Genomic DNA, 55460 nt, shown 5'->3' on the forward strand with positions numbered 1-55460 from the left:
TGTTCCACGGAGAGCTCCATACCAAGAGACCCTGCCACACAAGATCAAGTAACGCTGACGGAATCACGAGACACTAGTTCCAGCTGCCGCTCGGCGAGGGTGCAGCGATGCCGGACCCTGGTGCGGCGGTAGACACTCTGCCGGAGCCGGTCCGACTGCTCCATAGCTGCAATCGATCCCGCAATATCGCCTAGTTCGTAGCGGACTTGGCTCGTGTGGTAGAGGAGCGACGACGGGTCGTAGGAACCGAACGCCTTGGATTGCGACTCCGCCTTTTCCATGGCTACTTCGGCTTCCCGCAGGTACCCCTGCGCCTGCACACGTGCCCCTGTCTGCGCTGCCGCGTGGGCTTGCTGCCCAACGAGAAAGGCGCGCATTCGCGAGCCGGCCTTGGGCGAGGCGGCGGACGCGGCATCCGCTAGCCGCATTGCCTCCGGACCATGCCCCAAGTCGACCGCTTGGACGCTCATCCCCCGCAGTGTTGTGCAGAACGTCAGGTGATCCTCGGATGCCCCGGCCAACTCCAGCGCCTTGAGGTAGTACCGCTGTGCCAATCCGTGCAGCCCCTCGTCCACCGCCATGTAACCCGCCAGGTAGCAGAGATCCGAGACCGCGCCCATCATCGCCTTTCGGACGGATTCTGGGGCTTCCATGCCCAGATACGGGGCAGCCGTGTTCACCAGAAACGCCGCAGCCATGGGGCGCGCTGTACGCCCGCCGAACTGGTCGTCGAGATCAGAGATTCGTTCGGTCATCGCGGAGACGGCTTGAACGTCTGCCATCCCCATGCGCTGAATGTCGCCCTTCTGGGCGGCTTCCATCCTGCCGACAACGTCAGGCCAATTGGGGATGGTCAGCGCAACGGAGAAGAGGCCGACCCCGAGAATGCTTCGGCGGGACGGGTCCATATCTTGCCTCCCCAGGTTTAACAGCCCCTCCACCGTACTGGGATGGTCGGGCTGCCGGTCCCCGGGAGTCGAGGGGAACCCGGCCTCGCTGTGTGTCACAGGGCGCCCCACCTTGCGTGCCAGCGCTTCCAGGATCAGCGGGCGCACGGCCTCTTTCGGCATATGGCCCTTGAGCCACTGGTGCACCGAAGGTTCTCGGTACCGGAGGGGCGTCCCGCGTCCCGTCCCCAGGCGGTTGATCTCCTGGGCGAACTGCCGCAGCGTCCAACCACTCTCCCGGTACAGCCGCTCAAGCCCCGCGTTCGCTTTCGGATTGGGCACCGGTTCTCAACTCCCCGCGCATTGGAGGCGCTTAAAGCTCTTAAGTCCTGCCGCCGTTACAACGGTACCGCTGGACGTAGCCGGGCGGTTGCCTAGAGCGAGCAGAGACCACCGCAAGGGACGACGCCACAGCGAAGGACCCGGATATGGATCACGAACCCGCCCGCGAGACCAACGACGCGGACGCGTTGGTCGCCCTGATACGGACGGGCGGACTCTGGCACTTCGTGCCGCAGTGGGTACCCCGGACCGGCTACGCGTCGCCCACGCAGCAGCTGCTGCTCCTGGTCCGTGACGGCCTGGAGGCGAGGGCGCGCCGTGGACCGTCCTGAGAGCCCGCACGACCACCCACGAGTGTGGGAGTCGGGGGAAGTCGTCCAGGACACGAGAACGGGCCGCGTGGGGCGCGTGATGGGTCATATCGGCCCGCGCTACCAGCTTCGTCCGCTGAATGGGGGTAGGGAATGGGAAGCCGACCCGGAAGAAATGTCCCCGGCGCAGCAATCGGACGCGTTCCGGGACCGCGTGGCCGAGGCGAATCAGCGCAGTCGGGCGCATCGCCCCCGCTCGTGGTGACCGGTAGACCCATGTCCTACGGGAACACCGGTCTCACGGTGGGACTCAAGGTCTATGAGTCTTCGCACGAAATGGTTGGCGTTGTTGCCGGGTTCCGCCCCGGTGGAATCGTTCGCCTGGTTCGGCCGACCGGCTACGCGTGGTCGGCTCCCTGGACACGCGTGCGCCCTGCGAACGAGCGGGAGCGACGCCAACTCGCCGCACTCGCCAGGCTCCACCGCACGCGCTGCGCCGGGCTCGGCGCGTAGGCAGCCGGCTCACCGCTCGACTCCACATCTTCCGCTCTCAGCCCGTGAGCCCACAGGCACGGCTCCCGCGCAATTCCGGCCGGGCGGAGAGCGGGCACCACTCCCGTCCGTGGAGTGACGGCTAGGCACGGACGGGTGAGCAATGCGGCACTCCACACCCAACAGGAGGAACACAGCCATGACGGCTACTGCCAATGACCTTCGTACCGGCCGTGCGCTGGTCGAATCGGCGCTGTTCGACAGCATCGCCGAGTTCACTGTGACGCACTTCGGCTCCGACCGGGCGAAGGCGGAGCGCGCCACGGATCAGGCGCTCGCATTCCTCGCCACGGTCGGCACGGCCACGGTCAAAATGGTCCCGAGTGACGACGTGGACGGGGCGCTTCACGCGTTCATCCTGCACACCGCCGACTACCGCGCGTTCTGTGAGACGCACGCGGGGTGCTTCCTTGAGCACAACCCGCGCCCCGGTGGCGGGGGCAGGGTCCTGGAGGAGGTACAGGCCACCGCCCACGCCATGAAGGCGCAGGGGTTCCTGGTCATGGATGACCTGTGGACCGTGAACGGCGAGAACGCGGCGCAGTGTGACTCCGACTGCGGGCGCGACTACCGGGCCGTCTGACCGCCGGTACTCTCCCGCCGTGAAGTGAGTGGGGCCGACTTCCGATTCCGGGGATCGGCTCCGCCATTGGAAGGTGAACGCATGAGTTCCGAAGGACCATACGAACCGCCCGGGGGTGCGCTACTGCTCCTGAACCCCAGGGACATGAGGCTCGTTCTCAACAGGCGCGGGTCTACCGTCTGGGAGTTCACGACCGATCTCGGTCCCTACGCGGTGAAGGTGGGCCATCCCACCAAGACGCACGCTTGGACTGCGCTAGCGCCCGCACGTGAAGCCGCCATCCTTCGGCAGCTCACCCATGAGCGGATCCTCAGCGGGGAGTGGGAGCGCGGCACGTGGAGTGCTCAGCCGTGGCGGAGGGGCCTCAGCCTGTACGACCTCTGGGAGCCTCACCGCGTCCATGCGGACTCGCCCGCGCCGAATCTCGGTGAAGCGCGCTCGTGTGCCGTCGCCCTCGCTGCCCTGCACGAGAAAGGCTGGGTCCATGGGGACGTCCAGCCAGCCCACTTCATCCTTGGGCGTTCGGCCGCCGGAACGTTCCTGATCGATCTCGCGCTCGCTCGCGGCGGCACGGTTCCCCGTGGCTATGACTTCCCGTACCGGGGATGTCTCGTCCACTACGAAGCACCGGAAATCTCGGCGAGCGTCCTGGAATCCGGCACGGCCACGCCGACGCGGGAAGCCGACGTGTACGCGCTGGGAGCGGCGCTGTTCATCAGCGCCACCGGGTGGCGCCATGTCGCTTACCCGGACGACGCTCCCCGCGAGATCCAGCGGCAAGCCATCGTGGCGGGCCCTCATAGACCTGTGAACATCGCGGGCGTACTGGGGTCGCTCATCCCGCACATGCTCAGCCGCTCGCCCGCCGACCGGCCGACGAGCGCGGAAGTGTGCGAGGTCCTGAGCACCGCCCTGTAGGGCCTACGACGCCCGCCCCCGCCGCGTTCATTCCGCCGCGGGCGCCAGTGTGAGGCGGAGCACGAGGTGGGTGCTGGCGTGGGGGGTGTCGGGGGACCGGGTCCAGGCGTGGGTGGTGTAGAAGGCGCGGGCGCGTTCGTTCTTCTCGAAGACCAGCAGGCGGGCCTCCGTGAGGCCCTCCGCGCGCCAGATGGCGACGCAGGCCGTGTGCAGCTCGGTGCCGATGCCCCGGCGCCAGTGGGCGGGGTGGACGTGGAGCTGGGTGAGCGTGACCGTACCGGCGTCGCCGTCGACCCTGCTGTACGCGGCCACGCCGGCCGGCTCGCCGTCCCGTTCGGCCAGGAGCACGTCGCCCCGCGCCACGGCCCTGCTCCATCCCTCGCGGGTGCGGGCGAGTTCCTCGGGGCCGGCGTACTCGGTGTCGGGGAGGTGGCCCCGGTAGTACGTGGCGCGGGCCTCCAGGTGCAGGGCGGCGATGGCGTCGAGGTCGTCGGGCGTCGCGGTTCTGATCATGACAATGGGGACGCTCGCGGCACGGCGGGCGGTTGCGCCCCCTGCTCGCGTCGGGCCGTCCGTCTCACGCCCGCGCGGACGCCTTGCGGTACTGCCCCGGCGCCGTCCCGTACTCCCGTTTGAAGGCCTTGGCGAAGGCGAACTCCGAGGCGTATCCGGCCCGTTGGGCCACCGTACGGAGCGGCGTGTCGTCGGTCCGGAGCATCCGCCCCGCCGTCGTCATGCGCCACCACGTCAGGTACGCCAGCGGCGGGCGGCCCACCAGTGTGGTGAAGCGGCGGGCGAAGGCGGCGCGGGAGAGGCCGCCCTCGACACCGAGTTCCTCCACGGTCCACGGCCGGGCCGGGTCCGCGTGGATCGCCCGGAGGGCCGCGGTGACGGCCGGATCGCTCAGGGCGGCGGACCAGCCGGTGGTGCGGTCCGGGCGCTCGGCCAGCCACCAGGTCCGCAGCAACAGCACCAGCAGCGTGTCGAGCAGGGCGGGCACGAGCGCGTCGGAGCCCGGCTGCGGGTCGGCGAGTTCGGCGCCGAGCAGGTCGACGGCGGCGCGCAGCCGGGGATGGGCGCCGACCCGGGCGGGGATGTGCACGTACGGCGGCAGCTCGGTGAAGAGCGGATGCGCCCGGGCCCTCCTCACCTGGTACGCGCCGCACAGCAGCAGGGTCTCCGCCGCGCCGGCCGGTGCCCGGTCGGGCGGGGTGGGCCAGGAGCCGTCGGGGGCCCGTACGGCGTCCACGAGCGGGGCGTCGGGGCGGCCGGCGAGTCCGTGACCGGTGCCGTGCGGGAGGAGGACCACGTCACCGGAGCGAAGCTCGACGGGCTCCGTCCGCCCTTCGCCGCCGTCCGGCGGGACCAGCCAGGCCGTTCCCTGCACCACCACATGGAAGCCCGCACCCTCGCTCGGCGGGAAACGGACGCCCCACGAACCGGAGTTGACGGTACGTGAGGAGTGCGGGTGCCCGGTGCGCATGGCGGCTACGGCATCGCTGAGTACGTCCATGGCCCGCACCGTACCCCGCGAGACCCTGGGAAACATCGTGAGACGTACTGACATGGAGGGGAGGCTCTGGGACATGGTTCGTCTCGTCGCCCCCGCCTACTTTCGATGCCATGACGAATCAGCAGATGACACGCGCCGTGCTCTTCCACGAACTCGGCGGGCCCGAGGTCCTGACCGTGGAGGAGGTCCCGCTCCCCGCGCCCGGTCCGGGCGAGGTGCTCTTCCGCGTCGAGGCGATCGGCCTCAACCGAGCCGAGGCCCTGTTCCGCGCGGGCACGTACTACTACCAGCCGACGCTCCCCGGCTCCCGGCTCGGCTACGAGGCGGCCGGGGTGGTCGAGGCGGTCGGCGCCGGCGTCACCGCGTACGCCGTCGGCGACCCGGTCATGGCGGCCGCCAACTTCGACTTCGGGGTGCACGGGGTGTACGCGGAGCGGGTGGTGCTGCCCGAGGAGTACGTGGTGCCCCGGCCCGACGGCGTGGACGCGGTGACCGCGGCGGCAGTGTGGCTGACGTACTCGACGGCGTACGGCGGCATGGTGGAGGCGGGCGGGCTGCGCCCCGGCGAACCGGTGGTGATCACGGGGGCGTCCAGTGGCGTGGGGACGGCGGCGATCCAGGTGGCGCGGCGGATCGGGGCGGTGCCGATCGCCACCACCCGCGGCGATCGGAAGCGGCAGGGCCTGCTCGACCTGGGCGCGGCGCGGGTGATCACGACGGAGAGCGAGGACGTCGTGAAGGAGGTGCGGCGGTTCACCGACGGGCGGGGCGCGCGGGTCGTCTTCGACGCGATCGGCGGGCCGGGCTTCACCGAGCTGGGCAACGCCCTGGAGCCGGAGGGCACGGCGGTGCTGTACGGCTGGCTCGACCACCGGCCGGCCACGGTGCCGATGAACTGGCCGCTCACCGTACGGGGTTACGCCAACGGCGCGGTGGTGCGTTCGGAGGAGGGGCGGCGCCGGATGGCCGGGTTCATCGGCTCGGGCCTGCGGGACGGCTCCCTTGCGCCGGTGATCGCCGAGACCTTCGAGGGTCTGGAGCGGATCACCGACGCCCACCGGCTCATGGAGTCCGACACGCACACGGGCAAGATCGTGGTGCGGCTGTGAGCCGCACCCCGGTCCTCAACGGCGCGGCAGAACCGGCGAGTTGTCGTCGCGCAGCTCCGGCGGGAGCAGGTGCTGCGGGGTCGACTGGTACGTGACCGGGCGCAGCCAGCGCTCGATCGCGGTCGCGCCGACCGACGTGGAGGTGGAGGTGGTCGCCGGGTACGGGCCGCCGTGGTGCTGGGCGCCCGCGACGGCCACGCCCGTCGGCCAGTCGTTGACGAGCACGCGGCCCGCCAGCGGGGTGAGTTCGGCGAGCAGGGTCGCCGCCTCCGGGTCCTCGTCCGCCATCTGGAGGGTGGCGGTGAGGTTGCCGGGGAGCAGGGCGAGGACCTGCGGGATCTCCGCCGGGGAGCCGTAGCGGGCGACCACGGTCAGGGGGCCGAAGCACTCCTCCAGGAGCTCCCCGTGCCCGCCCTCCAGCAGGGTCGCGGCGTCGACGGTCAGGAAGCCCGCGGTGACGGTGTGCTCGTCGGCCGGGCCGGGCGGAACGGGCGCGGTGACGCCCGGGAGGCCGGCGCGCTCGGCGGCGCCCGCGACGAACGCGCCGCGCATGCGCGCGTCGAGCATCACGCCGGGCTCGGTCCCGCCCACGCCGTCCGCCAGGGCGGCGACGAAGCGGTCGCCGGCCTCGCCCGCGGGCGCCAGGACGAAGCCGGGCTTGGTGCAGAACTGGCCCTGCCCGAGGGTCATGGAGGCCGCGAGCCCGGCCCCGATCTCGGCGGCGCGCGCCTCTGCCGCCGCGCTGGTGATCACGACCGGGTTGAGGGAACCGAGCTCGCCGTGGAAGGGGATCGGTACCGGCCGGGCGGCCGCCGCGTCGAAGAGCGCCCGCCCGCCCCGTACCGAGCCGGTGAAGCCGGCCGCCGCGATCAGCGGGTGGCGGACCAGCTCCACGCCCGCGTCGAAGCCGTGGACCAGGCCGACGACGTCCTCGGGCAGCCCGACCTTGACGGCGGCCCGGCGGAGCAGCGACGCGCACAGTTCGGAGGTGGCCGGGTGGTCGGGGTGGGCCTTGATCACGACGGGGCAGCCGGCCGCGAGGGCGCTGGCGGTGTCGCCGCCCGGGACGGAGAAGGCGAGCGGGAAGTTGCTGGCCGAGTAGACGGCGACCACGCCGAGCGGGATCTTCCAGCGGCGCAGGTCGGGCGTGGGCGGGGTGGTCGTGGGGTTGGGCAGGTCGATCCGTACGTCGAGGAAGGCGCCCTCCTCGACCACGTCCGCGAAGGCCCGCAACTGGCCGGTGGTGCGCGCGAGTTCACCGGCCAGCCGGACCGGGCCGAGCGCCGTCTCGGCGTCGGCGGTCTCGACGACGTCCGGCCGGGCCTCGTCCAGGAGGTCGGCGGCGGTACGGAGCAGGGCGGCCCGGACCGTACGGTCGGCGAGCGCGTCGCGGGTGGCGGCCGCGGCGGTGACGGCCCGGTCCACGTCCTCGACTGTGGCCTCCACCGCAACCTGCTCCCGCGGCTTCCCCGTCCGGGGGTCCACACTCCACACTGGTTCAGCAGCCACCGCCATGCCTCTCTTCGCGCCCTGTTCGGTATTCTGAACAGAGTTCCAGTAGATGAATATGGACTCTATTGACGCGCGTGCCGACTCCACAAGAGGCACCAGGAAGAGGGGCGAGGGCAATGTCGACTGCCGACACGGGTGGGGCCCAGGTCAAGTCCGCGGTGCGCACCGTGGAGTTGCTGGAGTATTTCGCGGGGCGCCCCGGCATGCACTCACTGGCCGCCGTCCAGGAGGCGGTCGGCTACCCCAAGTCCAGCCTGTACATGCTGCTGCGGACCCTGGTCGAGCTGGGCTGGGTGGAGACGGACGCGACGGGTACGCGGTACGGCATCGGCGTCCGGGCCCTGCTGGTCGGCACCTCGTACATCGACGGCGACGAGGTGGTGGCCGCCGCCCGGCCCACGCTCGACCGGCTCTCGGACGACACCACCGAGACCATCCACATGGCGCGGCTCGACGGCATCAACGTGGTCTATCTGGCGACCCGTCAGTCCCAGCACTACCTGCGGCCGTTCACCCGTGTCGGCCGCCGGCTGCCCGCCCACTCGACCTCCCTCGGCAAGGCGCTGCTCGCCACCCACAGCGACGAGCAGGTCCGCAAGATGCTCCCGGAGACGCTGCCGCCGCTGACCGAGCACACGATCACGGACCGCGAGAAGCTCATCGAGGAGCTGCACGTGATCCGCGAGCAGGGGTACGCGGTGGACCGCGAGGAGAACACCCTCGGGCTGCGCTGCTTCGGCATCGCGATCCCCTACCGGACCCCGGCCCGCGACGCGATCAGCTGCTCGGTCCCGGTGGCCCGGCTCACCCCCGGCCACGAACAGATGATCAAGGACGCCCTCTTCGACGCCCGCGACCGCCTGACCCTGGCGACCCGCCGACTCTGATACCGCCGCCTCTGAACCGCCGACTCGGAGCCACCGACTCGGAGCCGCCGCCTCTGAACCACCGATTCCGCCGCGGCGGGAGGACCGGCTTCTCCCCCGCACGGCGGAGGCGGTTCACCGCTGGGCAGGAGGTGACGGGAGGGGTCCGCGCGGGAGCGTGGTGGCATGACACCGACCGCTTCCCTTTCCGCCGTTCACCAGACCACCGGCGGCCCGAGCGCCGCCCGTAGGATCCTGCGCGTCCTGGCGGTCCTTGCCTGCCTCCCGTACGTCTCGATCAAGGTCGCCTGGATCGCGGGGAGCGAGATCGGCATCCCGGCCGGGAGTCCGCTGCTCGACGACCGGGCGTTGATGGCCGTCGCCAACGGCGTGACGGCGCTGATGGACGCCGCCGTCGTGGTCCTCGCCCTGCTGCTCACCCAGCCGTGGGGGCTGCGGGTGCGGGCCTGGCTCCTCGCGTTCCCCCTGTGGGCCGCGACCGGCCTGCTCTCCCCGATCATGATCGGCTTCCCCGCGCAGCTCATGGTCTCCCTCGTCACCGGCCCGCCGAAGCCCGCCGGCGGCGGCGAACCGTTCCTCGACGACTGGGTCTTCGGGGTCGTCTACGGCGGCTTCATCGCCCAGGGGCTCGCGCTCGGCACCCTCTTCGTCCTCTACGTACGCGACCGTTGGGCGCACGTGTGGCGGGGCACCCTGGGCGACCTGCCCGCCCGGCTCTGCGGCACCGGTACGCGCGTCACGGCCGCCCTCGCCTCGCTGCTCGCCCTGGTGCCCGCCGCCGTCCATCTGATGTGGGCGTCCGGCTCGACACGTGGGCTCTCGCCTGCGCAGATCGCCCGGCGCACCGACGACTTCTACGTCCTGGAGTGGATGCGCGCGCTCTTCGTCGCCGTCGCCGTGGTCGGCGTGGTGTTCCTGGTCTTCCGGCGGGCCCGGTCGTTGTCGGTCCGTACGGCCCTGGGCCTGGGCTGGGTCGGCTCGGGCGGAGTCGGGTGCTGGGGCGCGTACATGACGCTCGTGACGTTCATGCCGGACACCGATCCCGACAAGGCGTTCACCGGCCTGGCGCGGCTGACCTACTCTGGCGAAATGATCACGGGGATTCTGCTGGCCGGCTGTCTGGCCGTCTTCCTGCGCCGTCGGAGCGCGGGCGCGTGAGACCTCCGCTCTCCTCGCTCCTGGGCCGGCGGGCCCGGCTCCGCTGGGTGCATCTGATCCTGGGCGGCGCCCTGTTCATGCCGTACTGGCTGGTCGGCAGCGTGGTCGTGGCCTGGCTCTTCGGCGGGCAGGCGATGTTCGGGGGCGGGCTCTCCACGCAGTTCGGGGCGTACGCGGTCGGCCTGCCGCTGGCCGCGATCACCTCGCTCTTCCCGCTGACCCGGCCCATGTCGGTGGCGGCGGCCCGGGCGCTGTGCGGGATCGCGGACGACGGCCGGCTCGCGGACGGACCAGCCCGGGGGCGGAGCGCCAAGGCCCGTACGGCGGGCTGGTTCACGCTCCACCTGGGCGTCGGCGCGCTGGTCAGCGGCGCGACGCTGGCCCTTCCGCCCTTCGCGGTCACGGTCATGGCCCTGCCGCTCTCCCCGTCGCTCCAGAAGTCCGAGCTGACCGCGTACTGGGGCCTGCACCGGCCGTGGGTCCAGTGGGCCGGGCTGCCCGCCGGGCTGCTGATGCTGCTCGCCCTTGCCGCCGTCGCGGCCGGCGCGGGGGCCTTCCTCGCCCGGCAGGCACCCCGGTTGCTCGGGCCGAGCCCGGCGGACCGCCTCGCGGCGGCCGAGCGGCGCGCCGCCGAGCTGGCGGTACGCAACCGGCTCGCCCGCGAGCTGCACGACTCGGTCGGCCACGCGCTCAGCGCGGTGACCCTCCAGGCGAGCGCGGCCCGCCGGGTCCTGGACACCGATGTGGAGTTCGTACGGGAGGCCCTGGCCGCCATCGAGGAGACGACCCGACGCACGGTCGGCGAACTGGACACGGTCCTGGGCCTGTTGCGCGACGGCGAGGACGACGGCGAGCTGCCCGCACCCCGGCTCGACGCGCTCGACGCGCTGGTGCGCGGCGCGGGGCGGCACGTGGAGCTGACGGTGGCCGGGGCGCTCGACCGGGTGCCGGACGCGGTGTCGAGGGAGGCGTACCGGATCGTGCAGGAGGGGCTGACGAACGCGGCCCGGCACGCGGGCGGGGAGCGCGTGAGCGCGCGGATCGCCCTGGACGACGACGAGGACGAGTTGGAGATCGTGATGGAGAACCCCCTGCCCGGCCGCGCCCCGGTGACCCGCCCCGGCGGCGGCCGGGGACTGCGCGGCGTCGGCGAACGCGCGCGTCTGCTCGGTGGCACGTCCTCGGCGGGCCCGGCGGGTCCCTCGGGCGAGGTCTGGCGCCTCGCGGTACGGCTGCCGCTGGGCCGCACGACGGGAGGCGCCCGATGATCCGGGTGGTGCTCGCGGACGACGAGCGGATGGTACGGACGGCGCTGCGGGTCATCCTGGACGCGGAGCCGGACCTGGAGGTCGTGGGCGAGGCGTCGACCGGGGCCGAGGCGGTGTCGGTGGTCCGCGAGGCGCGGCCCGACGTGGTCCTGATGGACGTGCGGATGCCGGAGATCGACGGGATCCGGGCCACCGAGCAGATCCTCGCGGGGATGGCGGAGCCGCCGCGGATCGTGGTGGTGACGACCTTCGAGAACGACGCGTACGTCTACGACGCCCTCCGGGTCGGGGCCGCCGGCTTCCTGCTCAAGCGGGCCGGCGCGGAGGAGCTGGTCGACGCGGTCCGGCTGGTCGCCCGCAGCGACTCGCTGCTCTACCCGGCGGCGGTACGGGGCCTGGCGGCCGAGCACGCCCGCCGCCGGCCCCCGACGGCACCGCCCTGGGTGGCCCGGCTGACCGAGCGGGAGGCGGAGGTGCTGCGCCTGGTCGCGACGGGTCTGACCAACGCGGAGATCGCCGGGCGGATGGGCGTCGGCCCGGCGACGGTGAAGACCCACGTGGCGGCGGTGCTTGCGAAGACGGGCGCCCGGGACCGTACGCAGGCGGTGATCCTGGCGTACGAGTCGGGCTTCGTCGGGACGCGCTGAGCCGCGCGGGCCGGCGGGAGTGGCGCGCGTCACCCCCGCCTCCCCCCCCCCGCATGAACGTTTCCTGAGAAACCGGACACAGCAGGAACGGAATGACGCCTTCCACTCGTCCGGCCTAGTGCGATGAACAAGACGATCAGGCGCGCCTCGGTCTTCGCGCTGCTCCTGGTGCTCGCCCTGCTGGGCCGGGCGACCTGGGTGCAGGCGTACGAAGGCAAGGCCCTCGCGGACGAGAAGAAGAACCGGCGGAACGTGATCGCGCAGTACGCGCAGCCGCTCGGGAACATCGTCGTGGCCGGTTCGCCGGTCACCGGCTCGAAGAAGACGGAGGGCGGCGACCTCGCGTACAAACGCGACTACACCGACGGCGAGCTCTACTCGGCCGTCACCGGCTACAGCTCACAGGCGTACGGCGCCACCCAGCTGGAGGGCATCTACTCCGACGTCCTGGACGGCACCGACACCCGGCTGAAGAACCCGATCGACGCCCTCACCGGCAAGCAGCAGGAGCCCGGTGACGTGGTCACGACGATCGACCCGGCCGTGCAGAAGGCCGCGTACGAGGCGCTCGGCTCGAAGAAGGGCGCGGCCGTCGCCATCGACCCGAAGACCGGCCGGATCCTCGGGATGGTGTCCACGCCCTCGTACGACCCGTCCAAGATCGCCGGTCTGACGGACGGCACGACGTGGCAGGAGCTGACCGAGGACAAGGACAAGCCGCTGGTCAACCGCGCGCTGCGGCAGCCGCTGCCGCCCGGCTCGACGTTCAAGCTGGTGGTCGCGGCGGCGGCGCTCGAGAAGGGGCTCTACGGCTCCGTGGACACCGCGACGGACAGCCCGAACCCGTACAAGCTGCCCGGCTCGACCCGCTACCTGGAGAACGAGAACCCCTCCGCGCCCTGCGAGAACGCCACGATCCGCACCGCGCTGCAGTACTCCTGCAACAACGTCTTCGCCAAGATCGCGGTCGATCTCGGCCAGGACGAGGTGAAGGCGATGGCGGAGAAGTTCGGCTTCAACGACAAGGAGCTGGACGTACCCGTACGCGCGTACCCCAGTGTGTATCCGTCCGACATGGACAAGGCGCAGACGGCGCTGACCGGTATCGGCCAGTTCGATGTGACGGCGACGCCGCTCCAGATCGCCATGGTGTCCGCGGCGATTGCCAACGACGGACTCATGGCGGCGCCGCATATGGTCTCGCAGGTCGTGGACTCCGACGGCGACACCCTCGAATCCTTCGACGACGGGGACGCGAAGCGGATCGTCTCGTCCTCGACGGCGGAGCAGCTGCGCAGCGCGATGGTGACCGTGGTCGACAAGGGCACGGGCACGAACGCGGCGATCTCCGGCGCCGAGGTGGGCGGCAAGACCGGCACCGCCCAGCACGGCGAGAACAACAGCAAGACGCCGTACGCCTGGTTCACGTCGTACGCGAAGGACGCGGACACCGGCAAGGAGGTCGCGGTGGCCGTGCTGATCGAGGACTCGGGCGCGGCGCGCTCGGAGGTCAGCGGCAACGGTCTCGCGGCCCCGGTGGCCCAGAAAATGATGAAGGCGGCGCTGAAGTAGCCTCGCGGGGCACGCCCCGGAGCCCGAAGTGGCCTCCCGGGGCGGGCCCCGGAGTGGCCTCGCGGAACCTCAAGTAGCCTCGCGGGGCACATACTTGTGAGATTCCGGAGGACCGCCGTGCGTCTGCCCCGCTCCCTGTCCGGCTGGACCATGGCGGTCTTCGGGCTGCTCGCCGCGTCGATGGGGGTGGTGGGTCTGGTGTCCTCGGACACCTTGCTCACCGCCATGGGCTTCGAGCCCATATCCGTCGCCGATCGCGCGGAGGGGGACCACACCCTCGTCTTCCTCATCGCCTCCTCGATGGCCGCGCTCAATATGGGCGTGTACTACATCCTGGCCGCGCTCGCCGACTGGAAGGCGTTCTTTCGCTGGACGGTCCCCTTCCGGCTGCTGACCTGCGCCGTCTTCACCCTCGCGGTGGTCTCGGACCGCGCCCCGGCCGGCTTCCTCGGCGTCGGCCTCTGGGAGGGCCTGGGCGCGCTGGCGACGCTCGCCGCCCTCCGCTACGAGAACCGCGTGGTCCCGGCTACGCCGGACGGCGCGCGGTGACCAGCCAGGCGGTGCTGCGCAGCGACACCGCGCCGTTCGCCGTGTGCGCGCGCAGGGTGTCCGTCAACCGCTGACGCGCGCGTTCCTGGACGTCCGGGCCGACCTGGCCGAGGAGGTGGCGGCCCGGGCCGGTGTCGAGCAGGAAGCCGGCCGCGTCCTCGGCGTCCCGGCCCCACGTCCCGTACGCCTCGACGTGCGTGACGCCGATGTCCTCGTACCCGGCCGCGCCCAGCACCTCGCGCACGGTGGCCGGGTCCGCGAGGGAGAACATGCCCGGGCCCCCGGGGGCCCCGAAGCCGCCGAGGGTCAGGAGGTCGCGCAGCTCCGCGAAGGCCCGCAGCCACTCGTTCCCCTCGGCCTCCGCCGCACAGACGAACGCCAGCCGGCCGACGGGGCGCAGGGCCCGCCCGATGTTGGCGAAGGCGGCGACCGGGTCGGCGAAGAACATCACCCCGAAGCGGCTGATCGCGACGTCGAACACACCCGGCTCGAAGGCGTGGACCTGGGCGTCCCCCCGCTCGAAGGTCACGTTGCCGACGTTCTCGCGCCGCGCGCTCTCGCGGGCGCGCCCGAGCATGGGGCCCGACAGGTCCAGGCCCAGGACCCGGCCGTGGGCGGCCCGGCGGGCGGCCGTCCGGGTCGTGGCCCCCGCCCCGCATCCGACGTCCAGGACATGGGTGTGGCCGTCGAGCGCGGCGGCGGCGAGCAGGTGCTCGTCGAAGCCGCCGTTCACGGCGTCCCAACGGTCCTGGTTCCGCGCCCAGTGGGCACCCTCGTACCCGTCCCACGCTTGTGCCTGCTCGATGTTGACGATGGATGACATGCCGCTCCTCCGAATCGACGCACCACTGGCCACCCCGAGTATGGGCGCTCGCCCAAACAGTATGGGCAGGCGCCCATACTCGCAATCCCGCTCTTGTACGGTGGGATCCTCAGCCCGTCCCGAGAGAGGCCCGCATGTCACCGCGTGGAGTAGCGATCCCCGACCTTCGCGAACGGCTCTTCGGCGCGGCGGAGCGGGTCCTCGCCCGCGAGGGCCCGGCCGCCCTGACGAGCCGGGCGATCACCACCGAGGCCGACTGCGCCAAGGGCGTCCTGCACGTCCACTTCGACGGGCTTGACGGCTTCGTCGCCGAACTCGTCCTCGACCGGTTCGCGCGCACCGCGCGGCAGGTCGCGGGGATCCACGAGCAAGCGGGTCACGCCACGGTGGCCGAGAACCTGCTGCGGGCCGCGCTCGCGCTGCCGGACTCCCTCCACCCCGCCCTCATCGGCCTGGCCATGACCCGCGCCGAGGCCTCCCTCCGGATCCGGCAGGCGCTGGAGGCGGGTGCGCCGGGCTTCACGGCCGTCCAGGACTCCATCGCCGCGTACCTGGCGGCCGAACAGCGGCTCGGGCGCCTCCCGGACACCATGGACATCGACACGGTGGCGCTCACCCTCGTCGGCACCGTCCACCACCTCCTGATGACCGACTGGGCGGGCACCTCCGACCTCCGGGGACGGACGGAACGCCTGATCGCCCTGCTCGTGCCCCAGAACGCCGGGCATCTCTAGGGCATCTGCCCGATCCGGCCGGGGCACCTCAGACGCCAGGCTGCCGCCATGAACATGAAGGGGACAGCGGGGCTGTATCTCACGGGCGTACTGGTGTCGGGCTTCGGTTCGACGGCGATGTGGCTGGCGTCCGGGATCTGGGTCAAGTCCCTGACCGGTTCGGACAGTCTGGCGGCGCTGACCGCGTTCGCCCTCTGGGCGCCCGCGCTCGTCGGGCCGCTGCTCGGCACGGTCGCCGACCGCGTGCGGCGGCGGCCGCTGATGGTCTGGTCGAACCTGGCGATGGCGGCGCTGCTGCCGGCGCTGCTCTGGGTCGACTCGGCGGACCGGGTGTGGCTGCTTTTCGCCGTCCTCGTGCTGTACGGGATCCAGGGCGCCGTCCACGACGCGGCGGAGGTCGCGCTGGCCGCGAGCGCGCTCGACAAGCGGCTGCTCGGGGACTTCAACGGGCTGCGGACGACGGTCAACGAGAGCGTGAAGCTGATCGCCCCGCTGCTCGCGGCCGGGCTCTTCGCGCGGTACGGCGGAGGCCCGGTGGCGCTGCTCGACGCGGCGACGTTCGCGCTGGCCGCGGGGGTGTTCGCGCTGATGCGGGTACGGGAGGAGAAGCCGGCCCGCCCGGCCTCGGCGCACTGGCTGCGCGATACCGGGGCGGGCGTACGGACGATCCGGTCGTCCCCCGCACTACGCCGACTCGTGCTGACCGGCTCGTTCACGATGCTGCTCGCCGGGGTCAACGGGGCGGCGGTCTACGCCGTCGTGGACCGGGGCCTCGGCCACTCCCCCGCGTACGCCGGGGTGTTGTACGCGGCCCAGGGCGCGGGCTCGGTCGTCGCGGGCCTGGCGGCGGGGCCCTTGCTGCGCCGGGTGACCGGGCGGGCGGTGGCCGCCGCGGGCCTTGCCCTCTTCGCCGTGGCGGTGGGCGCCCGCGCCGTCCCGCACGACGGCGTGGCGCTCGCGGCGAGCGCCCTGATCGGGGTGGGCCTGCCGCTCGTCCTGGTCACCGCGATGACGGCGGTCCAGCGGGAGGCCCCGGCGGACGCCGTCGGCCGCACCGCCGCGACGGCGCACACCCTCCTCTTCGTCCCGAACGCCGTCGCCCTGGCGGCCGGGGCCGCTCTGGTCGCGCTGGTCGACCTCCGGGTGCTGCTCCCGCTCCTGACGGCGGCGGGACTGGCGGGGGCGGTCGTTCTGGCGACCCGGAAAACAGCCGCTGCCGACGCGCGGGTCGGGGCGGACGCCTGAGGCGCCCGCCCCGGGCGACCGCCGTCTCAGCCCAGCGTCCGCAGGGCGTCCGCGACGGCGGCCAGGTCGGTGCCGGAGGCCAGTCCCGCGTGGTACAGGCGGAGTTCGGTGGCGCCGTCCGCCGCCGCCCGCTCGGCGTCCCCGGCGAGCGTGCCGGGTGAGCCGCCCATCCCCGTCACCACACCGAAGTTTGCCGCGAGGACGGTCTCCGGGCGGGCCGTGCGGCCGAAGGGGGCCACGGAGGGCGCCGGGGTCACGACGCCGTCCGCGACCGCGAGCACGTGCGCCGGGTCCGTGCCCACGTTGGCGCCGCAGCGGTACGGGACGGGGTCGGCGTGCAGCAGGACCCGGAATCCGGCCGGGGCGGCCGCCCGGACGGCGGCCACGGCGGACTCCTGGAGCGCGCGGGCGGTCCGGGTGCGCCACGCGAGCACCGGCTCCTCGAAGGCGCCGACCTCTCCAGTGGGACCGCCCGCCCACACCGGCTCCAGCGCGCCGCGCACGGCCGCCGCCAGCGCGTCCGGGTCGACGCCCTCCGCCGCGTACCCCTCCCGGCAGGAGGGGCAGAAGCAGAGGGACATCAGGTACTGCTCGCGGTCCCCGAGCGGGACTCCGCCGATCTTGTCGTGGGCGTGCAGGTGGGCGAAGCCGTACCAGCCGCAGGACTCCAGCTCGGTGCCGGCCGCCCCCGGCCGGACCGCCGCCTCGGCCGCGAGGGCCACGAGGTGGGCGTGGACGTCCGGTTGGGCGATGCACGGCGCCCAGGGGTAGCGGTCGCCGTAGGCGTTGACGACCGAGGTCTCCGGACGCTCCGCCCCCAGGCGGGAGTTGTGGGCGAGGACGACCCAGGTGTGGACCTCGAGGCCCGCCTCCGCGAGCGCGCCCGCCGCCTCGCCGTACGCGTCGCCGGGTGCCCACTCGCCCGCCTCGTAGGGCCGCAGCGCGCGGCCCGACCAGCGGGCCGGGTCCGGCGGGTAGAGGACGGCCGCGTGTTCGGCGGTGACGATCCGGTGCGCGGGGTGCCGGGGCGTCAGGGCGCGCGTGGAGTGGTAGGCGGAGGCGAGGGTGACGCTCGCGAGACCGAGGTCCGCGAGCAGTCCGGGCGCGGCCGGGTCACCGACGACGTCCCACGGGTAGACGAAGGCGCCGGCCCTCACGCGTCGCCCTCCTCGGTCCCGAGCAGCGCGCGGCCGCGCTCGATGATCGTGGCGAGCTCCTTCAGGTGCTCGGGCGCGGGCTCGCTGAGCGGCGGGCGGACCTCGCCGACGTCCAGACCGCCCATCCGTACCGCCGCCTTGACGAGCGAGACGGCGTAGCCGCGTCCCTTGGCGCGCAGTTCGACGAGCGGCCGGTAGAAGCCGTCGATGAGCTTCTCGGCGGTCGCGTCGTCGCCGGTCGCGAGGGCGCGGTGGAAGGCGAGGGCGATGTCGGGGGCGAAGCAGAAGACGGCGGAGGAGTACAGCGTGACGCCGATGCCCCGGTAGGCGAGTCCGGTGAGTTCGGCGGTCGGCAGGCCGTTGAAGTAGAGCAGGTCGAGGCCCTCGGCGCGGACGGCGCTGACGATCCGCTGCATCAGGTCGAGGTCGCCGAGGCCGTCCTTGAGGCCGATGACGCCGTCGACGCGGGCGAGGGCGACGGCGGTCTCGGGGGTGAGGACAGCGTTGTCGCGCTGGTAGACGACGACGTCGAGCGAGGTGGCGGAGGCGAGTTCGGTGTAGTGCCGCAGGAGTCCGGCCTGGTCGGCGACGACCAGGTACGGGGGCATGGCGAGGATCCCGTCCGCGCCGGCCTCCTCGGCCAGCCGCGCGTACCGGATGGCGAGCGCCGTGCCGTAGCCGGCGCCGGCGACGACGGGGACCCGGCCGGCCGTCTCCTCGACGGCGGCGGCGACGCAGTCGCGGAACTCCTCGGGGGTCAGGGCGTGGAACTCACCCGTTCCGCAGCAGGCGAAGACGGCGCCGGCGCCCGCCTCGATGCCGCCGCGCACGTGCGCGCGGAAGAGGTCGAGGTCGACGGTGCCGTCCGGGGCGAAGGCGGTGACGGGGAAGAACAGCAGGCCGTCGAGCCGTTCGGCGAGCGGGGCTGTGGTCACGGGCGCTCCCAGAGAAGTCCGTCGTGCACCGTCGTGCACAGTTATGATTGTTGTCCATATTCTTGAACGCCTTCACGCTAGAGCAGCCACGAAGTGCCGGTCAAGGCGCAAAGCCATCTCGCTCGGGCGGTCTTGACGGTCCGTGCGCACCCTTGACGCTCGGCGATCACCCTCCCTACCGTGTCCACGGTTGTGAATGTGATCCACGGACGGAGACTCCCCGATGCCCACACCCCGCACCGTCCTGCTCACCGGCGCCGCCGGTGGCGTCGGCACGCTGATGCGTGAGCTGCTGCCCGCGTACGGATACGAGCTCCGGCTGCTCGACATGGCACCCGTCGACGGCGCGCCGGACGCGATCGTCGCCGACCTCGCCGACCGCGAGGCGCTGCGCGAGGCCGTCCGGGGCGTCGACGCGGTCATCCATCTCGCCGGGATCTCCCTGGAGGCCGACTTCGACGAGATCGTGGCCGCCAACATCACCGGCCTGCACCACATCTACGAGGCCGCCCGCGAGGAGGGGGTGGGCCGGATCGTCTTCGCCTCCAGCAACCACACGGTCGGCTTCACCCCGCGACCGCGCGAGGGTGACCCGGTGATCCCCGTCGACGCCCCGCACCGCCCGGACACCTTCTACGGTCTGTCCAAGTGCTTCGGCGAGGACCTGGCGCAGTTCTACTGGGACAAGCACGGCCTGGAGACGGTCTCGATCCGGATCGGCTCCTGCTTCCCCGAGCCGACGTCGGTGCGGATGCTGTCGATGTGGCTGAGCCCGGCCGACTGCGCCCGGCTGCTGCACGCGACGCTGACGGCCGAGGGCGTCGGCCACACCGTGGTCTACGGCTCCTCCGCCAACACCCGGCTGTGGTGGGACCTTTCCTCGGCGCGGGCCCTCGGCTACGAGCCGCGGGACGACTCGGAGCCGTACGCGGAACGGATCATCGCCGAGCAGGGGCTGCCGAAGGAGGACGATCCCGCCGAAGCGCACCTGGGCGGCCACTTCTGCACGGAGCCGCCGCGCTGGCCGCACTGACGGAGTCGCAGAGGGGCCCGGCCGGACTTATGCGGGGGCGCCGGCCGGGCCCAGGTCACGCCATGCGCTGGCACAGGCGACGGAAGGAACGTTACGGCGGTGGCGCGGGCGCCCGCGATCCGCTGAACGCGCCGCCTGTCCGCGGAACGCGGCGAGTCCGCCCGCCATCGCCGCACCCGACGAGCGGCCCCGTCACCCCGACGAACGCAGGGTCTGCGACGGCGTCTCCCCGAACCGGGCGCGGTACTGCGCCGCGAACCGGCCGTGGTGCGCGAAGCCCCAGCGCCAGGCGACCTCGCTCACGCTCAGCTCCCCGGGGCCCGCGCCCCGCAGCTCCTCGTGGACCCGTTCGAGCCGGACGTCGCGTACGTACGCCATCGGTGACATGCCCACGTACTCCCGGAACGACTCCTGGAGCCGGCGCACGCCCACCCCGGCCAGGCCGGCGAGTTCGGTGGTGGTGAAGGGGTGCTCGGGGCGGGCCCGTACGGCGTCCATCGCGCGCTTGACGGGCGCGGGGCGCAGTTGCCCGCCCGGGTGCGCCAGCTCGTCCCGCCAGGGGTGGTCGGCCGCCAGGAGCAGCCCGTTGAGCAGCGCCTCCTGGAGCGGGCCGGCGACCAGCGCGTGCTGGACCAGGCCGTCCCCGGCCAGCGCGTCGCGCGCCACCTGGAGGGCGAAGCGGGCCCAGCCCAGACCGGGGCCGCGGGTGATGTCCAGGTACGGCGCGAAGGCGAGGCGCCCGCGCGGCGGGCGCCCGATGAGCCGTTCGAGCCGCTCGCTCAGCGCGGCCGCGTCGATCTTGACGGAGAGGGTGCGGCAGTCGCCGCTCCAGCGCTCCAGGACCGTCTCCCCGTACGGATCGAGCAGGACGGCCTCGGTCGCCGTCGCCACCACGGGCGCGCCGCCGCCCTGGCGCAGCTCCATCGTCCCGGCGAGCGGGGCGTTGATGTGGAAGGCGCCGAGCTCGCCGAAACGCATCCGGACGTCGGCCCCGCAGGACAGGTCACCGATGACCAGCGGCCCCAGCCTGACCGTGTCGAACCTGGCCGCGAAGGGACGTTTCCGCCGCTCGATGACGTCCATGAAGTTGGCGTAGTACCGCGCGTCGATCTCCTCGCGCGCCTCGTCCACGTCCTGTGTTCTGAAAGAGCTGCCACCCACGAGCCGCAAGAATACGATCTTAGGAAAATTCGCATGACGCGCCTGCCCCTCGGAGGGCACGATGCCGACATGCCACAGCCTTCCGGATTCAGCTACGCGCAGCACGGGGACGGCACCGTCGTGATCACCCACCGGGGTCGCGCGGCGGGCACCCTGCGCGGGGGACGCGCGGGGAAGTTCCTCGCCGAGGTGGGGTCGGGGGACGCCCAGCTCGTCATGGCGCGCTGGACGGGCGCGTACAAGTTCGGCAACGAGCGCGCGGCCCGGAACCACCCCCGTAACCGGAGTGGCCGAAGGGGCGCCGGGTAAGGGAACGGCAAAGCGGTCTCGCTCGTTACGCATGGCATGACCGCTATGACCCCCGGCTCGAACATCCCGCTCTCCGCCGCGCGCGTGGCGGTGGACGTCGCCGCTCCGGTTCGGCTCGACGTCTCGGGCCTGCTGCTCGGCGCCAACGGCAAAGTGCGCTCCGACGACGACTTCATCTTCTACAACCAGCCGACCGGCCCCGGCGTGACCTACCGCTCCGGCGGCGGCACGGCTCCGGACGCGATCGTGGTCGACACCGGCGCGGTGCCGCCGGGGATCGAGAAGATCGTCGTCACCGCGAGCCCGGACGCCGCGGGCCAGACCTTCCAGGGCATCGAGCCCACGGCGACCATCCGCAACGCGGACGACGGCAGTGCCCTCGCCACCTTCACCCCGCCCCAGCTCGGTTCGGAGACGGCGCTGGTGGTCGTGGAGGTCTACCTCCGCAACGGCGCGTGGAAGGCGCGTGCCGTGGGCCAGGGGTATTCCAACGGCCTCGCGGGCATCGCCACCGACTTCGGCGTCTCGGTGGACGAGGAGCCGGCCGCTGCGCCCGCCGCCGCGCCCGCCCCGGTCGCCCCGCCGGTGGCCGCGCCGCTGGACCCGCGGGTCGCCGCCCCGACGCCTCCGCCGCCGGCCGCTCCCCCGGTCGCCGCAGCCGCTGCCGCCCCGGTCTCCACCGGCAAGATCAACCTGGACAAGGGCCGGGTCAGCCTCCAGAAGAACCAGACGGTGTCCCTGGTCAAGGGCGGCCGGCCGCTGCTCTCCCAGGTCAAGATGGGCCTCGGCTGGGAGCCCGCGTACCGGGGCAAGGACATCGACCTCGACGCCTCCGTCATCGCGTACGGCCCCCAGCGCAACCACCTGGACAGCTGCTACTTCGGCAAGCTCTCCATCCTGGGCGGCTCGATCAAGCACTCCGGTGACAACCTGACGGGCGAGGGCGCGGGCGACGACGAGGTCATCGTCGTCGACCTGGGCCGGCTCCCCGCCGACGCCACGGGCCTGGTCTTCACGGTGAACTCGTTCACCGGCCAGAAGTTCACCGAGGTCGCCAAGGCGTACTGCCGGCTGATCGACGCGGCGACGGGCGAGGAGCTGGTCCGCTTCGACCTGACGACGGCCGAGCCGCAGACGGGCGTGATCATGGCCAAGCTCATCAAGCAGTTCTCCGGTGAGTGGGAGATGACGGCACTGGGCGACTTCGTGAAGTCGAGAACGGTCCGCGGCATGGTGAAGCCGGCGGCGCAGGCGCTCTGATCAGCTGTACGGAAAGGGCCCGCCGGCAGCCGACCGGCGGGCCCTTCGGCACTCCCCGCGTCACACCACTCGTCACTCCATCCACGGCCAGTCGGCGTTCCGACCGGCTTCGAGCAGCGGAACCATCCGGAAGGCGGCGTCGGTCAGCCCGGCGAAGGTGTGCCGCCGGCCGAATCCGGACGGCCCGTGCCCGACCCGGTGGCCCGCCAGGTTCCAGGTGTAGACCGGGATGTCGTCCGGCACCTGCGCGGTCGGCTCGCCCTTGCGGGTGTACGCCGTCTGCTCGTCGGTGACGATCAGGACCCGGTCGTGGCCCTTGTAGTGCCTGCGTACGGCCTCGGTGGTGTTCGTGCCGCCGAGGTTCCCGAAGCGGCCGAGGACCTTCAGCACGGACTCGCCCGCGCGGTACCCGACCGGAGCGCTGCCCGTACCGAACTCCACCAGGTCCGCGTCGGCGGCCCGCATCGCCACGGCCGTGCCGAACACGGCGGCCGCGTCGGCCCGGTTGAGTTCGGAGCGGTCCGAGAGCGGCGACCACATCGAACCGGAGCGGTCGACCAGGACCAGCGTCCGGCCGGGCAGCGCGGGCACGTTCGCCAGCGAGTGGCCGAGCGCCTGCTCCAGCGGGTACGACCAGCGCAGCGACGGCGCGTGCCGGTACGCGGCGAGATAGCGGAACGGGAACTGCCGCGAGGCCGCGACGACCTCGGGGTCCGAGATCCGCGCCGCCACCTGGGCCGCGACCTCGTCGGACACCCCGGCCCGGTCGAAGTTGCGCAGGTTCCGCACCAGCGCCATGGCGCCCATGGACGGGATGACGGCCTCCCAGGCCGCCGCGTCCATCGGCCCCTGCGACCAGCCCGCCAGCGCCTCCCAGGTCATCCCCGCCTCGGCAAGCCGCCGCGCGCCGTCGGGCCCGGTGACCACCGCGCGCCGCTCCTCGACCGGGAGCGCCATGAGGGCCCGGTGGGCGGTGAGCGTCCGGCTGGACTCCGGAGGGAGAGCGGTGTCGGGGTGGTGGCGCCGGTCGAGCGCGTACCGGAACAGCTCGCCCTGCCACGCCTTCGCCGGGTCGGGCGTGGCGTGCACCAGGTTGAGGACGTCGGCGAAGCGGTAGCCCTTGGAGTCGGTGTCGTACTTCAGCAGGGACTTCCCGGAGTACAGCCGCCGTACGGCGTCGGCGACGCCACGCTTGACGGGCTTGGGGAAGTTCCGTCCGTACGTCGAGGTCCAGTAGCCGAGCAGTTCGCCGGGCTCGTCCGCGCGGAGCAGGACGGAGTCGACGACCCGCCGGTTGGTGGGCCCGGTCTCGCAGCCCGCGTCGAGACGCGCCTTGACGTACTCGGCGGCGCCGGCGAGGGAGGCGGTGCGCATGTTGGCGTCGCGGCGCAGCCAGCCGAGGAGCCCCGCGGTCCACTCCGGGTCCTCGACGGCGAGCTTCCGCACGAGGGTGGCGAAGCGGTCGTCGCGCTCCTCGCCGCTCTCGTAGAAGGTCCGCTGCGTGACGAAGTTGGCGACCGCGAGCAGGAAGAGCTCGGACCGGGGCTCGCGCATGACACCGGCGCCGCCCTGATGGGTACGGGCGGTGGCGCCGGTGGAGACCACGGGCGAGGTGGTACGGGCGCGGGTGGTACGGACGTTGAACCGTGCCATGGTGAATTCCCCCGAATTCATGCGTGCGGGGAAGACACAGGGACGACGAGGGTGCCCGAGATCAGGAGTCGGCGACGGTGCTATGTCGGCCGCTCTATCCATGTGAGCTACACACCCCAGGGGTGTGACGGGACTCGAACCCGCAACCTGCTGATCCGAAGAAGTATCCGTCGCCTGCGCACCGGGCACCCTCGTGTCCATGCTGTGCCTCCCGAGTTCAAAGGGGCGGCGGCGAGATTTCATGAAAAGAAGTAGCCGCTGCGGGCGCACCGGGAGGTGCATGAGGACGACCTTAGGCGGGTGGCACGCCCACCCGCCAAGGGTTTTCCGGCGCCTTACGGGGGGTCAGCGGCGGGGCTGACGGCACCAGGGGCCGGTGATGGCGAGCATGATGCCCGGGTCCTGGATGTTGGCGTAGAGGGTGTCGCCGTCGGGCGAGAAGACGACGCCGGTGAACTCGCTGTCGTTGAGGTCGTTGCGGGCGATGGGGTAGGTACGACCGCGCTCGGTCGCGCCGAAGAGGTGCTGGACGCCCTCGCCGTCCTCGGCGATGACGAGACCGCCGTAGGGGGAGACGGTGATGTTGTCGGGGCCGTCGTAGGCGCCGTCCTCGTCCGGGTCGGGGTTGACGCCCAGGAGGACCTGGAGGGTCAGGGTGCGGCGCTTGGGGTCGTAGAACCAGACCTGGCCGTCGTGCGCGGGGCCCGGGCTCTCGTCACGGGCGTACGAGGAGACGATGTAGGCGCCGCCGTCGGCCCACCACATGCCCTCCAGCTTGCGGGCGCGGGTGACCTCGTTCGGGCCGAACTGCTCGCGGACCTCGATCTCGCGGCCGTCGCGGTCGGGGACGTCCAGCCAGTCCACGCCGTAGACCGTGCCGATCCGGGTGGCGCGGGAGAGGTCGTCGACGTACCGGCCGCCGGAGTCGATGCAGCGGGGCGCCTGGAGGACGCCGGCGTCGTCGGCGAGGGTACGGAGCTTGCCGCGGCCGTGCTCGAAGCCCTTCGGCGGCACCCAGCGGAAGAAGAGGCCGTTGGGCTCGTCGGCGTCCTCGGTGAGGTAGGCGTGACCGCGCTTGGGGTCGATGACGACCGCCTCGTGGTCGTAGCGGCCGAACGCCTTGATGGGCTCGGGGTTCCGGTTGGCGCGGCGGTCGCGCGGGTCGACCTCGAAGACGTAGCCGTGGTCCTTGGTCATGCCGTTCTCACCGGCGCGGTCGGTGTTCTCCTCGCAGGTGAGCCAGGTGCCCCAGGAGGTGCGGCCGCCGGCGCAGTTGGTGGAGGTGCCGGCGATGCCGACCCACTCGACGACGGTGCCGTCGCGGTGCACCTCGACGACCGTGCAGCCGCCGGACGCGGCGGGGTCGTAGACGAGACCGTCGGTGAGCGGGACCGGGTGCTTCCACTTGGAGCGGGGGCCCTTGAGCTCGTGGTTGTTGACGAGGTACGTGGTGCCGCGCGGGCCGTCGAAGGTGGCGGTGCCGTCGTGGTTGGACGGGGTGAACTCGCCGGACTCCAGCTTGGTGACGCCGCTGTGGGTGATGACGCGGTACGAGAACCCGGCGGGGAGCGCGAGGACGCCCTCGGGGTCCTCGACGAGGTCCCCGTACCCGAGGCGGTGGCGGCTGCCGGCCGTCGCGGCCTGCTCCTCGGTGGGATCGTCGGGGGTGGCGAGCGCCTCGGGCGCGCTGGCGAGGGCCGCGATGGAACCGGTCAGAACGAGCCCCGCTCCGGTGGCGGTGGACTGCTTGGCGAACTCTCGGCGGTTGAGGGGCATGGCGTTGTCGTCTCCCTGTCGTCACCCGCTGTCGGGCACACGGTCCCGCCCGCGTATAAACGACAGTTGAACAGAGAGGCGACCTTCCATGAACCTGCCCAAGACCGGCCGCCGGGTCCTCGTCAGCGGAGCCTCCCGGGGCCTGGGCCGCGCGGTGGCGCAGGCGTTCGCGGCGAACGGCGACAGGGTGGCGGTGCACTTCGGTTCAAGGCCGGAGGATGCCGACGTGACCCTGGCGTCTCTCCCGGGCACGGGCCACACCCTGATTCAAGGCGACCTGGCGGACGCGAGGGGCGCGGCGGGGGTGGCGGAGGCGGCGATCGAGGGGCTGGGCGGGATCGACGTCCTGGTGAACAACGCGGCGGTGAACGTACGGCACCCTCTGCCGGAGACGCCGTACGAGGAGTGGGTGGCGATCTGGCAGCGGCACGTGGCGGTGAACCTGCTGGCGACGGCGAACCTGAGCCATCTGGCGGCGCGGCGCATGATCGACCAGGGTGGCGGCGGAAGGATCGTCAACATCGGCTCGCGGGGCGCGTTCCGGGGCGAGCCGGACCACCCGGCCTACGGGGCGACGAAGGCGGCGGTCCACGCGCTGGGCCAGTCCCTTGCGGTCTCCCTGGCCCCGCACGGCATCGGCGTGGCCTCGGTGGCCCCCGGCTTCTTCACGACGGAACGCGTAGCCCCCCGCCTGAGCGGCCCGGAAGGCGACGCGATCCGCGCCCAAAGCCCCTTCGGCCGAGTGGCCACCCCGGAAGAAATCGCCAACGCGGTCCTCTGGCTGTCCTCCCCCGAGGCCGAATGGTCCTCAGGCACCATCCTCGACCTCAACGGCGCGTCCCACCTACGAACGTAGCGAAGCCGGGGCACGGGGGCGCCGCGAAGCCGGCACACCGGTTGGCTGGGGGCGCAGCCCCGGTCCGTCAGCGTCCCGGGAGCCAGGGGCTCTCCCGCGCCGCGAAGCCGACGCGGCGTGAGGCGAGGGCAAGCCCTCGGCTCCGCCGGCTTCGCGGCGCACGGTGGGGCACGGGGCAGGCCGCTCCCCCACGCCACGAAGCTGGCACACCGGGGCAGGCCGCTCAAGCGCGCCACGAAGCTGGCACACCCGGGGCCTGGGGGCGGAGTCTCCTGCCCCCCCCGGGGGGTCCGCCCGCCCCTCGCGCGGGGGTTCGGGGGCGGAGCCCCCCGGTCCCGTCAGGGTTTCGGGGAGGGGCGGGGTGGGGGATATCCCCCACCCCACGTTCACCCCCCGCGCCGCGCGAGCCTCACGCGCCGCCGCGCGACCGCGCCTTGAAGGCCGCCTTGCGGGCCTCCTTCGCCGCCGTCTTGTCCGGGTGCAGGCGGCCCATCGCCTCCAGGACCTCCGCCGTCGCCGGGTGGTCCACCCGCCACGCCGCGTCGAAGAAACCGCTGTGGCGGCCCGTCAGGCCCTCGATCAGCTCGCGGAGCTCCTCCAGCTCCCCGCGCGCGTCCAGCTGCGCCGCGATCGTGTCGATCGCCAGCCAGAAGATCATGGCCTCCGGCGGCACCGGCACGTCCGCAGCCCCACGCTCCACCAGCCAGACCCGGGCCAGCCCGCCCAGCTCCGGGTCGTCGAGCACCTCCCGTACCGCAGGCTCCGCCTCCACGCCGACCAGCGAGAGCGCCTGCTGGCAGTGCAGGCGGCGCAGCGGCGAGCCCTCGTCGGCGCCCCGCGCCGCGCCGAGCAGCTCCCGCGCCGCGCCCACCGCGTCCCGGCCCTCCAGCCAGCCCACGGTCTCGGCCCGCGCCGCCGTCTCGGGGTAGGAGGCCAGCCCGTCGAGGAGCACGTCCGCGCCCTTGTCGGCCAGTTCGCCGACGGCCGGCGCGTCCACGCCCGCCTCCATCATCCGGGCCCGTACGCCGTACAGCCCGAGCGGCGTCAGCCGGACCATCCCGTACCGGCTGACGTCCTCGTCGTCGACCTCGCCGTCCTCGTCGAGCTGCGCGGCGGGCTCGTCCTCGCCCTCCTCCGCCATCAGCGCCTCGTCGACGGGCTGGTACTCGACGAGCCCGATCGGCTCAAGCAGCCGGAACTGGTCGTCCAGGCGCATCATCGCCTCCGAGACCTGCTCCAGTACGTCGTCGGTCGGCTCGCCCATGTCGTCCGGGACGATCATCGACGCGGCGAGCGCCGGCAGTGGCACCGGGCCGTCCCCGGGTCCACCCTCGCCGACCGTCAGCAGGTACAGGTTGCCGAGCACGCCCTCCAGGAACTCGGCCTCCTCCTCCGGGTTCCAGTCGAGGAGCTCGAAGTCGATCTCGCCGTCCTCGTCGATGACGTCAGCGATGTCGTCCAGGACGGGCGCGGTCGCGTCGGCGAAGACCACGTCCAGGGCGTCGAGCCAGATCCCGAGGACGTCGAGCGGCGCCCCGCCGGTGAGGAGCGCGAGGTTCTCGCCCACGGAGACCGCACCGGAAGCATCGTCGCCGGCACCCTCGCCGGAGCCATCGCCCTCGTCGTCGCCGTCCTCGACCTCCACCAGCCCCGTGTCGACCGCCAGCCGCCACGCCTCGCTCGCGTACGCCTCGCCGTCCTCGTCCGCAGTGAGCCCCAACACATCGGCTGCGGCGGGCAGTTGCTCCTCCACGAGCTCGCCGCCCGCGCCGACCCGGGTCTCGGGGCCGGCCCAGCGGGCGAGCCGGGCCGCGCGGGACAGCAGGGGCGTGGCCAGGGCATCCCGCGCCAGCTCCGCGTCCGAGTGCAGCTGAACGGGGGGCAGGGTGGGCCGGTCCGGTGCCATCTGGGGTCTTCTCCTCGAAGGGCGTGTGAGCCTGGGTGGCCGTACGTGCGTGGTGCGCGCGTCGTACGTGCGTCGTACGTGCGTCGTACGTGCGTCGTACGTGCGTCGTACGTGCGACGCGGTACGTTCCGAACGTACGGCCCTTTCAAACCTGGCCGCACGCATCACACACGCCACACGCACCGCACGCGCCGCACCACGTGCTGAACGCGCTTCAGCGTAGACGCATTTCCCGCCCGGCCCTCCGGTTCACGGAGCCGTCAGCCTTCGTACACCCGTCGAGCCTTGACAAGTCCCCCACCCAGCCAAGAGATTGACGCGCGTAGATTCATCGACCGTCTCTCCAAGCGCCTCCGGAGCACCCTGATGCTTTCCTCCATACCGAGATCCGCTGCCGTGGCCGCCGTAGTGTCCGCCGCACTCGCCGCCGGGCTGCTCGCCGCGTCCGGCAGCGCCGCAGCCGAGGACACCGCCGCCGTCCGCGTCCACGACATCCAGGGCACCACCCGGACGTCGCCGCTCGTCGGGACGCAGGTCACCGGCGTCACGGGCATCGTGACCGGTGTACGGACCTACGGCTCGCGCGGCTTCTGGATCCAGGACCCGCAGGCCGACGACAACCCGGCCACCAGCGAGGGCCTGTTCGTCTTCACCAGCTCCGTGCCGACCGTCGCCGTCGGCGACGCCGTCAGCGTGAACGGCCTCGTCGGCGAGTACGTCCCGGGCGGCCTGAACTCCGGCAACCAGTCGGTGACGCAGATTTCCAAGCCGACCGTCACCGTGGTCTCCTCCGGGAACCCGCTGCCGGCCCCCGTGACGATCTCCGCCTGGTCGGTCCCGAGCACGTACGCCCCCGAGGGCGACGCGACGGCCGGCGGCTCGATCAACGGCCTCACGCTCAAGCCGAGGTCCTACGCCCTCGACTACTACGAGTCCCTGGAGGGCACCAACGTCCGCGTCGGCACCTCCCGCGTGGTGGGCGCCACCGACCCGTACTCCGAGCTCTGGGTGACGGTGAAGCCCTGGGAGAACAGCAACTGGCGCGGCGGCACGGTCTACGGCTCGTACACCTCGCAGAACACCGGTCGGCTCCAGATCCAGTCGCTGACCCCGATCGCCCAGCAGCCCTTCCCCAAGGCGAACGTCGGTGACGTGCTCTCCGGGACGACCGAGGGCCCGCTGGACTTCAACCAGTTCGGCGGCTACACGCTGACCGCCCGCACCCTCGGCACGGTCGTGGACCGCGGCCTGAAGCGCGAGGTGACGGACCGGCAGCGCAGGGACGAGCTGGCGGTCGCGACGTACAACGTCGAGAACCTCGACCCGTCCGATCCGCAGGAGAAGTTCGACGCGCTGGCCGCGGCCGTGGTCGACAACCTGTCCTCGCCCGACATCCTGGCCCTGGAGGAGATCCAGGACAACAGCGGCGCGAAGAACGACGGCACGGTCGCCGCCGACCAGACGGTGAAGAAGTTCACCGACGCCATCGTGGCGGCGGGCGGCCCGGCGTACGAGTGGCGCTCGGTCGACCCGGAGAACAACAAGGACGGCGGCGAGCCCGGCGGCAACATCCGCCAGGTCTTCCTCTTCAACCCGGAGCGGGTCTCGTTCACCGACCGCGCGGGCGGCGACACCGCGACCGCGACGGACGTGGTGCGCGGCACGAACGGCCGGCCGGAGCTGACGCTCTCCCCCGGCCGGATCGACCCGGCGAACACGGCCTGGGAGAACAGCCGTAAGCCGCTGGCGGGCGAGTTCACCTTCCGCGGCCGTACGGTCTTCGTGGTCGCCAACCACTTCGGCTCCAAGGGCGGCGACGAGTCGCTGACCTCGCACCACCAGCCGCCGGTCCGCTCCTCCGAGGCGAAGCGCCTGCTCCAGGCGCAGTCCGTGAACGCCTTCGTCAAGGACGTGCTCGCGATCCGCAAGGACGCCGACGTCCTGGTCGTCGGTGACATCAACGACTTCGAGTTCTCCGGGACGACAAAGGCGCTGACGGACGGCGGGGCGCTCTACCCGGCGGTGAAGTCGCTGCCGCGCAGCGATCGGTACTCGTACGTCTTCCAGGGCAACAGCCAGGTCCTCGACCAGATCCTGACCAGCCCGGGGATCGGCCGCTTCGAGTACGACAGCGTCCACATCAACGCGGAGTTCGCGGACCAGAACAGCGACCACGACCCGCAGATCCTGCGCCTCCGCCCGTAGGTCCCCCTGCTACCCGCCCGCGTGGAGGCTCAGCGCGGGCGTGTAGCGCCGGACCCGGCTCCCGACGAGGCCGGGGAAGTGGCGCACCCGCTCCCACGCGTCGCTGAGCGGGGCGTCCTCGGCCAGCCACTCCACATGGGCCTGCTCGCTCTCCCACTCCGCGTATTCGAGGACGCGGGTGCCGTCGGTGGAGAGGTGGAAGTGCGCCGCGATCCCGCCGCGGGCCGGCCTCGTGCCCGTCGCGTCGTCGTCGATCGCGGCGGACACGGCGTCCACCCAGGCCCGCTGCCGCCCGGAGTCCGGCCCGTCGAACTCCACGTCGACCAGCGCGACGGCACCGGGTACGGACGCCGCGCTCTGCTCACTCAGCACGGCGGAGCGGAACGGCGGGGCGTACCGGTGGATCCCGACGCGTACGATCCCCGGCACGGCCGCGTCGATCTCGGCGTTCCGTTCGTCGCGGAGGGTGCGGAAGAACTCCTGGTACGCCTCCTCGCCCGTCCACTGCGAGTAGTGGAGCAGGGTGTCGCCGTCGGTGCCGATGTACACCGAGTACGAGAGCAGCCCGAGGTCCGGCCAGTCGCGGCTCTCCCACGCCTTGGCGATGGCGTCGACGGCGGCCCGCTGCCGCTCGGGCGTACCGACCCGCCAGGTACTGGCGAAGACGAGCCCCACACCGGGGCGGTACAGGTCGGGGCGGGCGTCGGGCCGAGTGACGGCGTTCATGGGGTGACCTCCTGTTGTCGATGACCCCACCCTCCGACCTCAATCACGCTTGAGGTCAAGGACTTTCGGCGCGGATCTGCGAAGATCCGCGCCATGATCCTCCGCCCCGCCATCCGCGCCGAACTGCCCGCCGTCCTCGCCCTCCTCGCCGACGAGGGGCGGGTCGTGGATCCCGCCTCGATCGTCGTCACGGAGGCCTACGAGCGGGCCTTCGCCGCCATCTCGGGCGATCCGCGCAACGAGATGCTGGTGCTCGTGGACGGCGAGACGGTCGTCGGCTGCCTCCAGGCGACGTACATCCCCGGCCTCGGCAAGGGCGGCGCCGAGCGGGGGCTGATCGAGGCGGTACGGATCCGGGCGGACCGGCGCGGCGGCGGGCTCGGCCGGGAGCTGATGGCGCGGGCGGTGGAGCGGGCGCGCGAGCGTGGCTGCGCGCTCGTCCAGCTGACCAGCGACAAGCGGCGGACGGAGGCCCACCGCTTCTACGCCTCGCTCGGCTTCGCCCGCAGCCACGACGGGTTCAAGCTCGCGCTCTGAGCGGCCCCGGTCAGCCGAGCAGGTGCCCGCCGCCGTCCACGAGCAGCACCTCACCGGTGATGTACGAGGCGTTGGTCAGGTCGAAGACCGCGCCGGCGATGTCCTCGGGCCGCCCGACCCTCCGCATCGGAACCGCCGCCGCCACACGGGCCTTGGCCTCGTCGGCGCCCTCGACCCCGTCGAACCAGGGGGTGTCGACGAAGCCCGGTGCGACGGCGTTGACCCGGACGTCCGGGCCGAGGGTCTTGGCGAGCAGCTTCGTCATGTGGTTGACGGCCGCCTTGGAGACGGCGTACGGGATGGAGCTGCCGCCGGGGCGGACACCGGCCTGCGAGGAGATGGTCACGACGCAGCCCGCGCCACTCGCCCGAAGGTGCGGGACGGCCGCGGTGACGGTCTGCCAGACCCCGATGACGTTGACGTCGTACAGGTGCCGCCAGACCTCGGGCGTCGCGGCGGCCAGGTCGTCGTGCGGGATGAACCTGGTGGTGCCCGCGCAGTTGACGAGGATGTCGAGCCGCCCGTACGCCTCGACGGCCGCGGCGACGAGCCCGGCGGCCTGCGTCTCGTCGGAGACGTCGGCCTGGACGTAGACGGCGTCCGGCAGTTCGGCGGCGAGGGCCTGGCCGGCCTCCACCGACCGCGCCGAGTTGACGACGACCCGGATGCCGGCGGCGGCGAGGCGGCGGGCGACGGCGGCCCCGATGCCCGAGGACGAACCGGTGACGAGTGCGACGCGCTGTTCGCTGCTCATGGTGGTGCTCTCCCCTGTCTCCTGTCGCGTCCCGCCCCGATCATGCCAGATCCATACTTCAGCGACGCTTATCCCTCACCCCAAGCAGAACTAAGTGGACCTTCACCGTCAGGGCACCGCAGACTTCCCGGATGAGCACTGAACGCCCCTTCGGCCGGGCCCTCTGCGCGATGATCACGCCCTTCACCGCCTCGGGCGAGCTGGATCTCGACGCCACCCGCGTGCACGCCGCCCACCTGGTCGCCGAGGGCTGCGACGGTCTCGTCCTCAACGGCACCACCGGTGAGTCCCCGACCACCTCGGACGCCGAGAAGGCCGCGCTGATCGAGGCGGTCCGCGCCGCCGTCGGCCCCGGCCCGTCGATCGTCGCCGGTGTCGGCACTTCCGACACCCGCCACACGGCCGAACTGGCCCGCCAGGCCGAGAAGGCGGGCGCGGACGGGCTCCTGGTCGTCACGCCGTACTACAGCCGCCCGCCGCAGGCCGCCGTCGAGGCGCACTTCCTCAAGGTCGCGGAGGCGACGGAGCTGCCGGTGATGCTGTACGACATCCCCGGCCGCACCGGCACCCGGATCGAGCCGGCGACGATGCTGCGGCTCGCCGCCCACCCGAGGATCGTCGCAGTCAAGGACTGCGCGTACGACCTGCTCGGGTCGTCGAAGGTGATCGCCCGCACCTCGCTCGCGTACTACTCGGGCTGCGAGGAGCTGAACCTGCCGCTGTACGCGGTGGGCGGCGCCGGTTTCGTCAGTACGGTGGCCAATGTGGCGCCGCGTCAGATGCGGGCCGTGCTCGACGCCTTCGACCGGGGCGACACGGGCGAGGCGGCCCGGCTGAACGCGCTCACGCTGCCGCTGGCCGAGCTGATGATGGCCGCCGGTCTGCCGGGCACGGTGACGGCCAAGGCGCTCCTCGGCGACTACGTCCGGGAACCGCTGCAGCCCGCCGACCTGGAGACGGTCGACGGGCTGCGGGCGGCGTACGAGGATCTGGTTCAGTCGAACACGTAGGTGGTGCCGAAGAGCGCCGCGTGTTCGAGGACGTCCTCCAGCGGGTCGTCGATCTGACCGGTGTGGAGGGTGAGGCTGGGGCCGTTCTGGATGGTCGGGCCGTTGTGCGTGCGCGTGTGCGTCTCGTCCGCCGACGCCGCCCCTGCGGGCAACAGCACGGCGGCTGCCACCGCCAGCGCCCCGACAACGGTGGGCCTCGTCCTCATGTCGACTCCTCGCTTTGTCTGTTCGTGTGACTCCACGTCAGTCCGTTAACGCAGAGTCACACGAGCAGGTCACGCGCGGGGCGCCGTCAGTTGGGCATGCTCAGTTGTGGCTGTGGAGGATCTCGTTGAGGCCGCCCCACACCGCGTTGTTCGGGCGGGCCTCGACGGCGCCGGTGACCGAGTTGCGGCGGAAGAGGATGTTGTCGCCGCCGGACAGGTCGCGGGCCTTGACGATCTCGCCGTCGGGCATCGTGACGCGCGTACCGGCGGTGACGTACAGACCGGCCTCGACGACGCACTCGTCGCCCAGCGCGATGCCGACGCCCGCCTCGGCGCCGATCAGGCAGCGCTCGCCGATGGAGATGACCACGTTGCCGCCACCGGACAGGGTGCCCATGGTGGAGGCGCCGCCGCCGATGTCGGAGCCGTCGCCGACGACGACACCTGCGGAGATCCGGCCCTCGACCATCGAGGTGCCCAGCGTGCCGGCGTTGAAGTTGACGAAGCCCTCGTGCATGACGGTGGTGCCGGCGGCGAGGTGCGCGCCGAGCCGGACCCGGTCGGCGTCGGCGATCCGGACACCGGCGGGGGCGACGTAGTCGGTCATCCGCGGGAACTTGTCGATGCTGGTCACGGCGAGGTGCAGGCCCTCGGCGCGGGCGTTGAGGCGGACCTTCTCGACGTCGTCGACGGCGACCGGGCCGAGCGAGGTCCAGGCGACGTTGGCGAGCAGGCCGAAGAGGCCGTCGAGGCTCTGGCCGTGCGGCTTGACCAGCCGGTGGCTGAGCAGGTGCAGACGCAGGTACGCATCGTGGGCGTCGAGCGGCTTGTCGTCGAGCGAGGAGATCACGGTGCGGACGGCGACCACCTCGACGCCACGGCGGGCGTCCACGCCGAGGGCCTTGGCGGCGCCCTCTCCGAGGGCGTTGACGGCGGCGTCGGGGGTGAGCCGCTCGGTTCCGGCGGGCCCGGGGGCGTCGGTCAGCTCGGGGGCGGGGAACCAGGTGTCGAGAACGGTGCCGTCACCGGCGATGGTGGCGAGGCCGGCGGCGACGGCGCCGGTGGTGCGAGGAGCAGTGGTCATGCGGAAAACCTAACGGTCGGGGCGGCACCCGGGCCAACCGGTCTCAGGTGTCGGGCCGGCGGCCTGGCGGATCCGCCAAGACCACCGGCCCGCCCGTTGGCGGTTGCGCCCGGCCGGCGACCTGCGGGCCCGCGGGCCGGGTGGGCTCGCGGCCACTGGTGGGCTGCGGCCGGGGCCCGGCGGGACGGCGCGCCCGCTCCGGACCCGGTTACCGGTCGGCGGCCGTTTCCGAGCGGGCCACCAGGAGCCGGCCCAGCATGTCGCGCGCGTACGCCTCGTCGTACTCCGCGCCCGTCAGCAGCGCTTGGAGGCAGATGCCGTCCATCAGCGCGACGAGCGCGCGGGCGGTGACGAGGTCGGTGTGGCGGGCGAGGGTCTCGGTGACGGCCGCCGTCCACTCCGCCGCGACGGGGCGCAGAGCGGGCCTGCGCAGGGCGGCCAGATAGAGCTCGTACTCCAGCTCCACCCCGGTTCGCTCGCCGCCGATCCACTCCCCCATCAGCCGCGCGAGGGCGGAGGCGAGGTCGGCCCCCGGGGCGGCGAGCGCCGCGCTCTCGCGCAGTTCCCGCCCGAAGCCCTCGTTGGCCTGACGCAGCGCGGCGACGAGGAGTTCGTCGAGGGAGGCGAAGTGGTACGTCGTGGAGCCGAGCGGCACGTCCGCCTCGGCGGCGACCGTACGGTGGCTCAGCCCGGCGATCCCCCGGGCACCGACCACGCGCAGCGCGGCGTCGACGATCCGCTGCCGCCGCTCGGGGTCGTGGCGGCGGGCCCGCGCGGCGGCCATCAGTGCGCGCCCCCCAGGTTGAGCACGAGGACGCCCGCGATGATGAGGACGACCCCGGCGACCTTGGCGACGCTGAGGGTCTCGTTCATGAAGAGGATCCCGATGACGGCGACGGCGGCGGTGCCGATGCCGGACCAGATCGCGTACGCCGTGCCGACCTGGAGGGTCTTCAGCGCCTGGGCGAGCAGCGCGAACGCTATGACGTAGCCCGTGCCCGTGATGACCGACGGCCAGAGCTTGGAGAAGCCCTCGCTGTACTTCATCGAGACCGTCGCGATGATCTCCGCCGTGATGGCCCCTGCGAGCAGTCCGTATCCCATGCGTACAAGCGTACACAGGGATATGTACGGCCGTACACAACGGCAGTGGATACGGTATCCCGCATGACGTATCCCACGGGGCCGTACGGCTACGGCTACCCGCCTCCGCCCCCTCCGCCGAAGCCCGGCGTGATACCCCTGGCGCCACTGGGTCTGAGCCAGATCCTGACCGGCGCCTTCGCCACCATCGGCCGCTACTGGAAGCCGCTGCTCGGCGTGGCCACCGCCGCCTACGGCGCGGCCCTGCTGCTGCTCGCGGCGGCCGTCGGTCTCGCGTACGCGGCGGTCTCCGACCATCTGCCCCGCGTCTTCGACCTGCCCAGCGGCCAGGACCCCAGCTGGGACGACGGCCGCCCGCTGCTGATCGCCTTCGTCGTCGTGTCGCTGGTCGCCATGGTCGGGATGCTGCTCGCGAGTACCGTGGTCTACGCGGCGTGCCCCGCCGTCCTCCAGGAGGCGGTGCTCGGCCGCCGTACGACCTTCGGCGTGATCTGGCGCCGGTCCTGGTCGCGGGTGCCGGCGGTGATCGGCACGGTCTTCCTGTCGGCGCTGCTCATGGCCGTGCCGCTGGTCCTGTTCACGCTGGCCATGATCGGCTTCATGGCGGCGCTCATCTCGGCCGCCGGGCGCGCGAGTTCCGGATCGGACGCGGCGTTCGCCTCACCCGTCCTGGCCACCGTGGCCTTCCTCGTCGCCCTGGCCACGATGCCGCTGGCCACCTGGATCTGGGTGAAGCTCAGCCTGGCGCCGTCGGCCGCGGTCTTCGAAGGCCAGGGCGCGATGGCCTCGCTGCGCCGCTCCAACGAGCTGGTGCGCGCCTCGTGGTGGCGGATCTTCGGCGCGCTGCTGGTCGCGGGCATCCTGGCCGCGGTGGCGAACTGGATGATCCAGCAGGTGCTGAGCCTGCTGCTCTCGGTCCCCGTCTCCTTCACGGACACGAGCGGCTTCGACAGCACAGGCGATGTACTGCTCGCCTTCGTCCCGGTGCTGGCGATCGTCGTTCTCGGCTCGATGGTGGGGCAGGCCCTCTGCTCGGTCTTCCCGCCCCTGGTCACCGGCCTGGTCTACGTCGACCAGCGCATCCGCAAGGAGAACCTGGCCCCGACCCTCACCCAGGCGGCCGGGACACCCCCGTTCAGTCGGTGAGCGACCGCTTCGGCCGCAACACGCAGAACTCGTTCCCCTCGGGATCCGCAAGCACGACCCAGGTCGCGTCCTCGCCCGCACCGACGTCGATCCGGCGGGCCCCCAGGGCGAGGATCCGCTCGACCTCGGCGTCCTGATCATCGGGCGTCAGGTCGATGTGCAGCCGGTTCTTGACCGTCTTGGCCTCGGGCACGGGGAGGAAACACATCCCCGGCAGGGCGAACTCGTCGGCGCCGATGACGATCTCGTCCTCATCCTCGAAGAGGATCTTCCAGTCGAGGACCTCGGCCCAGAACCGGGCCTGGGACGGAAGGTCGTGGGAGTCGACGGCGAGGTGGTACATGCGAACGGCCATGCCCTCCAGTCTTGCTGAAGGGCATGGCCGTCGCAATGATCTTTCGCGGAGAAACCTCGGACCGCGGAGAAACCTCAGACGTTGAAGCCGAGCGCGCGCAGCTGCTCGCGGCCGTCGTCGGTGATCTTGTCCGGGCCCCACGGCGGCATCCAGACCCAGTTGATCTTCAGCTCGTTGACGATGCCGTCCGTCGCGGCCTTCGCCTGGTCCTCGATCACATCGGTCAGCGGACAGGCCGCCGACGTCAGGGTCATGTCCAGAGTCGCGATGTTCGAGTCGTCGATGTGGATGCCGTAGATGAGGCCGAGGTTGACCACGTCGATACCCAGCTCGGGGTCGACGACGTCGTACAGCGCCTCACGGACTTCTTCTTCGGAGGCCGGCTTCATCGTGGCCTCGGCGTTCTCGGTGGTCATGCCGACTTCCTCTCAGCGCCGTCACCCAGAGCCTGGGCCGTCGCGTCCTTCCACGCCATCCAGCTGAGCAGCGCGCACTTCACCCGGGCCGGGTACTTGGAGACACCGGCGAACGCGACCGCGTCCTCCAGGATCTCCTCCATCGCGTCGTCCGGCTCGAGCTGGCCCTTGGACTGCATCAGCTCCAGGAACGTGCCCTGGATCTTCTGCGCGTCCGCCAGCTCCTTGCCGACGAGCAGCTCGTTCAGGACCGAGGCCGAGGCCTGGCTGATCGAACAGCCCTGACCCTCGTACGAGACGTCCTCGATCCGCGAGCCGTCGTACTTCACCCGGAGCGTGATCTCGTCGCCGCACGTCGGGTTGACGTGGTGCACCTCGGCGTCGCCGTCCCGAAGACCGCGCCCGTGCGGGTGCTTGTAGTGGTCCAGGATGACGTCCTGGTACATCGAATCCAGCTTCACGAGGTTCCCCTAGCCGAAGAAGTTCCGTACGTGCTCCAGACCCGCGACGAGGGCGTCGACCTCGGCCGGGGTGGAGTACAGATAGAACGACGCTCGCGTGGTCGCAGGAATTCCGTACCGCAGGCAGACCGGCCGCGCGCAGTGGTGGCCGACCCGGACCGCGATGCCCTCCTCGTCGAGGACCTGACCCACGTCGTGCGGGTGGATGTCGCCGAGCGTGAAGGAGATCGCCGCGCCGCGGTCCTCGGCCGTGGTCGGGCCGATGATCCGCAGGTCCGGCACCTCCTGGAGGCGACGGACGGCGTACTCGGTGATCGCGTGCTCGTGGCGCGCGATGTTCTCCATGCCGATCGCCGACAGGTAGTCCACGGCCGCGCCGAGGCCGACGGCCTGGGCGATCGGAGGCGTACCCGCCTCGAACTTGTGCGGAGCCGGCGCGTACGTCGAGGAGTGCATCGAGACGGTCTCGATCATCTCGCCGCCGCCGAGGAACGGCGGCAGGTCCTCCAGGAGCTCCTGCCGTCCCCACAGCACGCCGATGCCGGTCGGGCCGCACATCTTGTGGCCGGTGAAGGCCACGAAGTCGGCCTGCAGCGCCTGCACGTCGAGCACCATGTGCGGGGCCGCCTGCGAGGCGTCGATGCAGACCAGCGCACCGACCTCCTGCGCACGCCGGATGATCGTCTCGACCGGGTTGATCGTGCCCAGCAGGTTCGAGACCAGCGTGAACGAGACGATCTTGGTCTTCTCGGTGATGACCTCTTCGATGTTCGAGAGGTCGAGACGGCCGTCGTCGGTCAGGCCGAACCACTTCAGCTTCGCGCCGGTGCGCTGCGAGAGCAGCTGCCACGGCACGATGTTGGAGTGGTGCTCCATCTCCGTGATGGCGATCTCGGTCTCGTGGTCCACCCGGTAGGGCTCGTCGGCCCAGCCCAGCATGTTGGCCACGAGGTTGAGCGACTCGGAGGCGTTCTTGGTGAAGATCACCTCGTCGCGGCTCGGCGCGTTGATGAACGCCGCGACCTTGTCACGGGCGCCCTCGTACAGCGCCGTCGCCTCCTCGGCGACCAGGTAGACGCCGCGGTGGACATTGGCGTTGTGGCGCTCGTAGTACGTGTTGAGCGCGTCGAGCACCTGGCGCGGCTTCTGCGAGGTCGCCGCGGAGTCCAGGTACACGATCTTCTTGCCGTCGTGGACCACGCGATCCAGGAGCGGGAAGTCCTTGCGGATCGCCTCGGTGTCGAGGAGGCCGGAGAGCCCCTGATGGGCAGAAGTCACGCGGATACGCCACCCTTCGTGCTGTATGCCTCGTAGCCCTCGTTCTCCAGCTTGTCGGCGAGCTCGGCGCCGCCGGACTCGACGATGCGGCCCTCGGAGAAGACGTGCACGAAGTCGGGCTTGATGTAGCGGAGAATCCGCGTGTAGTGCGTGATCAGCAGCGTGCCGACCTCGCCGGTCTCGCGGACGCGGTTGACGCCCTCGGAGACGACGCGAAGGGCGTCGACGTCGAGACCGGAGTCGGTCTCGTCGAGGATCGCGATCTTCGGCTTGAGGAGCTCCAGCTGGAGGATCTCGTGGCGCTTCTTCTCACCGCCGGAGAAGCCCTCGTTCACGTTGCGCTCGGCGAAGGCCGGGTCCATCTGGAGCTGCTCCATCGCGGACTTGACCTCCTTCACCCAGGTACGCAGCTTGGGCGCCTCGCCGCGGACGGCGGTGGCGGAGGTGCGCAGGAAGTTGGAGACCGAGACGCCGGGGACCTCGACCGGGTACTGCATGGCCAGGAAGACGCCGGCGCGGGCGCGCTCGTCGACGGACATCTCCAGGACGTCCTCGCCGTCCAGGGTCACGGTGCCGCCGGTGACCGTGTACTTCGGGTGGCCCGCGAGGGAGTACGCCAGGGTCGACTTGCCGGAGCCGTTGGGACCCATGATGGCGTGGGTCTCGCCCTGCTTCACGGTCAGGTCGACACCCTTGAGAATTTCCTTGGTGCCGTTCTCGACCTCGACGGTGACGTGCAGGTCGCGGATTTCAAGCGTTGCCATGGTGCCTCAGGACTCCTGGGTGACGGAGACGAGCACATCGTCCCCTTCGATCTTTACGGGGTATACGGGGACGGGGCGCGTCGCGGGAAGGCCGGACGGCTTGCCGGTGCGGAGGTCGAACGCGGAGCCGTGCAGCCAGCACTCGATCTGGCAGTCCTCCACCTCGCCCTCGGACAGGGAGACGTTCGCGTGCGAGCAGATGTCGTAGATCGCGAACACCTCGCCGTCCGTGTGGACGAGGGACACCGGCGTGCCGTCGAGTTCCACCCGCTTCGGGGTGTCCTCCTCCAGCTCGCTCAGCGCACAGGCGCGTACGAAGGCCATCAGACGGACGCCTCCAGCTCGGCCTCGATCTTGGCGAGCAGCCGCTCCTGGACGTCGGGCAGGCCGATCTGCTGGACCAGCTCGGCGAAGAAGCCGCGGACGACGAGGCGGCGGGCCTCGGTCTCCGGGATGCCGCGCGACATCAGGTAGAAGAGCTGCTCGTCGTCGAAGCGGCCGGTGGCCGAGGCGTGACCGGCGCCGGCGATCTCGCCGGTCTCGATCTCCAGGTTCGGCACGGAGTCGACCCGGGCGCCGTCCGTCAGGACCAGGTTCCGGTTGAGCTCGTACGTGTCGGTGCCCTCGGCCGCGGCCTGGATGAGGACGTCACCGATCCAGACGGCGTGCGCGTCCTGGCCCTGCAGCGCGCCCTTGTAGGCCGCGTTGGACTTGCAGTGCGGCATGTTGTGGTCGACCAGGAGGCGGTGCTCCTGGTGCTGGCCGGCGTCGGTGAAGTACAGACCGAAGAGCTCGGCCTCGCCGCCGGTGGCCGCGTACGAGACCCGCGGGTGGATACGGACGACGTCGCCGCCGAAGGTGACCACGACCGACTTGAAGGAGGCGTCGCGGCCGACCAGCGCGTTGTGCTGGGCGACGTGGACGGCCTTCTCGTCCCAGTCCTGGACGGAGACGACGGTGAGCTTGGCGCCGTCGCCGAGAAGGTAGTCGACGTTGGCGGCGAGCACCGCGTCACCGGTGTGGTCGATGACCACGACGGCCTCGGCGAAGGCGCCGAGCTCGATGACCTGGTGGCCGAAGGCGACACCGCCCTCGCCGTGCACGGCGATGCGGATCGGCTCGGTGAGGACGGCCTCCTTGGCGACGGTGACGACCGAGGCTTCCTCGAAGGAGGAGTACGCCTGGGCGGCGACCCGGTCGACCGGCGTACCGGCCTTGCCGAGCCGCGCGTCGTCCCGGCCGACGGTCTCCACGGTGACGCCCTCGGGGGCCTCGATCGCGACCTTGACGCCCTCGCCGGCCGCGACGGCGGTGCCGTCGTGCAGGCCGCGCAGGCGCTCCAGCGGGGTGAACCGCCACTCCTCCTCGCGACCGTGCGGGACCGGGAAGTCCGCGACGTCGAAGGACGGGGGCGCGCTCATGCGCGTGGCGACGGTGGACTCGGCGGCCACCGCGATCGAGCCGGCGGTGGTGGAGCCCGCCGGGATGTTCTGAGCCTCAGCCATGGCTGTCGTGTTGCTCTCTTCCTCGTAACTACGCAAAGACGGTACGGACGGCGGCAGGGTCTTAACCGACCGAGCCTTCCATCTGCAGCTCGATCAGCCGGTTGAGCTCCAGGGCGTACTCCATCGGGAGCTCCTTGGCGATCGGCTCGACGAAGCCGCGCACGATCATCGCCATGGCCTCGAACTCGGTCATGCCGCGGCTCATCAGGTAGAAGAGCTGGTCCTCGGAGACCTTGGAGACCGTGGCCTCGTGACCCATGGAGACGTCGTCCTCGCGGACGTCGACGTACGGGTAGGTGTCCGAGCGGGAGATCGTGTCGACGAGCAGCGCGTCGCAGAGCACGTTCGACTTGGCGCCCGGGGCACCCTCGCCGATCTCGATGAGACCGCGGTAGGAGGTGCGGCCGCCGCCTCGCGCCACCGACTTGGAGACGATGTTCGAGGAGGTGTTCGGGGCCATGTGGACCATCTTGGCGCCGGCGTCCTGGTGCTGGCCCTCGCCCGCGAAGGCGATGGACAGGGTCTCGCCCTTGGCGTGCTCGCCCATCAGGTAGACGGCCGGGTACTTCATGGTGACCTTGGAGCCGATGTTGCCGTCGACCCACTCCATGGTCGCGCCCTCGTAGGCCACCGCGCGCTTGGTGACCAGGTTGTAGACGTTGTTCGACCAGTTCTGGATCGTCGTGTAGCGGCAGCGGGCGCCCTTCTTCACGATGATCTCGACGACCGCGGAGTGCAGCGAGTCGGAGGAGTAGATCGGGGCGGTGCAGCCCTCGACGTAGTGGACGTAGGCGTCCTCGTCGACGACGATCAGCGTCCGCTCGAACTGACCCATGTTCTCCGTGTTGATACGGAAGTAGGCCTGCAGCGGGATCTCGACGTGCACGCCCTTCGGCACGTAGATGAACGATCCGCCGGACCACACGGCCGTGTTCAGCGAGGCGAACTTGTTGTCGCCGACCGGGATGATCGTGCCGAAGTACTCGCGGAAGAGCTCCTCGTGCTCCTTCAGCGCGGTGTCGGTGTCGACGAAGATGACGCCCTGCTCCTCCAGGTCCTCACGGATCTGGTGGTAGACGACCTCGGACTCGTACTGGGCCGCGACACCGGCGACGAGGCGCTGCTTCTCCGCCTCCGGGATGCCGAGCTTGTCGTACGTGTTCTTGATGTCCTCGGGCAGTTCCTCCCAGGAAGCGGCCTGCTTCTCGGTGGAGCGCACGAAGTACTTGATGTTGTCGAAGTCGATGCCCGACAGGTCGGAGCCCCAGCTCGGCATGGGCTTCTTGTCGAAGAGGCGCAGACCCTTGAGACGCAGCTTCAGCATCCACTCGGGCTCGTTCTTCTTCGAGGAGATGTCGCGGACGACGTCCTCATTGAGGCCGCGCTTGGCAGTGGCACCGGCGGCGTCGGAGTCGGCCCAGCCGTACTCGTACCGACCCAGGCCCTCGAGCTCGGGGTGGCTGATCTCGGTGGTCATGCGGGGTTCCTCCCGGCCGTGCTTGCGGATGCTTCTGATTCGGTGGTCTGTGGGGCGCTGTGCGGGATGAACGTCGTACAGACGCCGTCACCGTGGGCGATGGTGGCGAGACGCTGGACGTGCGTTCCCAGGAGGCGGGAGAAGACCTCGGTCTCCGCCTCGCACAGCTGCGGGTACTGCTCGGCTACATGGGCGACCGGGCAGTGGTGCTGGCAGAGCTGCTCGCCGACCGGCGCGTTCCGCGCAGTGGCAGCGTACCCGTCCTTGCTGAGCGCCCTGGCGAGCGCCTCGGTACGCCGGTCGGGCTCCGCCGACTCGACGGCCTCCCGGTAGGCCTCGGCCTGGTGCGCCAGCCTGTCGCGCGCGAAGGCGGCGACGGCCGCTTCCCCACCCGCGTTCTGCTCGATCCAGCGCAGGGCGTCGACGGCCAGTGTGTCGTACGACTGGTCGAAGGCGTCCCGGCCGCAGTCGGTCAGCGCGAAGACCTTGGCGGGGCGGCCACGCGTACGGGCCCCGTACACGCGCTTCTCGCGGGCCTCGACGACGTTCTCGGCGACGAGCGAGTCCAGGTGCCGGCGGACGGCGGCCTGGGTGAGGCCGAGCCGGGCCGCCAGATCGGCGACCGTCGACGGGCCGTGGTCCAGGACGGACCGCGCGACGCGGTTGCGCGTGGAGCGCTCACCGGTCGCGAGTTCCTCCACGGGAGCCTCGCCAACGTTTTTCACAACGCCATTGTTGCGTAATTCCTCGGGGAGTGACAAGCGACGTCCGCAGGGGTGCACGGTGCCGTGCATCACGTAGGTAAGGCTTACCTGACCTGCGAAGATGATCATTCATAGGACGAATCACCGGCGGGATCCGGCCCCCGCGCCGGAGGACCCCGGAACCCTCTCTAGACTTCCCGGCATGCGAAACGAGTCCGTCGACAGCGCCGCCGTCCAGGTCCGCGGCCTGGTCAAACGGTACGGGTCCAAGACCGCCGTCGACGGCCTCGACCTCGACGTCCGGGCGGGCACCGTGACCGCCGTCCTCGGCCCGAACGGGGCCGGGAAGACCACCACGATCGAGACCTGCGAGGGCTACCGCAGGGCCGACGCCGGCACCGTCCGCGTCCTCGGCCTCGACCCGGTCGCGGACGCGGCCCGGCTGCGCCCCCGGATCGGCGTGATGCTCCAGTCCGGCGGCGTCTACTCCGGTGCGCGGGCCGACGAGATGCTCCGCCACATGGCGAAGCTGCACGCCCACCCGCTGGACGTGGACGCCCTGATCGAGCGCCTCGGCCTCGGCTCCTGCGGCCGGACCACGTACCGCCGGCTCTCCGGCGGCCAGCAGCAGCGCCTCGCGCTCGCCATGGCCGTCGTCGGCCGCCCCGAACTGGTCTTCCTCGACGAGCCGACCGCCGGACTCGACCCGCAGGCCCGCCGCGCCACCTGGGACCTGGTCCGCGAGCTGCGCACCGACGGCGCCACCGTCGTCCTCACCACGCACTTCATGCAGGAGGCCGAGGAGCTGGCGGACGACGTCGCCATCGTCGACGCCGGCCGCGTGGCCGCCCAGGGCAGCCCGGACGCGCTCTGCCGGGGCGGCGCCGAGAACACCCTGCGCTTCACCGGCCGCCCCGGCCTCGACCTCGGCTCGCTGCTCAAGGCGCTGCCCGACGGCACCCAGGCCGCGGAGCCGATCCCGGGGACGTACCGGATCACCGGCGAGGTGGGCCCCCAGCTGCTCGCCACCGTCACCACCTGGTGCGCGCAGCACGGCGTGATGCCGGACGGCATCTCGGTCGAGCGCCACACCCTCGAAGACGTATTTCTCGAGCTCACGGGCAAGGAGCTGCGCGCATGAGCAGCGGTACGAGTACAGGTACGTACGCACCCCGGCCGGGAGCCGCGCCCGTCGGACGGATGATCATGGCGCAGACGGCCCTGGAGACCAGGATGCTGCTGCGCAACGGCGAGCAGCTGCTGCTCACGGTGATCATCCCGTCGCTGCTGCTCGTGCTGTTCTCGACCGTCGACATCGTCGACACGGGTTCCGGGAAGGCCGTCGACTTCCTCGCCCCGGGCGTCCTCGCGCTCGCCGTGATGTCCACCGCGTTCACCGGCCAGGCCATCGCCACCGGCTTCGAGCGCCGTTACGGAGTCCTCAAGCGGCTCGCCGCCTCACCGCTCCCCCGCTGGGCGCTGATGACCGCCAAGACGCTCTCCGTCCTGGTCACAGAGGTGCTCCAGGTCCTCCTGCTCACCGCCATCGCGCTGGGGCTCGGCTGGTCCCCGGACGGCGACCCGCTGTCGGTCCTGGTACTGCTCGTCCTCGGTACGGCCGCCTTCTCGGGCCTCGGCCTGCTGATGGCCGGCACCCTGCGCGCCGAGGCGACGCTGGCCGCCGCGAACCTGGTCTTCCTGCTGCTCCTGGTGGGCGGCGGGGTGATCGTGCCGCTGGACAGGTTCCCCGGCGCGGCCCGCTCGGTCCTGGAGCTGCTGCCGATCTCGGCGCTCTCGGAGGGCCTGCGGGACGTACTCCAGGGCGGCGCCACGCTGCCGTGGGGGCAGGCGCTGATCCTGGCCGTGTGGGCGGCGCTCGGCCTCGGCGCGGCGGCGAAGTTCTTCCGCTGGGAGTAGCGGGCTGGCAGTAGCGGAGGGGCGACGTTCCGGGGTGACTTCACCCGTAACGCACCCCTAGTGAAAGCGTGCACAAGCCCCGTCCTACGATAGGGCCCGTGCTGACCCCCCTCGCCTATATCGCCAAGCGCTGGACCCCGTCCCCCGAGACGCTCCGGCGCGCCGCGCTCTCCGCCGTCGTGATGAGCGTCCTCATCATCGTCACGGGAGGCGCGGTCCGGCTGACCGGCTCCGGTCTCGGCTGCGACACCTGGCCCAAGTGCACGGACGACAGCCTCATCGTCACGCCCGAGCAGGGCTACCGCGGTGTGATCGAGTTCGGCAACCGGATGCTGACGTACGTCCTGTCGGCCGCCGTCGGCTGGGCGATCATCGCCGCCCGGTCCACCAAGCCGTGGCGGCGCGGGCTGACCCGGCTCGGCTGGGCGCAGTTCTGGCTCGTCGCCAGCAACGCGGTCATCGGCGGCATCACGGTGTGGATGGGCCTCAACCCGTGGACCGTCGCGGGCCACTTCCTCGCCGCGAACGCGCTCCTGACGGTCGCCGTGATCACCTGGCACCGCACCGGCGAGGGCGACACGACCCCCCGGCGCCGGGTGCCCGGCCCGGTGCGCAAGCTCTCCTGGGCGATCCTCGCGGCCTCGGCCCTGCTGATCGTCCTCGGCACCGGCGTCACCGGCTCGGGCAAGCACGCCGGTGACTCCAGCGACGTCCCCCGCATGCCGTGGGACTGGACCGCCGCCGCCCACCTGCACGCGATCGCCGCCTGGGTGGTCTGCGCGCTCGCGCTCGCGATGTGGCTGGTGCTGCGGGTGGTCGACGCCCCCGACGACACCCGGGCGCGCGCCCGTGACCTGCTGATCGTGCTGCTCGCCCAGGGCGGGATCGGCTACCTCCAGTACTTCACCGGTGTCCCCGAGCTCCTCGTCGGCGTCCACATGCTCGGCTCCGCGCTGATGTGGATCGCGGTCCTCCGCGTGTCCCTGAGCCTGCGCGAGCGCCCGCTGTCCGCCCCGGAGATCCCGGCCCAGGCCGACGCGGCCCTGGCGAAGGCGTAACGACACCGGGTACGTCAGCGCAGGCCGTAGATCCTGCGCGCGTTGCCCGAGGCGATCATGGTGGCGACCCGCTGCGCGTCCGTGAGGGACCACGCGCCGTCGCCGACCCATTCGCCGAGCACCCGGCTCAGCGCGCCCCGGAAGACGCTGGCCGCGACGACGTGCAGCTCCGGCAGGGCCTGGGCTCCGCTGGAGAAGAGCAGCTTGCCGAAGGGGGCCAGCTCCAGGAGCTCGGCGAGGACGGCCGCCGCCCGGGCCCCGGTCCGGGCGAGGACCGAGCCCAGGTCCGCGTAGACATGCGGGTAGAGGCCGGTCAGCTGGGCCGTCTGCCGGTGGTACGGATATCCGTGCAGCAGGACGACGTCCGTACCCAGGCCGCTCGTGGACGCCGCGAAGTCGGCGAGCCCGGCCGCCGGGTCCTCGCCCCCCACGCGCAGCTGGAGCGGCCGGCCCGAGGCGACCGCGACCCACAGCAGATGGCGCAGCAGCACCGGGTCGGTGAGCCGGCCGCCGACCGCGCGGCCGGCCAGCCAGCGCCCCGCCGCCCCGCGTACCTCGCCGGGCCCCGGCGGCTCCGCGGTCCGGGCGAGTCCCCGGCCGACGCCCGCCACCGAGGTGAAGGCGACGGCGGTCACGGCGGCGCCGTGGACGGCCTCGGAGAGGTTGGCCAGGAACGCCTCTACGGAACCGGACGTGTCGGCGACCTGCTCGGCGAGGAGTTCGAGCCGGACGATCTCGTGCGCGTCGGCGGCGCCGGCGGAGGCGATCTCGGCGGGGCCGGTCAGATCACCGGGGAGCCCGGTGTCCACCAGATAGGTGGAGATCCCGGAGGCGCGCAGCAGCCTGCGCCCTGACTCCAGGACGCCCAGCTCGCGGCGGCGGGCGAGATAGCGGGCCGGCGGGCAGTGCGGCTCCAGACCGAGCAGCGGCGGGCACCAGCGGCGTACCGCGAAACCGGTCTGGGTGTCGAAGAAGGTGGTGCCGGGCGCGGCCGGCCGGCCGTTCCGGCCGAGGTGGGCCTCGAAGGTGCCGAGGCCGAGCTCCGTGCGGAGCACCCCGTGGCAGTGCTGGTCCACCAGGCTCGGGGTCTCGATCATTCGGGGGGCTCCCTGCGTGGACGTTCTTCCACACGTCCTAACGGGTGAGCCCCACCCGAGGTTGTTGCCTCACACGTCGAACGGTCAGGCGTTCGACGCGCCGCCCAGCTGGATTCCGGCCATCCGGGACCACTCGTACGGGCCGGTGACGACCTTGGCGGCGAACTCGCCGTCGAACTCCTCGTGGAGCGTCAGCTCGGCCTTCTCCGCCGCCTGCTGGGCGATCGCGTGCGTCGGGGCCACCAGGTCGCCCCAGCCGCCGTCCTCGCCGACGAGCACGATCCGGGTGCCCATCTGGCCGATGTAGGCGAGCTGCCCCTCGGCGCCGCCGTGCTGCTTCGAGAACGCCTGGATCTGCTTGGCGAGCCTGGTCGCCTTGCGCTCCGCCTGCTTCGTGTCTGCCATACAGCTGATGCTACCGAGGGGTAGATCGACTGGCGACGGCCGGTGCACGTGGTCTTGCCCACGTGCACCGGCCGTTGTCGAAAGGCCCGAGGAACTACCTCAGGAAGGGGTCGACCGCGACCGCCACGAAGAGCAGCGAGACATAGGTGATCGACCAGTGGAAGAGGCGCATCTCCTTGAGCTTCGCGCCCTTCGCGCCGTTCTTCGCGCGGTTCAGCAGCGCGTGCGCCTCCCAGAGCCACCAGCCGCCGGTGAGCAGCGCCACGGCCGTGTAGAACCAGCCGGTGTAGCCGAGCGGCGTCAGCAGCAGCGAGACGACGACCATGACCCAGCTGTACGCGACGATCTGCCGGGCGACGACCTTGTTGGAGGCCAGCACCGGGAGCATCGGCACGCCCGCGCGCGCGTAGTCGTCCTTGACCTTCATCGACAGCGGCCAGTAGTGCGGCGGCGTCCAGAAGAAGATGACGAGGAAGAGGATGATCGCGGCCCACGACATCGAGTTGGTGACGGCCGACCAGCCGATGAGCACCGGCAGGCAGCCGGCGATGCCGCCCCAGACGATGTTCTGGGCGGTGCGCCTCTTGAGGATCATCGTGTAGACCACGACGTAGAAGAGGAGCGCGCCGAGCGAGAGGGCGGCGGAGAGCCAGTTGACCAGCAGGCCGAACCAGACCGTGGAGACGACGGCGAGGGTCAGGCCGAAGACCAGGCCCTCACGCGGGGTGAGGACGCCGGTGACCAGCGGACGCTGGGAGGTGCGGTCCATCAGCGCGTCGATGTCGCGGTCGATGTACATGTTCAGCGCGTTCGCGCCGCCCGCCGACAGGTAGCCGCCGAAGCAGGTGGCGAGCACCAGCCACAGGTTCGGCACACCCTGTTCGGCGAGGAACATCACCGGAACGGTCGTGATGAGCAGCAGCTCGATGATTCGCGGCTTGGTCAGCGCCACGAATGCCTTGACGCGGGCCCCGAACGGCCGATGGCCCCCCGGGCTGGGAGTCAAGACGACCCCTGCGGGTCGGGACTCGACGGCCGTCACGCACACCCCTGACAGAGAATTCCCAGCAAGCTCCCCGGATGAAGACGGGGTGAAGACTTGCGCGTACCACGCCACTGTAGACGTTGCCCATACGCCGATCTTCGCGGGGGTGGGGTCGTGTTGAGGGTGCTTGTCCCAAGGGGTGGACGCCGCTCGGGGCGGTGCCCGGGAGGCGAAGTGACGGAGTGACCCGCACCCTTGCTGTGTCTGCTCATTTGAGGGGCATGGGCTCGAAAAGAGGACGTGTTTACGGGGGTAGGCTCGACAGCGCCGGTACACCCTCAGTCACCGGCTTTTCCGTACATGTGGAGAGGAGCCCTGACTCAGGGTGAGCACCAAGCCGACCACCACAGACCTCGAGTGGACCGAATTGGACCAGCGGGCCGTGGACACCGCCCGCATCCTGGCCGCGGACGCCGTACAGAAGGTCGGCAACGGCCATCCCGGTACGGCCATGAGCCTGGCGCCCGCCGCGTACACCCTCTTCCAGAAGGTGATGCGGCACGACCCGGCGGACCCGGAGTGGGTGGGGCGCGACCGTTTCGTGCTCTCCGCCGGGCACTCGTCCCTGACCCTCTACACCCAGCTGTACCTGGGGGGCTTCGGACTTGAGCTGGACGACCTGAAGGCGTTCCGGACCTGGGGTTCGAAGACCCCCGGCCACCCGGAGTACGGGCACACCGCGGGTGTCGAGACGACGACGGGCCCGCTGGGCCAGGGTGTCGCCAACGCCGTGGGCATGGCGATGGCCGCCCGCTACGAGCGCGGTCTGTTCGACCCGGAGGCGGCCCCCGGCACCTCCCCGTTCGACCACCGGATCTACGCGATCGCCGGTGACGGCTGCCTCCAGGAGGGCATCTCCGCCGAGGCCTCCTCGCTGGCCGGTCACCAGAAGCTCGGCAACCTGATCCTGCTGTGGGACGACAACCACATCTCGATCGAGGGCGACACCGAGACGGCCGTGTCCGAGGACACGATGAAGCGGTACGAGGCGTACGGCTGGCACGTCCAGCGCGTCGAGGCGCAGGCCAACGGCGACCTCGACCCGGCCGCGCTGTTCGCGGCGATCAAGGCCGCCGAGGCCGAGACCGAGCGTCCGTCGTTCATCGCGATGCGCTCGATCATCGCCTGGCCCGCCCCGAACGCCCAGAACACCGAGGCCGCGCACGGCTCGGCGCTCGGCGACGAGGAGATCGCGGCCACCAAGCGGATCCTCGGCTTCGACCCGGAGCAGACCTTCGAGGTCACCGACGAGGTCATCGGGCACACCCGCAGCCTGGGCGACCGCGGCCGTGAGTCCCGCGCCGCGTGGGAGAAGTCCCTCGCCGAGTGGCGGACCGCCAACCCGGAGCGGGCGGCCACGTTCGACCGCATCCAGGCGAACGAGCTGCCCGAGGGCTGGGAGACGCACCTCCCCGTGTTCGAGGCGGGCAAGGGCATCGCCACCCGCGCCGCGTCCGGCAAGGTCCTGCAGTCGCTCGGCGCGGTCATCCCGGAGCTCTGGGGCGGCTCGGCCGACCTGGCCGGCTCGAACAACACGACGATCGACAAGACCTCGTCGTTCCTGCCCGAGGGCAACCCGCTGCCCGAGGCGGACCCGTACGGCCGCACGATCCACTTCGGCATCCGCGAGCACTCCATGGCCGCGGAGATGAACGGCATCGCGCTGCACGGCAACACCCGCGTCTACGGCGGCACCTTCCTGGTGTTCTCCGACTACATGCGCAACGCGGTGCGGCTCTCCGCGCTGATGCACCTGCCGGTGACGTACGTCTGGACCCACGACTCGATCGGTCTGGGCGAGGACGGCCCGACGCACCAGCCGGTGGAGCACCTGGCCTCGCTCCGCGCGATCCCCGGTCTGAACATCGTCCGCCCGGCGGACGCGAACGAGACCGCCATCGCCTGGCGCGAGATCGTCAAGCGGCACACCCGCGTGTTCGGCAAGGGCGCCCCGCACGGCCTCGCGCTGACCCGCCAGGGCGTGCCGACGTACGACTGGAACGAGGACGCGGCCAAGGGCGGTTACGTTCTCGCCGACGCCGACGGCGGCGACGCGCAGGTCGTGCTGATCGGCACCGGCTCCGAGGTGCACGTGGCCGTCGAGGCCCGTGAGCAGCTCCAGGCCGCCGGCGTCCCGACCCGGGTGGTCTCGATGCCGTCCGTGGAGTGGTTCGAGGAGCAGGACCAGGCGTACAAGGACTCCGTCCTGCCGCCGTCGGTGAAGGCGCGCGTGGCCGTCGAGGCCGGCATCGGTCTCACCTGGCACAAGTACGTCGGCGACGCCGGCCGGATCGTCTCGCTGGAGCACTTCGGTGCCTCGGCCGACGCGAAGGTCCTCTTCCGCGAGTTCGGCTTCACGCCGGAGGCCGTGGCCGCCGCCGCCCGGGAATCTCTGGCCGCCGCCGCGCGCTGACGCCCCTAGACACGAATTTTGGAGAACCTCTCATGACAGACGCTCTCAAGCGCCTCTCCGACGAAGGCGTCGCGATCTGGCTGGACGACCTCTCGCGTCAGCGGATCACGTCCGGAAACCTGGCCGAGCTCATCGACCAGCAGCACGTGGTGGGTGTCACCACCAACCCGTCCATCTTCCAGAAGGCGATCTCGGAGGGCCACGGTTACGACCAGCAGCTCGCCGACCTCGCCGCGCGCAAGGTGACCGTGGACGAGGCCATCCGCATGATCACGACGGCGGACGTGAGGGACGCCGCCGACATCCTGCGCCCGGTCTACGACTCCACGGACGGCCAGGACGGCCGGGTCTCGATCGAGGTCGACCCCCGGCTCGCCCACAACACGACGGCCACCATCGCCGAGGCCAAGCAGCTGGCCTGGCTGGTCGACCGTCCCAACACGCTCATCAAGATCCCGGCCACCAAGGCGGGTCTGCCGGCGATCACCGAGGTCATCGGCCTCGGCATCAGCGTCAACGTGACGCTGATCTTCTCGCTTGAGCGCTACCGCGCGGTCATGGACGCCTACCTGGCGGGTCTGGAGAAGGCCAAGGAGCGCGGCCTGGACATCTCCCTGATCCACTCGGTGGCCTCCTTCTTCGTCTCCCGTGTGGACTCGGAGATCGACAAGCGCCTGACCGCCCTCGGCACGGACGAGGCCCTGGCCCTGAAGGGCAAGGCCGCCCTCGCCAACGCCCGACTGGCCTACGAGGCGTACGAAGAGGTGTTCTCCTCGGAGCGCTGGGCCGCCCTGGACAAGGCGCAGGCCAACAAGCAGCGTCCGCTGTGGGCCTCGACCGGCGTCAAGGACCCGGCGTACAAGGACACGCTGTACGTCGTCGACCTGGTCGCTCCCGGCACGGTCAACACCATGCCCGAGGCGACGCTGGAGGCCACCGCCGACCACGGCGAGGTCACCGGCGACACCGTGCGCGGCACGTACGAGCAGTCCCGCACCGAGCTCGCCGCCATCGAGGCGCTCGGCGTCTCGTACGACGACGTGGTACAGCTGCTTGAGGACGAGGGCGTCGACAAGTTCGAGGCGTCCTGGAACGACCTGCTCAAGTCGACCGAGGCGGAGCTGCAGCGCCTCGCACCTTCGGAGGCGTAAGCACTTTGAGCGCAGTCCACGGAGCCAACCCGCTCCGTGACGCCGCAGACCGACGGCTCCCGCGTATCGCGGGGCCGTCGGGTCTGGTGATCTTCGGCGTCACGGGCGATTTGTCCCGTAAGAAGCTGATGCCCGCCGTCTACGACCTGGCCAACCGCGGCCTTCTGCCGCCGGGCTTCTCGCTCATCGGCTTCGCCCGCCGCGAGTGGCAGAACGAGGACTTCGCGCAGGAGGTCCATGACGCCGTCGAGCAGCACGCGCGCACCCCGTTCCGCGAGGAGGTGTGGCAGCAGCTCATCCAGGGGATGCGGTTCGTCCAGGGCGACTTCGACGACGACGACGCCTTCGACCAGCTGAAGTCCACCATCGAGGAGCTGGACAAGGCGCAGGGCACCGGAGGCAACTTCGCCTTCTACCTGTCCGTGCCGCCGAAGTTCTTCCCGCTCGTCGTCCAGCAGCTGAAGAAGCACGGCCTGGCCGACCAGAAGGACGGCTCCTGGCGCCGCGCGGTCATCGAGAAGCCCTTCGGCCACGACCTGGTCTCCGCCAAGGAGCTCAACGAGGTGGTCCACGAGGTCTTCCCGCCCGACGCGGTCTTCCGGATCGACCACTACCTCGGCAAGGAGACCGTCCAGAACATCCTGGCGCTCCGCTTCGCCAACACCCTCTTCGAGCCGATCTGGAACCGGTCGTACGTCGACCACGTGCAGATCACCATGGCCGAGGACATCGGCATCGGCGGCCGCGCCGGCTACTACGACGGCATCGGCGCCGCCCGTGACGTCATCCAGAACCACCTCCTCCAGCTGCTCGCGCTGACCGCGATGGAGGAGCCCGCCTCCTTCGACGCGGACGCGCTCGCGGCCGAGAAGACCAAGGTGCTCGGCGCGGTGAAGCTGCCGAAGGACCTGGGCGCCTCGACCGTGCGCGGCCAGTACGCGCCGGGCTGGCAGGGCGGCGCGAAGGCCGTCGGCTATCTGCAGGAGGACGGCATCGACCCCAAGTCGAAGACCGACACCTTCGCGGCCATCAAGCTGGAGATCGACAACCGCCGCTGGGCGGGCGTCCCCTTCTATCTCCGTACCGGCAAGCGGCTCGGCCGCCGCGTCACCGAGATCGCGGTGGTCTTCCAGCGCGCTCCGCACTCCCCCTTCGACAAGACGGCGACGGAGGAGCTGGGCCAGAACGCCCTGGTCATCCGCGTCCAGCCGGACGAGGGCGTGACCATGCGGTTCGGCTCCAAGGTGCCGGGCACCTCGATGGAGGTCCGGGACGTGTCGATGGACTTCGCGTACGGCGAGTCCTTCACGGAGTCCAGCCCCGAGGCGTACGAGCGGCTCATCCTCGATGTGCTGCTCGGCGACTCGAACCTCTTCCCGCGGGTCGAGGAGGTCGAGCTCTCCTGGAAGATCCTCGACCCGATCGAGCAGCACTGGGACGCGCACGGCAAGCCGGCGCAGTACCAGTCCGGGACCTGGGGTCCGGTCGAGGCGGACGAGATGCTCGCACGAGACGGACGGAGCTGGCGCCGGCCATGAAGACCGACCTCACGGACACCACGTCCAGCAAGATCAACAAGGCGCTGGTGCTCGGGCGGCGTGCCATCGGCACGCCCGCCGTCGGCATGGTGCTCACCCTCGTCATCGTCACCGACGAGGAGAACGCCTACGACGCGCTGAAGGCGGCCAACGACGCGTCCCGCGAGCACCCCTCGCGGACGCTGGTCGTCATCAAGCGGGTCTCCCGTTCGCCGCGCGACCGCGCTAAGGCACGGCTCGACGCCGAGGTCCGCCTCGGCGCCGACGCCAGCACCGGCGAAACGGTTGTCCTCCGGCTGTACGGCGAGGTCGTCGACCACGCCCAGTCGGTGGTCCTGCCGCTGCTCCTGCCGGACGCGCCCGTCGTCGTCTGGTGGCCGGTCAGTGCGCCGGCCGACCCGGCCAACGACCCGCTGGGCGCGCTCGCCCAGCGCCGGGTGACCGACAC

56 protein-coding genes (1 of these 56 running past the window's edge) are annotated in these 55460 nt (G+C 71.5%); 27 read left to right on the forward strand and 29 right to left on the reverse strand.

Going from position 1 to position 55460, the window contains the following annotated elements; genetic code table 11:
- Positions 1–44: 44 nt before the first annotated feature.
- On the reverse strand, positions 45–1229 hold the full coding sequence (locus tag Q5762_RS04880) for a tetratricopeptide repeat protein (RefSeq protein WP_315890699.1): 1185 nt from the start codon (positions 1227–1229) through the stop codon (positions 45–47).
- A 146-nt stretch (positions 1230–1375) separates the two neighbouring features.
- Here Q5762_RS04880 and Q5762_RS04885 point away from each other — a divergent pair, with 146 nt between their 5' ends.
- The 3 genes from Q5762_RS04885 to Q5762_RS04895 all read left to right on the forward strand — a co-directional run bounded on the left by Q5762_RS04885 (position 1376) and on the right by Q5762_RS04895 (position 3593).
- A complete protein-coding gene (locus tag Q5762_RS04885) occupies positions 1376–1561 on the forward strand; it encodes a hypothetical protein (protein ID WP_315890700.1) in 186 nt (61 codons plus the stop codon).
- Between the two features lie 670 nt (positions 1562–2231).
- Positions 2232–2675: a hypothetical protein gene (locus tag Q5762_RS04890; RefSeq protein WP_315890701.1), complete on the forward strand. Its 444-nt coding sequence runs from the start codon at positions 2232–2234 to the stop codon at positions 2673–2675.
- A gap of 81 nt (positions 2676–2756) precedes the next feature.
- A complete protein-coding gene (locus Q5762_RS04895; RefSeq protein WP_399494458.1) occupies positions 2757–3593 on the forward strand; it encodes a protein kinase domain-containing protein in 837 nt (278 codons plus the stop codon).
- A gap of 27 nt (positions 3594–3620) precedes the next feature.
- Here the strand turns inward: Q5762_RS04895 and Q5762_RS04900 are convergent, their stop codons facing one another.
- Together Q5762_RS04900 and Q5762_RS04905 are read right to left on the reverse strand one after the other, a co-directional pair.
- A complete protein-coding gene (locus tag Q5762_RS04900) occupies positions 3621–4106 on the reverse strand; it encodes a GNAT family N-acetyltransferase (RefSeq protein ID WP_315890703.1) in 486 nt (161 codons plus the stop codon).
- Between the two features lie 64 nt (positions 4107–4170).
- The gene (locus tag Q5762_RS04905; protein WP_315890704.1) at positions 4171–5106 is read right to left on the reverse strand and encodes an AraC family transcriptional regulator; all 936 of its coding nucleotides are present in this window, start codon (positions 5104–5106) and stop codon (positions 4171–4173) included.
- 110 nt (positions 5107–5216) lie between these two features.
- On the opposite strand from Q5762_RS04905, the gene Q5762_RS04910 reads away from it, so the two are divergent.
- Entirely contained in the window at positions 5217–6215 is a 999-nt protein-coding gene (locus Q5762_RS04910) for a zinc-dependent alcohol dehydrogenase family protein (protein WP_315890705.1), read from the forward strand.
- 15 nt (positions 6216–6230) lie between these two features.
- Here Q5762_RS04910 and Q5762_RS04915 read toward each other — a convergent pair whose 3' ends face one another.
- Positions 6231–7730 (reverse strand): aldehyde dehydrogenase (NADP(+)), encoded by a 1500-nt coding sequence (locus Q5762_RS04915; RefSeq protein WP_315890706.1) that lies wholly within the window; start codon positions 7728–7730, stop codon positions 6231–6233.
- 113 nt (positions 7731–7843) lie between these two features.
- On the opposite strand from Q5762_RS04915, the gene Q5762_RS04920 reads away from it, so the two are divergent.
- The 6 genes from Q5762_RS04920 (at position 7844) to Q5762_RS04945 (ending at position 13808) form a co-directional block, all read left to right on the forward strand.
- Positions 7844–8614 (forward strand): IclR family transcriptional regulator, encoded by a 771-nt coding sequence (locus Q5762_RS04920; protein ID WP_315890707.1) that lies wholly within the window; start codon positions 7844–7846, stop codon positions 8612–8614.
- Between the two features lie 165 nt (positions 8615–8779).
- Positions 8780–9772 (forward strand): hypothetical protein, encoded by a 993-nt coding sequence (locus Q5762_RS04925; RefSeq protein ID WP_315890708.1) that lies wholly within the window; start codon positions 8780–8782, stop codon positions 9770–9772.
- Positions 9769–11040, forward strand: coding sequence for a histidine kinase (locus Q5762_RS04930; RefSeq protein ID WP_315890709.1), 1272 nt, complete (start codon positions 9769–9771; stop codon positions 11038–11040). Before Q5762_RS04925 ends, Q5762_RS04930 begins: the two co-directional genes overlap by 4 nt.
- Positions 11037–11687 carry a response regulator transcription factor gene (locus Q5762_RS04935; RefSeq protein WP_315890710.1) on the forward strand — a complete coding sequence of 217 codons (651 nt, stop codon included), beginning with the start codon at positions 11037–11039 and terminating at the stop codon, positions 11685–11687. Before Q5762_RS04930 ends, Q5762_RS04935 begins: the two co-directional genes overlap by 4 nt.
- 123 nt (positions 11688–11810) lie before the next feature.
- Positions 11811–13259 (forward strand): penicillin-binding transpeptidase domain-containing protein, encoded by a 1449-nt coding sequence (locus tag Q5762_RS04940; RefSeq protein ID WP_315890711.1) that lies wholly within the window; start codon positions 11811–11813, stop codon positions 13257–13259.
- Positions 13260–13409: 150 nt separating this feature from the next.
- Positions 13410–13808, forward strand: coding sequence for a hypothetical protein (locus Q5762_RS04945; protein WP_315891088.1), 399 nt, complete (start codon positions 13410–13412; stop codon positions 13806–13808).
- Here Q5762_RS04945 and Q5762_RS04950 read toward each other — a convergent pair.
- Entirely contained in the window at positions 13786–14631 is an 846-nt protein-coding gene (locus tag Q5762_RS04950; protein ID WP_315890712.1) for a class I SAM-dependent methyltransferase, read from the reverse strand. The genes Q5762_RS04945 and Q5762_RS04950 overlap by 23 nt on opposite strands.
- Before the next feature lie 134 nt (positions 14632–14765).
- Here Q5762_RS04950 and Q5762_RS04955 point away from each other — a divergent pair, with 134 nt between their 5' ends.
- Together Q5762_RS04955 and Q5762_RS04960 are read left to right on the forward strand one after the other, a co-directional pair.
- Positions 14766–15365, forward strand: coding sequence for a TetR family transcriptional regulator (locus Q5762_RS04955; protein WP_315890713.1), 600 nt, complete (start codon positions 14766–14768; stop codon positions 15363–15365).
- A gap of 48 nt (positions 15366–15413) precedes the next feature.
- Complete coding sequence (locus Q5762_RS04960) at positions 15414–16610, forward strand: MFS transporter (RefSeq protein ID WP_315890714.1); 1197 nt, start codon at positions 15414–15416, stop codon at positions 16608–16610.
- 26 nt (positions 16611–16636) lie between these two features.
- On the opposite strand, the gene Q5762_RS04965 is transcribed toward Q5762_RS04960, so the two are convergent.
- Together Q5762_RS04965 and Q5762_RS04970 are read right to left on the reverse strand one after the other, a co-directional pair.
- Positions 16637–17767, reverse strand: coding sequence for a hypothetical protein (locus tag Q5762_RS04965; protein ID WP_315890715.1), 1131 nt, complete (start codon positions 17765–17767; stop codon positions 16637–16639).
- Positions 17764–18702: a 5-dehydro-4-deoxyglucarate dehydratase gene (locus Q5762_RS04970; protein ID WP_315890716.1), complete on the reverse strand. Its 939-nt coding sequence runs from the start codon at positions 18700–18702 to the stop codon at positions 17764–17766. Before Q5762_RS04970 ends, Q5762_RS04965 begins: the two co-directional genes overlap by 4 nt.
- 223 nt (positions 18703–18925) lie before the next feature.
- On the opposite strand from Q5762_RS04970, the gene Q5762_RS04975 reads away from it, so the two are divergent.
- Positions 18926–19735 (forward strand): NAD(P)-dependent oxidoreductase, encoded by an 810-nt coding sequence (locus Q5762_RS04975; protein ID WP_315890717.1) that lies wholly within the window; start codon positions 18926–18928, stop codon positions 19733–19735.
- A 192-nt stretch (positions 19736–19927) separates the two neighbouring features.
- Here Q5762_RS04975 and Q5762_RS04980 read toward each other — a convergent pair whose 3' ends face one another.
- Positions 19928–20866 (reverse strand): AraC family transcriptional regulator, encoded by a 939-nt coding sequence (locus Q5762_RS04980; RefSeq protein ID WP_315890718.1) that lies wholly within the window; start codon positions 20864–20866, stop codon positions 19928–19930.
- A gap of 99 nt (positions 20867–20965) precedes the next feature.
- Here Q5762_RS04980 and Q5762_RS04985 point away from each other — a divergent pair, with 99 nt between their 5' ends.
- Positions 20966–21205, forward strand: coding sequence for a hypothetical protein (locus Q5762_RS04985; protein WP_315890719.1), 240 nt, complete (start codon positions 20966–20968; stop codon positions 21203–21205).
- A gap of 36 nt (positions 21206–21241) precedes the next feature.
- Complete coding sequence (locus Q5762_RS04990) at positions 21242–22465, forward strand: TerD family protein (protein WP_315890720.1); 1224 nt, start codon at positions 21242–21244, stop codon at positions 22463–22465.
- Positions 22466–22537: 72 nt separating this feature from the next.
- Here Q5762_RS04990 and Q5762_RS04995 read toward each other — a convergent pair whose 3' ends face one another.
- Positions 22538–24118, reverse strand: a complete 1581-nt coding sequence (locus Q5762_RS04995; RefSeq protein ID WP_315890721.1) for a TROVE domain-containing protein — start codon at positions 24116–24118, stop codon at positions 22538–22540.
- A gap of 345 nt (positions 24119–24463) precedes the next feature.
- Positions 24464–25894, reverse strand: coding sequence for an alkaline phosphatase PhoX (locus tag Q5762_RS05000; protein WP_315890722.1), 1431 nt, complete (start codon positions 25892–25894; stop codon positions 24464–24466).
- Positions 25895–25982: 88 nt separating this feature from the next.
- Between Q5762_RS05000 and Q5762_RS05005 the strand changes: the two genes are divergently transcribed.
- Positions 25983–26750 carry an SDR family oxidoreductase gene (locus tag Q5762_RS05005; RefSeq protein ID WP_315890723.1) on the forward strand — a complete coding sequence of 256 codons (768 nt, stop codon included), beginning with the start codon at positions 25983–25985 and terminating at the stop codon, positions 26748–26750.
- Positions 26751–27159: 409 nt separating this feature from the next.
- Here Q5762_RS05005 and Q5762_RS05010 read toward each other — a convergent pair whose 3' ends face one another.
- On the reverse strand, positions 27160–28656 hold the full coding sequence (locus Q5762_RS05010) for a hypothetical protein (protein WP_315890724.1): 1497 nt from the start codon (positions 28654–28656) through the stop codon (positions 27160–27162).
- Positions 28657–29022: 366 nt separating this feature from the next.
- On the opposite strand from Q5762_RS05010, the gene Q5762_RS05015 reads away from it, so the two are divergent.
- Complete coding sequence (locus tag Q5762_RS05015; protein ID WP_315890725.1) at positions 29023–30861, forward strand: endonuclease/exonuclease/phosphatase family protein; 1839 nt, start codon at positions 29023–29025, stop codon at positions 30859–30861.
- A gap of 9 nt (positions 30862–30870) precedes the next feature.
- Here Q5762_RS05015 and Q5762_RS05020 read toward each other — a convergent pair whose 3' ends face one another.
- Complete coding sequence (locus Q5762_RS05020) at positions 30871–31587, reverse strand: antibiotic biosynthesis monooxygenase (protein WP_315890726.1); 717 nt, start codon at positions 31585–31587, stop codon at positions 30871–30873.
- A 93-nt stretch (positions 31588–31680) separates the two neighbouring features.
- Here Q5762_RS05020 and Q5762_RS05025 point away from each other — a divergent pair, with 93 nt between their 5' ends.
- Entirely contained in the window at positions 31681–32124 is a 444-nt protein-coding gene (locus tag Q5762_RS05025) for a GNAT family N-acetyltransferase (protein ID WP_315890727.1), read from the forward strand.
- A gap of 10 nt (positions 32125–32134) precedes the next feature.
- On the opposite strand, the gene Q5762_RS05030 is transcribed toward Q5762_RS05025, so the two are convergent.
- Entirely contained in the window at positions 32135–32878 is a 744-nt protein-coding gene (locus Q5762_RS05030) for a glucose 1-dehydrogenase (RefSeq protein WP_315890728.1), read from the reverse strand.
- A gap of 131 nt (positions 32879–33009) precedes the next feature.
- Between Q5762_RS05030 and dapA the strand changes: the two genes are divergently transcribed.
- Positions 33010–33888, forward strand: coding sequence for a 4-hydroxy-tetrahydrodipicolinate synthase (gene dapA, locus Q5762_RS05035; RefSeq protein WP_315890729.1), 879 nt, complete (start codon positions 33010–33012; stop codon positions 33886–33888).
- Here dapA and Q5762_RS05040 read toward each other — a convergent pair.
- From Q5762_RS05040 to Q5762_RS05055, 4 genes are all read right to left on the reverse strand, one after another.
- On the reverse strand, positions 33873–34094 hold the full coding sequence (locus tag Q5762_RS05040) for a hypothetical protein (protein WP_315890730.1): 222 nt from the start codon (positions 34092–34094) through the stop codon (positions 33873–33875). The genes dapA and Q5762_RS05040 overlap by 16 nt on opposite strands.
- Before the next feature lie 100 nt (positions 34095–34194).
- Positions 34195–35178 (reverse strand): 2,3,4,5-tetrahydropyridine-2,6-dicarboxylate N-succinyltransferase, encoded by a 984-nt coding sequence (gene dapD, locus Q5762_RS05045; protein ID WP_315890731.1) that lies wholly within the window; start codon positions 35176–35178, stop codon positions 34195–34197.
- Between the two features lie 208 nt (positions 35179–35386).
- A complete protein-coding gene (locus Q5762_RS05050) occupies positions 35387–35962 on the reverse strand; it encodes a TetR family transcriptional regulator (protein ID WP_315890732.1) in 576 nt (191 codons plus the stop codon).
- Positions 35962–36282, reverse strand: a complete 321-nt coding sequence (locus Q5762_RS05055) for a multidrug efflux SMR transporter (protein ID WP_315890733.1) — start codon at positions 36280–36282, stop codon at positions 35962–35964. The genes Q5762_RS05050 and Q5762_RS05055 overlap by 1 nt, the downstream gene beginning before the upstream one ends.
- Positions 36283–36345: 63 nt before the next feature.
- Between Q5762_RS05055 and Q5762_RS05060 the strand changes: the two genes are divergently transcribed.
- Complete coding sequence (locus Q5762_RS05060; RefSeq protein WP_315890734.1) at positions 36346–37428, forward strand: oxidoreductase; 1083 nt, start codon at positions 36346–36348, stop codon at positions 37426–37428.
- Here the strand turns inward: Q5762_RS05060 and Q5762_RS05065 are convergent.
- From Q5762_RS05065 to Q5762_RS05105, 9 genes are all read right to left on the reverse strand, one after another.
- A complete protein-coding gene (locus Q5762_RS05065) occupies positions 37418–37783 on the reverse strand; it encodes a VOC family protein (protein ID WP_315890735.1) in 366 nt (121 codons plus the stop codon). The genes Q5762_RS05060 and Q5762_RS05065 overlap by 11 nt on opposite strands.
- A 74-nt stretch (positions 37784–37857) precedes the next feature.
- Positions 37858–38199, reverse strand: coding sequence for a metal-sulfur cluster assembly factor (locus tag Q5762_RS05070; protein ID WP_315890736.1), 342 nt, complete (start codon positions 38197–38199; stop codon positions 37858–37860).
- On the reverse strand, positions 38196–38660 hold the full coding sequence (gene sufU, locus Q5762_RS05075) for a Fe-S cluster assembly sulfur transfer protein SufU (protein ID WP_315890737.1): 465 nt from the start codon (positions 38658–38660) through the stop codon (positions 38196–38198). The genes Q5762_RS05070 and sufU overlap by 4 nt, the downstream gene beginning before the upstream one ends.
- 9 nt (positions 38661–38669) lie before the next feature.
- Complete coding sequence (locus Q5762_RS05080; protein WP_315890738.1) at positions 38670–39938, reverse strand: cysteine desulfurase; 1269 nt, start codon at positions 39936–39938, stop codon at positions 38670–38672.
- Positions 39935–40702, reverse strand: a complete 768-nt coding sequence (gene sufC, locus Q5762_RS05085) for a Fe-S cluster assembly ATPase SufC (protein ID WP_315890739.1) — start codon at positions 40700–40702, stop codon at positions 39935–39937. Before sufC ends, Q5762_RS05080 begins: the two co-directional genes overlap by 4 nt.
- Before the next feature lie 6 nt (positions 40703–40708).
- Positions 40709–41026 carry a non-heme iron oxygenase ferredoxin subunit gene (locus Q5762_RS05090; RefSeq protein WP_315890740.1) on the reverse strand — a complete coding sequence of 106 codons (318 nt, stop codon included), beginning with the start codon at positions 41024–41026 and terminating at the stop codon, positions 40709–40711.
- Positions 41026–42207, reverse strand: coding sequence for a Fe-S cluster assembly protein SufD (gene sufD / locus Q5762_RS05095; protein ID WP_315890741.1), 1182 nt, complete (start codon positions 42205–42207; stop codon positions 41026–41028). The genes Q5762_RS05090 and sufD overlap by 1 nt, the downstream gene beginning before the upstream one ends.
- A 61-nt stretch (positions 42208–42268) precedes the next feature.
- Positions 42269–43684, reverse strand: a complete 1416-nt coding sequence (sufB, locus tag Q5762_RS05100; RefSeq protein WP_315890742.1) for a Fe-S cluster assembly protein SufB — start codon at positions 43682–43684, stop codon at positions 42269–42271.
- Complete coding sequence (locus tag Q5762_RS05105; RefSeq protein WP_315890743.1) at positions 43681–44409, reverse strand: metalloregulator ArsR/SmtB family transcription factor; 729 nt, start codon at positions 44407–44409, stop codon at positions 43681–43683. The genes sufB and Q5762_RS05105 overlap by 4 nt, the downstream gene beginning before the upstream one ends.
- Before the next feature lie 181 nt (positions 44410–44590).
- On the opposite strand from Q5762_RS05105, the gene Q5762_RS05110 reads away from it, so the two are divergent.
- From Q5762_RS05110 to Q5762_RS05120, 3 genes are all read left to right on the forward strand, one after another.
- On the forward strand, positions 44591–45529 hold the full coding sequence (locus Q5762_RS05110; protein WP_315890744.1) for an ABC transporter ATP-binding protein: 939 nt from the start codon (positions 44591–44593) through the stop codon (positions 45527–45529).
- The gene (locus Q5762_RS05115; RefSeq protein WP_315890745.1) at positions 45526–46305 is read left to right on the forward strand and encodes an ABC transporter permease; all 780 of its coding nucleotides are present in this window, start codon (positions 45526–45528) and stop codon (positions 46303–46305) included. The genes Q5762_RS05110 and Q5762_RS05115 overlap by 4 nt, the downstream gene beginning before the upstream one ends.
- Before the next feature lie 89 nt (positions 46306–46394).
- On the forward strand, positions 46395–47363 hold the full coding sequence (locus tag Q5762_RS05120) for a heme A synthase (protein ID WP_399494606.1): 969 nt from the start codon (positions 46395–46397) through the stop codon (positions 47361–47363).
- Positions 47364–47377: 14 nt separating this feature from the next.
- Here the strand turns inward: Q5762_RS05120 and Q5762_RS05125 are convergent, their stop codons facing one another.
- The 3 genes from Q5762_RS05125 to Q5762_RS05135 form a co-directional block, all read right to left on the reverse strand.
- Complete coding sequence (locus tag Q5762_RS05125; RefSeq protein ID WP_315890747.1) at positions 47378–48460, reverse strand: amidohydrolase; 1083 nt, start codon at positions 48458–48460, stop codon at positions 47378–47380.
- 84 nt (positions 48461–48544) lie between these two features.
- Positions 48545–48865: a hypothetical protein gene (locus Q5762_RS05130; protein ID WP_315890748.1), complete on the reverse strand. Its 321-nt coding sequence runs from the start codon at positions 48863–48865 to the stop codon at positions 48545–48547.
- 94 nt (positions 48866–48959) lie between these two features.
- Entirely contained in the window at positions 48960–49907 is a 948-nt protein-coding gene (locus Q5762_RS05135) for a heme o synthase (RefSeq protein WP_315890749.1), read from the reverse strand.
- Between the two features lie 328 nt (positions 49908–50235).
- Here Q5762_RS05135 and tkt point away from each other — a divergent pair, with 328 nt between their 5' ends.
- The 4 genes in view from tkt to opcA are tightly spaced (at most 32 nt apart) and all read left to right on the forward strand, a layout consistent with a single transcriptional unit that may run on beyond the window.
- On the forward strand, positions 50236–52323 hold the full coding sequence (gene tkt, locus Q5762_RS05140) for a transketolase (protein WP_315890750.1): 2088 nt from the start codon (positions 50236–50238) through the stop codon (positions 52321–52323).
- Between the two features lie 32 nt (positions 52324–52355).
- Positions 52356–53474 carry a transaldolase gene (tal, locus tag Q5762_RS05145; RefSeq protein WP_315890751.1) on the forward strand — a complete coding sequence of 373 codons (1119 nt, stop codon included), beginning with the start codon at positions 52356–52358 and terminating at the stop codon, positions 53472–53474.
- A gap of 5 nt (positions 53475–53479) precedes the next feature.
- Positions 53480–55012, forward strand: coding sequence for a glucose-6-phosphate dehydrogenase (gene zwf, locus Q5762_RS05150; protein WP_315890752.1), 1533 nt, complete (start codon positions 53480–53482; stop codon positions 55010–55012).
- Positions 55009–55460, forward strand: the 5' end (the start) of a protein-coding gene (gene opcA, locus Q5762_RS05155) for a glucose-6-phosphate dehydrogenase assembly protein OpcA (RefSeq protein ID WP_315890753.1). Its footprint extends 595 nt past the window's final position; the window shows 452 of its 1047 coding nt (coding positions 1–452); it begins with the start codon at positions 55009–55011; the stop codon falls past the right edge of the window. Before zwf ends, opcA begins: the two co-directional genes overlap by 4 nt.

This window comes from Streptomyces sp. P9(2023) (assembly GCF_032436795.1).
Classification (GTDB): domain Bacteria; phylum Actinomycetota; class Actinomycetes; order Streptomycetales; family Streptomycetaceae; genus Streptomyces.

Bases quoted from the DNA above. Each gene is read 5' to 3' on its own strand.
- Q5762_RS04950 (WP_315890712.1), bottom strand. From the start codon at position 14,631: ATGTCATCCATCGTCAACATCGAGCAGGCACAAGCGTGGGACGGGTAC.
- Q5762_RS05065 (WP_315890735.1), bottom strand. From the start codon at position 37,783: ATGGCCGTTCGCATGTACCACCTCGCCGTCGACTCCCACGACCTTCCG.
- Q5762_RS05020 (WP_315890726.1), bottom strand. From the start codon at position 31,587: ATGAACGCCGTCACTCGGCCCGACGCCCGCCCCGACCTGTACCGCCCC.
- Q5762_RS04915 (WP_315890706.1), bottom strand. From the start codon at position 7,730: ATGGCGGTGGCTGCTGAACCAGTGTGGAGTGTGGACCCCCGGACGGGG.
- Q5762_RS05040 (WP_315890730.1), bottom strand. From the start codon at position 34,094: ATGAGGACGAGGCCCACCGTTGTCGGGGCGCTGGCGGTGGCAGCCGCC.
- Q5762_RS04920 (WP_315890707.1), top strand. From the start codon at position 7,844: ATGTCGACTGCCGACACGGGTGGGGCCCAGGTCAAGTCCGCGGTGCGC.
- Q5762_RS04990 (WP_315890720.1), top strand. From the start codon at position 21,242: ATGACCGCTATGACCCCCGGCTCGAACATCCCGCTCTCCGCCGCGCGC.
- Q5762_RS04955 (WP_315890713.1), top strand. From the start codon at position 14,766: ATGTCACCGCGTGGAGTAGCGATCCCCGACCTTCGCGAACGGCTCTTC.
- Q5762_RS04940 (WP_315890711.1), top strand. From the start codon at position 11,811: ATGAACAAGACGATCAGGCGCGCCTCGGTCTTCGCGCTGCTCCTGGTG.
- Q5762_RS05090 (WP_315890740.1), bottom strand. From the start codon at position 41,026: ATGGCCTTCGTACGCGCCTGTGCGCTGAGCGAGCTGGAGGAGGACACC.
- Q5762_RS05130 (WP_315890748.1), bottom strand. From the start codon at position 48,865: ATGGCAGACACGAAGCAGGCGGAGCGCAAGGCGACCAGGCTCGCCAAG.
- Q5762_RS05000 (WP_315890722.1), bottom strand. From the start codon at position 25,894: ATGCCCCTCAACCGCCGAGAGTTCGCCAAGCAGTCCACCGCCACCGGA.
- Q5762_RS04975 (WP_315890717.1), top strand. From the start codon at position 18,926: ATGCCCACACCCCGCACCGTCCTGCTCACCGGCGCCGCCGGTGGCGTC.
- Q5762_RS04895 (WP_399494458.1), top strand. From the start codon at position 2,757: ATGAGTTCCGAAGGACCATACGAACCGCCCGGGGGTGCGCTACTGCTC.
- Q5762_RS04995 (WP_315890721.1), bottom strand. From the start codon at position 24,118: ATGGCACGGTTCAACGTCCGTACCACCCGCGCCCGTACCACCTCGCCC.
- Q5762_RS05005 (WP_315890723.1), top strand. From the start codon at position 25,983: ATGAACCTGCCCAAGACCGGCCGCCGGGTCCTCGTCAGCGGAGCCTCC.
- tal (WP_315890751.1), top strand. From the start codon at position 52,356: ATGACAGACGCTCTCAAGCGCCTCTCCGACGAAGGCGTCGCGATCTGG.
- Q5762_RS04925 (WP_315890708.1), top strand. From the start codon at position 8,780: ATGACACCGACCGCTTCCCTTTCCGCCGTTCACCAGACCACCGGCGGC.
- Q5762_RS04935 (WP_315890710.1), top strand. From the start codon at position 11,037: ATGATCCGGGTGGTGCTCGCGGACGACGAGCGGATGGTACGGACGGCG.
- sufC (WP_315890739.1), bottom strand. From the start codon at position 40,702: ATGGCAACGCTTGAAATCCGCGACCTGCACGTCACCGTCGAGGTCGAG.
- Q5762_RS05025 (WP_315890727.1), top strand. From the start codon at position 31,681: ATGATCCTCCGCCCCGCCATCCGCGCCGAACTGCCCGCCGTCCTCGCC.
- Q5762_RS04960 (WP_315890714.1), top strand. From the start codon at position 15,414: ATGAACATGAAGGGGACAGCGGGGCTGTATCTCACGGGCGTACTGGTG.
- Q5762_RS05010 (WP_315890724.1), bottom strand. From the start codon at position 28,656: ATGGCACCGGACCGGCCCACCCTGCCCCCCGTTCAGCTGCACTCGGAC.
- sufB (WP_315890742.1), bottom strand. From the start codon at position 43,684: ATGACCACCGAGATCAGCCACCCCGAGCTCGAGGGCCTGGGTCGGTAC.
- Q5762_RS05030 (WP_315890728.1), bottom strand. From the start codon at position 32,878: ATGAGCAGCGAACAGCGCGTCGCACTCGTCACCGGTTCGTCCTCGGGC.
- Q5762_RS04945 (WP_315891088.1), top strand. From the start codon at position 13,410: ATGGCGGTCTTCGGGCTGCTCGCCGCGTCGATGGGGGTGGTGGGTCTG.
- Q5762_RS05015 (WP_315890725.1), top strand. From the start codon at position 29,023: ATGCTTTCCTCCATACCGAGATCCGCTGCCGTGGCCGCCGTAGTGTCC.
- Q5762_RS05115 (WP_315890745.1), top strand. From the start codon at position 45,526: ATGAGCAGCGGTACGAGTACAGGTACGTACGCACCCCGGCCGGGAGCC.
- Q5762_RS04910 (WP_315890705.1), top strand. From the start codon at position 5,217: ATGACGAATCAGCAGATGACACGCGCCGTGCTCTTCCACGAACTCGGC.
- sufD (WP_315890741.1), bottom strand. From the start codon at position 42,207: ATGGCTGAGGCTCAGAACATCCCGGCGGGCTCCACCACCGCCGGCTCG.
- Q5762_RS05110 (WP_315890744.1), top strand. From the start codon at position 44,591: ATGCGAAACGAGTCCGTCGACAGCGCCGCCGTCCAGGTCCGCGGCCTG.
- Q5762_RS04890 (WP_315890701.1), top strand. From the start codon at position 2,232: ATGACGGCTACTGCCAATGACCTTCGTACCGGCCGTGCGCTGGTCGAA.
- Q5762_RS05125 (WP_315890747.1), bottom strand. From the start codon at position 48,460: ATGATCGAGACCCCGAGCCTGGTGGACCAGCACTGCCACGGGGTGCTC.
- Q5762_RS05060 (WP_315890734.1), top strand. From the start codon at position 36,346: ATGACGTATCCCACGGGGCCGTACGGCTACGGCTACCCGCCTCCGCCC.
- Q5762_RS05050 (WP_315890732.1), bottom strand. From the start codon at position 35,962: ATGGCCGCCGCGCGGGCCCGCCGCCACGACCCCGAGCGGCGGCAGCGG.
- Q5762_RS04985 (WP_315890719.1), top strand. From the start codon at position 20,966: ATGCCACAGCCTTCCGGATTCAGCTACGCGCAGCACGGGGACGGCACC.
- Q5762_RS04885 (WP_315890700.1), top strand. From the start codon at position 1,376: ATGGATCACGAACCCGCCCGCGAGACCAACGACGCGGACGCGTTGGTC.
- dapD (WP_315890731.1), bottom strand. From the start codon at position 35,178: ATGACCACTGCTCCTCGCACCACCGGCGCCGTCGCCGCCGGCCTCGCC.
- Q5762_RS05070 (WP_315890736.1), bottom strand. From the start codon at position 38,199: ATGACCACCGAGAACGCCGAGGCCACGATGAAGCCGGCCTCCGAAGAA.
- Q5762_RS05055 (WP_315890733.1), bottom strand. From the start codon at position 36,282: ATGGGATACGGACTGCTCGCAGGGGCCATCACGGCGGAGATCATCGCG.
- Q5762_RS04900 (WP_315890703.1), bottom strand. From the start codon at position 4,106: ATGATCAGAACCGCGACGCCCGACGACCTCGACGCCATCGCCGCCCTG.
- dapA (WP_315890729.1), top strand. From the start codon at position 33,010: ATGAGCACTGAACGCCCCTTCGGCCGGGCCCTCTGCGCGATGATCACG.
- Q5762_RS04905 (WP_315890704.1), bottom strand. From the start codon at position 5,106: ATGGACGTACTCAGCGATGCCGTAGCCGCCATGCGCACCGGGCACCCG.